Consider the following 57,671-nt stretch of genomic DNA (forward strand, 5'->3'; position numbering starts at 1 on the left):
GTTGCGACGCGCTTTAGCGCTCTGTCGCGAGGTGGCGTATATTACGCTTTCCTCTTTCAGAGTCAACCCGTTTTTCAGGATTTTTCTCTTCAACCGAACCGGCTGTTTGTGTGAAGTGATTCACATCCGCCGTGTCGATGGAGGCGCATTATAGGGAGCCCGCCGGGAATGACAAGCGGAAAAATACAATTTTATTTCAACCGCTCATCTTTTATACGCAACGCTTATTTTTGCTGCTTTTTAATCGCCGCCGGCAGCTCGGTCAGGCTATTTAGCACCCAATCCGCGGCTTTTTCCGCTTCTTCAGTAACAGGCTTACCGGTACGCACCAGCACTTTAGTACCGACATCAGCGGCCGCTGCAGCCTGCATATCTTCCAGTTTGTCCCCTACCATATAGGAAGCGGCCATATCGATATGCAGATAATCGCGGGCGGAGATCAGCATCCCCGGATGCGGTTTACGGCAATCACAGGTCTGACGGTACTCCTCAACCGCACCCTGCGGGTGATGCGGGCAATAATAGATACCGTCCAGATCGACGCCACGGTCTGCCAGAGACCAGTCCATCCATTCGGTCAGCGTTTCGAACTGGGCTTCGGTAAATTTACCGCGAGCAATACCGGACTGGTTAGTGACCAGCACCAGCGCGTAGCCCATCTCTTTGAGCTCGCGCATTGCGTCAATGACGCCATCGATAAATTCAAAATTGTCGATTTCGTGGACGTAGCCATGATCGACATTAATGGTGCCGTCACGGTCGAGAAAAATTGCGGGTACTGACTTTGCCACCGGTTTGCTCCTGAAAAAGGCTAGTGCCGTTAGTATCGCATGTTTCCGCATGCAAGAAAGTGCTCATTATAAAGAGTCAGATTGATTTAGACGTCTGGATGCCTTAACATCCATTTCATTGCCAGGCATCGCCTGGATACGGCAGAAGAAAATGCCACGGCAAACGGCTAAACGATAATAAATAACTGATGATTAAACTTTCCAATATCACCAAAGTGTTCCAGCAGGGGAATCGCAGCATTCAGGCGCTGAACAATGTCAGCCTGCATGTCCCTGCCGGACAAATTTACGGCGTCATCGGTGCCTCAGGCGCCGGTAAAAGTACGCTGATTCGCTGCGTTAACCTGCTGGAGCGCCCGACCGAGGGCAGCGTACAGGTTGACGGTCAGGAACTGACTGCGCTGTCGGAAAAAGAGCTAACCCGCGCTCGCCGTCAGATTGGCATGATTTTCCAGCATTTTAACCTGCTGGCATCCCGCACCGTTTTCGGCAACGTAGCGTTACCCCTGGAGCTGGATAACACGCCGCAGGCAGAAATCAAACGCCGTGTGACGGAGCTGCTGGATCTTGTCGGCCTGGGCGATAAGCACGACAGCTATCCGGCTAATCTCTCCGGCGGCCAGAAACAGCGTGTCGCCATTGCCCGCGCGCTGGCCAGTAACCCCAAGGTGCTGCTGTGCGATGAAGCCACCAGCGCCCTGGATCCGGCCACCACCCGTTCCATTCTCGAACTGCTGAAAGACATTAACCGTCGTTTGGGGCTGACCATCCTGCTGATCACCCACGAAATGGATGTAGTGAAACGCATCTGCGACTGCGTGGCGGTGATTAGCAACGGCCAGTTGATTGAACAGGACACGGTGAGCGAAGTCTTCTCCCATCCGAAGACGCCGCTGGCCCAGCAGTTTATTCAGTCGACGCTGCACCTGGATATTCCTGATGACTACCAGGCGCGCCTGAAACCTACCGCCACAGCGGATAGCGTACCGATGCTGCGCATGGAATTTACCGGCCACTCCGTCGATGCGCCGCTGCTTTCTGAAACCGCGCGTCGCTTCAACGTGAATAACAACATTATTAGCGCGCAGATGGATTATGCCGGCGGGGTGAAGTTCGGCATCATGCTGACCGAAATGCACGGTACACAGGAAGACACTCAGGCGGCTATCGCCTGGCTGCAGGAACATCATGTAAAAGTAGAGGTATTGGGTTATGTCTGAGGCAATGATGTGGCTGCTGTTGCGCGGCGTATGGGAAACGCTGGCAATGACCTTTGTCTCCGGCTTCTTCGGTTTTGTCCTTGGTCTGCCGGTGGGCGTGCTGCTGTACGTGACCCGTCCGGGGCAAATCGTCGCCAATGCTAAACTGTACCGGACGCTGTCGGCGCTGGTGAACATTTTCCGCTCCATCCCGTTCATTATCCTGCTGGTCTGGATGATCCCGTTTACCCGCGTGATCGTCGGCACCTCAATCGGCCTGCAGGCGGCGATCGTGCCGTTGACGGTGGGCGCCGCGCCGTTTATCGCTCGCATGGTGGAGAACGCCCTGCTGGAGATCCCGACCGGCCTTATCGAAGCCTCCCGGGCGATGGGCGCCACGCCGCTGCAGATCGTGCGTAAGGTTCTGCTGCCTGAAGCGCTGCCGGGTCTGGTCAACGCCGCCACCATCACCCTGATCACCCTGGTGGGCTATTCCGCCATGGGCGGCGCGGTGGGCGCCGGCGGTCTGGGGCAGATTGGTTATCAGTATGGCTATATCGGCTACAACGCCACCGTAATGAATACCGTACTGGTATTGCTGGTTATTCTGGTTTATTTAATTCAATTCTCTGGCGATCGCATCGTCCGGGCTGTGACTCATAAATAACGTTATTGGCAGACAACACTCATTCTTACAGGAAGGAAATAACATGGCCTTTAATTTCAAAACCTTTGCGGCAGTTGGTGCGTTAATCGGTTCTCTGGCGCTGGTGGGTTGCGGTCAGGATGAAAAAGATCCGAATCATATTAAAGTCGGCGTTATCGTCGGGGCGGAGCAGCAGGTCGCTGAAGTCGCGCAGAAAGTGGCAAAAGAGAAGTATGGCCTTGACGTTGAGCTGGTGACCTTCAACGATTACGTTCTGCCGAACGAAGCGCTGAGCAAAGGCGATATCGACGTCAACGCCTTCCAGCATAAACCGTATCTCGACCAGCAGATTAAAGACCGCGGCTACAAGCTGGTGGCTGTCGGCAACACCTTCGTCTACCCGATCGCGGGTTACTCGAAGAAAATCAAATCGCTGGACGAACTGCAGCCGGGCTCGCAGATCGCCGTCCCTAACGATCCGACCAACCTCGGTCGTTCTCTGCTGCTGCTGCAGCAGGTGGGCCTGATCAAACTGAAGGACGGCGTAGGCCTGCTGCCGACCTCGCTGGATATCGTCGAGAACCCGAAAAACCTGAAGATTGTTGAACTGGAAGCGCCGCAGCTGCCGCGTTCTCTTGACGACGCGCAGATTGCGCTGGCCGTTATCAACACCACTTACGCCAGCCAGATTGGCCTGACCCCGGCGAAAGACGGCATCTTTGTTGAAGGGAAAGAGTCGCCGTACGTGAACCTGATCGTGGCGCGTGAAGACAATAAAGATGCTGAGAATGTGAAAAAATTCGTTCAGGCTTACCAGAGCGATGAAGTTTACGAAGCAGCAAACAAGATCTTTAACGGCGGCGCAGTGAAAGGCTGGTAATCTTTTCTCACCGTAATATCATTCAGGACGGGCTTCACGCCCGTCTTGTCATTTATGCAAGCACCTGATTCAATAACGCCCTGTTTTTATTCATTGAGGAAATACTATGCGTGCTTTACCGGTCTGTTTGTTAGCACTCATGTTAAGCGGTTGTTCCATGCTAAGCAGATCTCCCGTTGAACCTGTTCAAAGCACTGCAACTCCCCCGGTTAAATCGGAGCCGAGCAAACCACGCGCAACCCGTCCGGCGCCGGTACGTATTTATACCGATGCGTCAGAGCTGGTAGGTAAACCATTCCGCGATCTGGGGGAAGTGTCTGGCGAGTCCTGCCAGGCCTCGAATCAGGATTCTCCGCCGAATATCCCTACCGCCCGCAAGCGCCTGCAGATTAATGCCGCACGTATGAAAGCCAATGCTGTCCTGCTGCACCGCTGCGAAGTGACCAGCGGCACCCCAGGCTGCTACCGTCAGGCGGTTTGTCTGGGCTCGGCGCTTAACGTCTCGGCGCAATGAGTGCATTTCAGTTCGCGCAGATAGGCGTGATCCGCTCGCCGTATAAAGAGAAGTTTGCCGTACCTCGCCAGCCGGGTCTGGTCAAGCACGGCGGCGGAGAACTCCATCTGATCGCGCCCTACAACCAGGCCGACGCCGTGCGTGGTCTGGAAAGCTTCAGCCATCTGTGGATCCTGTTTGTGTTTCATCAGACCATGGAAGGCGGCTGGCGTCCGACGGTGCGCCCTCCCCGTCTCGGGGGCAACGCGCGTATGGGCGTCTTCGCCACCCGCTCCACCTTTCGCCCCAATCCCATTGGCATGTCTCTGGTTGAGCTGAAGGGCGTCCGCTGTCAGAAAGAGCAGGTGATACTGGAACTCGGCAGCCTCGATCTCGTCGACGGTACGCCGGTGGTCGACATCAAACCCTATCTGCCGTTTGCCGAAGCGCTACCCAACGCGCACGCCAGCTACGCGCAACAGGCGCCGCAGGCGGATCAGGTCGTCAGTTTTACCGCCGACGTCGAAACGCAGCTTTTGCATCTGGAGAAGCGTTATCCGCACCTGAAGGCGTTTATCCGAGAGGTGCTGGCGCAGGATCCGCGTCCGGCCTACCGTAAGGAGGAAGAGGCAGGCAAAAATTACGCCGTCTGGCTGCTGGATTTCAACGTCCGCTGGCGGGTGACTGCCTCCGGTTTTGAAGTCTTTGCCCTCGAAGCGCGCTAATTTTATTTTCCTCTCTTTTGGCATCTTTGCCACACTGGTAAACTAAACCACTTTTTTTGTTTCAGGCTGGGCAACCAGCCTGTTCCGCTCGTTTAACTGGAACCGTTACAACATGCGTACTAGCCAATATCTGCTCTCCACTCTGAAGGAGACACCTGCCGACGCCGAGGTAATCAGCCACCAGCTGATGCTGCGCGCCGGGATGATCCGCAAGCTGGCCTCCGGGTTATACACCTGGCTGCCGACCGGCGTGCGCGTCCTGAAAAAAGTCGAAAACATCGTGCGTGAAGAGATGAACAACGCCGGTGCGATCGAGGTGTTAATGCCGGTCGTTCAGCCATCTGAACTGTGGCAGGAGAGCGGTCGCTGGGAGCAGTACGGCCCGGAACTGCTGCGCATTGCCGATCGTGGCGATCGTCCGTTCGTCCTCGGTCCAACCCACGAAGAGGTCATCACCGATCTGATCCGCAACGAGCTGAACTCCTATAAGCAGCTGCCGCTGAACTTCTATCAGATCCAGACCAAATTCCGCGACGAAGTGCGCCCGCGTTTCGGCGTGATGCGCTCCCGCGAATTCCTGATGAAAGATGCGTACTCTTTCCATACTTCGCAGGAATCGCTGCAGGAAACCTACGATGCGATGTACGCCGCTTACAGCAAAATCTTCAGCCGTATGGGGCTGGATTTCCGCGCGGTACAGGCTGATACCGGCTCCATCGGCGGCAGCGCCTCTCATGAATTCCAGGTGCTGGCGCAGAGCGGCGAAGACGATGTGATCTTCTCCGACAGCTCCGACTACGCGGCAAACATTGAGTTTGCGGAAGCCGTTGCGCCGAAAACGCCGCGCGCAGACGCCACCCAGGAGTTGACCCTGGTCGACACGCCGAACGCCAAAACCATCGCCGAGCTGGTTGAGCAGTTCAACCTGCCGATCGAAAAAACCGTGAAAACCCTGCTGGTGAAAGCGGTTGAAGATAGCGCTTCCCCACTGGTTGCCCTGCTGGTGCGCGGCGATCACGAGCTGAACGAAGTGAAAGCGGAAAAACTGCCGCAGGTCGCCAGCCCCCTGACCTTCGCCACCGAAGAAGAGATCCGCGCCCTGGTGAAAGCCGGTCCGGGCTCCCTGGGTCCGGTGAACCTGCCGGTGCCGGTTATTATTGACCGTACTGTGGCGGTGATGAGCGATTTCGCCGCCGGCGCCAACATCGACGGCAAACACTACTTCGGCATCAACTGGGACCGCGATGTCGCCACGCCGGAAGTCGCTGACATCCGTAACGTCGTTGCCGGCGATCCGAGCCCGGACGGCAAAGGTACCCTGCTTATCAAGCGCGGTATCGAAGTGGGTCATATCTTCCAGCTGGGGACGAAGTACTCCGAGGCGATGAAAGCCGCGGTTCAGGGCGAAGATGGCCGCAACCAGATCCTGACCATGGGTTGCTATGGTATCGGGGTCACTCGCGTGGTGGCGGCGGCGATTGAGCAGAACTTTGACGATCGCGGTATTGTCTGGCCAGATGCGATTGCGCCGTTCCAGGTGGCGATCCTGCCGATGAACATGCATAAATCTTACCGTGTGCAGGAGCTGGCGGAGAAACTGTACGCCGAGCTGAGCGCCCAGGGTATTGAAGTGCTGATGGACGATCGTAAAGAGCGTCCGGGCGTGATGTTCGCCGATATGGAGCTGATCGGTATCCCGCACACCATCGTGCTGGGCGATCGTAACCTCGACAACGACGATATCGAATACAAGTATCGTCGCAACGGTGAGAAGCAGCTGATCAAGACCGGGGATATTGTGGAATATCTGGTTAAAGCGATAAAAGGCTAATTACACAGCTCAGGGCCCTGAACGGATGTCAGGGCCTTTTTTTTACAAGGACTGTACCCATGACTGCACCTCTCCTCAGCAGCGGGCTGCTTACCTCCGCCCTGCTCCTGCTTACCGCCTGCACTGTAGACGTCGGCCGCAGCGCCCCTTCCGCATCCGCTACCGATGGCCGCTCACCGCCATGGGCTGTCACCCTCCAGCGTCAAAGCTCGATTGCCGGCAGCGGACTGCGCGAAATCGCCGAAAACGACCTTCGTTCCGGCGACCTGCTCTTCTCCTCCAGCCTTGGCGTCACTTCGCTTGGGATCCGCGCCTTCAGCGCCTCTTCCGTGAGCCACGTCGCGCTGTATCTCGGCGAGGGTCAAATTGCGGAAGCTACCGGCGCCGGCGTGCAGGTGATATCGCTACAGCAAGCGATGGCGCACAGCGATAAACTCTTTGCCCTCAGGGTGCCCGATCTGACGCCGGACCAGGCGATGGCGATGAGAAGCTTTGCCTGGCAGGTCAAAGACAGCGGGTATAACTATCGCGGCATTATTCAGTTTATCCCTTATATGGTCACCAAACCGCTCTGCTCGCTCAACCCTTTCTCGCGTCATTTTCGCCAGCAGTGCGTAAGCGGCCTGGCCAAAGCGCAACTGGGCGATGGGGCCAGCCCCGACAAGAAAGCGTGGTTTTGCTCGGAGTTTGTCAGCGAGGCCTTTATCAGAGCCGGGCATCCGCTGACCCTGGCGCAGGCGGCGTGGATCAGCCCTTCCGATCTGCTGCACATGCGGGAAGGAGATGTCGCCACCTTTAAACCCGAGACGCAGCTGCAGCATGTCGGGCATCTGAAACCAGGGGTTTATCTTCAGGCCGGTAAACTGGTGGGGTTGAGCAAACCGAAGGCCGGTGCGGAGTAAAAGAACGATTTGCCCTTTACCCCCCGTCATGAGGCTCATGCTTCGTGCGCTATGGTTGGTGGAAAAGGGGGGACGGTAAAACCGCAATGACCCAATTCCGCTGGCCGGCTACCGCTGAGACGTATCCCCTGCCCGTTTCCCGGGCAGGAGCCGGACAATCAGTGTCCGCAGTCCTTCCCAGGAATAAATTTGCCAGCCTGCTCCGTCATCAGCGTTTTCATCATTTCGCCGGTATCCGGGTTCGCCTCGAGGGTAAAGTGCCCCTCCACCACCAGCAGCACCGGACGTGAATCATTGCCGCGGGCCGCGGCATAATCCCGCTCAAGCTGGGCATTATTCGCCACCGCGACGCGTTTACCGGTCGCGCAATCAGTAAAGGTTGCCGCATCGGCCATATAGAAGTACATGCCACGCATCGCCATCGGGGTGGTCGGCAGGCTGGCCTTCACCGGCTCCAGGGTATAGTTGAGGGGAGACTGAATGGGACTCCCGTTGCGGTCGAGCATCTCCAGCTTGTCGCCCTTCGCGCGAAAGTACGATTTTTCGCCCTTGCTGTTGGTCAGTACCAGCTTATCCGCCGTACGCGCCCAGGTGCCGTAAGAGGCAAAGGAGGATGGTTCACGACGCGCGCCCTGGTAGTGCTCATTCATCACCCAGGTGCCGTCTTTTTCCAGGAACAGCGAGGTGTCGATGCCTTCGCAATCCGCGCAAGGCAGTACCCCGCGCCAGCTTTGCTGCATCGGCTTGAGCTCTTCCATCGCCGCCGGCTGGACCGTGTCAGTTTCGGCGCGATGGTTACAACCAAACAGCGCGAACAGCGAACAGGCCGCTATCACGGAGAATATGATTTTCTTCACTCTACTTTCCTTATGATCCATTCCACCCGTTCGCCGACGCCTTCACTGGCGAACTTTCCCACGCAGCGCCTTGACTGAGGACTTTTGCGCCTTGGAAGCAAGGCGTCGCTCTTTGGATGCCCGAGTCGGTCGCGTCTCCCGGCGACTTTTTTGCACTGCGGTCAATTCTTTGATAAGGGCCACCAGCCGGGCGATCGCCGCTTCGCGGTTCATCTCCTGACTGCGATATTCCTGAGCCTTAATGATAACCACACCGTCAGCAGAAATTAAGTGGTGGCTGGCGGCGAGCAGGCGCTCTTTGTAAAACGCCGGCAGGCTCGAGGCTTTAATATCGAAGCGCAGATGGATCGCGGTCGACGCTTTGTTCACGTGCTGGCCCCCGGCCCCCTGGGCGCGAATACCTTCCAGCGTGATCTCGTTATCGGCAATGGCCACGCTGCGGCTGATAGTAATCATGCCGGCCCTTGCCAGGCGGTAAGCTGAATTTCCAGATTATTCTGAGCGTCGGACAACCAGATGCTCCCCTCCTGCAAAGTGGCCTGCAGCGTCATCGTGCGGTCGGCAAAAGCGCTAAGCTGCGCCAGCTGGGCATCATCAAGATACCAGATAGTCAGCTTCGGGTATGCCGCAAGCTTGTTCTGATTCTGCTGCCACCAGATTTCAGCCGCCCGGCTGTTATAGGCAAACAACGCCACCGCCTGCGCCCGCGAGCAGGCTTTCTTGAGACGTTTCTCGTCCGGCAGCCCCAGCTCGATCCACAGATCAACCCCGAGATGATCGTTAAGCAGCCACAGCTCCGGCTCGTCGTCTGACGAGAGGCCGCGCGTAAACTGCAGCCGCTCATCGGCATATTTGATCCACGCCAGCAGGCGCAGCATCATGCGCTCCTGGGTTTCCGACGGGTGCTGCGCCAGCGTCAGGTTAGCATCCAGAAACTGGTTGCGATCCAGATCGGCTACATTCACCGCGGCTTTATATATCGTCGCTTTCAGCGCCATGAACAAACTCCTGAAAAAAATGGCGTACATTGTAGCGAAACTGGCGACAAAAGGCTGTCAGCAATCGCAGCAACCTGTTTCATCCTGCTGAAATTGCTTAAATGACTATGATATAGTTCCCTTGCTAAACAGAGTTTATCTTCGTAGGCTTAAACTTGCATCCCACGGTTGAGTCAGAACGCTGACAGGAGGGCATGTGGACCACTATTGTGAGTTAATACGCAAGCGGTATGCGGAAATAGCCAGCGGAGACTTAGGGTATATCCCGGATGCGCTGGGTTGCGTGTTGAAAGTATTGAATGAGATTGCGGCGGATGAGGCCCTTTCGGAGTCAGTCAGGGAAAAGGCCGCTTATGCGGCAGCAAACTTACTGGTGAGCGATTATGTCAATGAATGATACTTATCAACCCATTAACTGCGATGATTACGACAACCTGGAGCTGGCCTGCCAGCATCACCTGGTGCTGACGCTGGCGCTGAAGGATGGCGAACAGCTGCAGGCGAAGGCCAGCGATCTAATCTCGCGTAAAAATATCGAGTATCTTGTGGTCGAACTCGCCGGCAACGTCCGCGAGCTGCGCCTGGATAAAATCGCCAGCTTCAGTCACCCGGAAATCGGCACCGTGGTGGTGAGCGAATCCTGAATCAAAACGGGCTTAACCGCCCGTTTTCCTCCACGCCAGACTGACCCCTTCCCCGTCTTTGACTTCACCTTCGTTGGTCACAAACAGATCGTCCGCTGCGGCAATCGGCGTTTCGCCGTAAAACAGCAGCGGCGTGGTGTCTCGTCGCCACGGAGCAACGCCCAGCTCCTGCCAGATCTTCTTCAGCTTACGGCCGCCATGACGCCCGACGATATGCAGATGGCCGCTGGCGCGAAAGCGGACGGTGACTGGCTCATCCGCCGGGGGCGGGCGCAGCCTGCCGCCCGGCTGCAGCACCAGCTCACCAAGACCGTCCGCCAGCCGCAGCGGTTGGCGCCAGTCTGTCCAGCGCTGGACGCTGTCCGTCTGCCCGGGTACATATCTCACCCAGTACAAGCGCTGCTGAAAACGGCGGACGGTAAATTCCCCCAACCGCAGGCAGGGGCTGGCATCTTCCCGCGCCAGCGCCACCTCGTGCCAGAGGCGCTCAGGCACCTCGCGGGCCGGCATCGGCGCCTGCTGCCCGGCGAGCCAGCGACGCAGCAACGCCGCTCGGCGGGGAGAACTCATCGACGTCAGCGGCGCGATAGCCAGCGACCCGTCTTCGGCCACCAGCGACGCCAGCTCCGCCGCCAGCATCTCGTCCAGCAGCTGCTCCTGCTCGGCGCACAGGCTGGCGCTGCGGGCGACGGCCTCGCTAAAGTGCGGCCAGCGCTCACGCAGCACCGGGATCACCCGCAGGCGCAGGAAGTTGCGGTCATAGGTATCGTCCTGATTACTCTCATCTTCAATCCACGACAGCTGGTGGGCGAGCGCCCACTGGCGCAGCGATTCCCGGGTTTCATTGAGGAGAGGACGCAGCAGTCGACTGCCGGCAAAGGGAGACGATGGCGCCATCGCCGACAGGCCGGTCGGACCGCTGCCGCGTTTTAACGCCAGCAGCAGCGTTTCACACTGATCGTCCTGGTGCTGAGCGGTCACTAACACTTCGCCGGCGCGGAGCGTCTCCTGAAAGGCCTGATAGCGCGCCGCGCGGGCATGGGCCTCGACGCCCAGGCCGCCCCGGGCTAACGTCACGCGATGCACCGCCAACGGCACCTGCCACTGCTGGCAAATTTGCCGACAATGCGCCACCCAGTCGTCTGCGTGGGCGCTAAGGCCGTGATGAATATGCACCGCCCGCAGCGTCAGAGAGGGATCCTGTTCCCGCAGCAGCACCAGCTGATGCAGAAGAACCGTCGAGTCCAGACCGCCGCTGAAGGCCACCAGCAGCTGGCGATGGGGATGAAGCGTATGCGCAATGTTAGCCGTCATAACCACAAACATACCGAGAAGTGATGGCCCGGCACGTTACCGGGCCAGGGTCGCGCTGGCAAGGTTTACTGCTGATATATTTCCAGCGGCAGGTCGTCCGGATCGCTAAAGAAGGTAAAGCGTTTACCGGTAAAGGGATCGACGCGAATCGCTTCGCACTCCACGCCATGCGCCGTCAGGTGCGCCACCGCAGCGTCGATATCATCCACGCTAAAGGCCAGATGACGCAGCCCGCAGGCTTCCGGACGACTGGGTCGGGCCGGCGGAAACGGGAACGAGAACAGCTCAATCACATACTCGCCGTTGAGCGCCAGATCGCCCTTCCAGGAGTCACGTTCGGCGCGATAAAACTCGCTTTGCAGCGTAAACCCCAGAATATCGCAATAGAACGCTTTACTGCGGGCGTAGTCAGTCGCAATGATGGCAATATGGTGAACCCGTTTCAAACCCAGCATGGTCAAACTCCTTCTGTTAAGCCAGCCACGTTACTCGTGCGCGCCGTTAACGCGCAAGCCTTTCGTCATTTTTTAAGACTCGTACCCGATACACGCCGTCCTCATCGCGCTTCGCGCCGTGAATATCGGTCTCAAACCCCGGGTAATGACGTCCTATTGAGCAGAGCATCAGCAGGAAGTCGAGCACCGCCCGGCTCTCCTCCGTGATCATCTCTCCCGGCATCAGCAGCGGTACGCCCGGCGGATAAGGGAGGATCATGTTGGCCGAAATCCGGCCCACCAGGTTCTCCAGTTCAATGGTTTCCACCTCACCCTTGATCTGGCGCTGCCAGGCATGATGCGGCGTCATTTTCATTTCCGGCAGGACGTCAAAGGCGCTGAGCATCAGCTGCGGCAGCTGGTGCTGGCGGATCAAGCGGTGGATCCCCTGTGCCAGATCCTGGATCCGCATGTTGCGGTAGAAGTCGGGATCTTCCGCGTACAGATCCGGCAGCATATTCTTCACCCGCAGATTGAGATCGTAGGCGCGCTTAAATTCGGTCAGGCCGCGCAGCAGACCCATCGCCCGGGTTTTATCGATACCGATGCTAAAGAGGAACAGCAGGTTGTAGGGGCCCGTTTTCTCCACCACCACGCCCCGCTCGTCGAGGAACTTCGCCACCAGCGCCGCCGGGATCCCCTCTTCATCCATATTCCCCTGTTCGTCCATACCCGGCGTCAGAATGGTGACTTTCACCGGATCGAGGTACATATGATCCGCATCGGCATCTTTGAAACCGTGCCAGTCATCGCCCGGCGCCACCGGCCAGCACTCGGCTTTATCCACCGCTTCCGGCTGCCAGATATCAAAGAACCAGCCGTCCGACTCCTCGCGCAGTCGCTGCACCTCTTTGCGGAAATCCAGCGCCCGCTCAATGGAGCGCTGGATCAGGCGCTTACCGGAGTTACCGCGCAGCATCGCCGCCGCGGTCTCAATCGACGCGACGATGGGATAGCTCGGCGACGTAGAGGTATGCATCATAAAGGCTTCATTAAAGGTCTCTTCATCATAGTTGCCCTTAATGTGGATCAGCGAGGCCTGCGACAGCGCGGCCAGCATCTTATGCGTCGACTGCGTCTCGAAGATGACTTTTCCGGGGATCCGCTCACCGCTCATGCCGCTTTTCCCCTGATATATCGGATGGAAATGGGTATACGGCACCCAGGCGGAATCGAAATGGATCGACGGGACGTCGAGCGTCTCTTTAAGCCAGGTGGTGTTGTAGAGCAGCCCATCGTAGGTGGAGTTGGTGATCACCGCATGCACGGGCCACTGCGCCCCGCCCGTGTCGCGCACTTTCTGCTGAATACTGTCGCGGGTAAACTCGCGCCGGGGGATACCGCCGAGGATCCCTAACGCATTGCGGGTCGGCTTCAGCCACAGGGGAACCACATCGCTCATCATCAGCAGGTGGGCCAGCGATTTGTGACAGTTACGGTCAATCAGCAGGGTACTGCCGGCGGGCGCCGAGTACATACCGACAATTTTATTGGACGTCGAGGTACCGTTGGTCACCATATAGCTTTGCTCGGCGCCAAAGGCGCGAGCGATATACTCCTCCGCCTCCAGATGCGGGCCGGTATGATCCAGCAGGGAGCCCAACTCGGTGACCGAAATCGAGACATCCGCCTTCAGCGTATTCCCGCCAAAGAAATCATAGAACAGGCAGCCCACCGGGCTTTTCTGATAGGCGCTACCGCCCATATGACCCGGCGTACAGAAGGTATATTTCCCCTCCTGCACATAGTTAAACAGCGCGCGGGTAAATGGCGGGGTGATATTGTCCAGGTACTCGCGGGTATACTGCCCGATGCGGGTGGCGATCTCTTCGGAGAGTCCCAGCGCATATTCGAAGAACCACAGCGTCATGCGCAGATCCTGACTGCTGACGTCCATCGTCGAGTGGGCGTTAATAAAGGCGTACAGAGGCAGATATTCATTGAGCTGGTTAATATCGCTGCACAGATCGACGCTGTACTCATCCCAGTCGAAGATCACGCCGCAGATGCGCGGGTTGTGCTCGATAAACTGCAGCAGGTCGGCGCTATTTTGCGGCCAGATGGTCTGAAAGCCCTGGCGCTGCAGCGCCGCTTCCAGTTCTTTGATCGGCTCGTCTTTGTGGTAGACGCCGTGAGGCCCCATGATGGCGATGATATTCACGCTTTCCTCCTGGTATTCACCTAAGTCCAGCATCATAGCAATCCCCTGGGCGCATCGCACATAAAAAAAGGGCCGGAAAATCCGGCCCTTAGTGTTTTGCGCTAGCGGAAAACTTAGGCGTAACCGTAGCTCATCAGACGTTGATAGCGGCGGTTCAGCAGCTCTTCTTCGCTGAGAAGATCGAGATCGGCCAGGTCCGCCAGCAGCTGCGCTTTCAGGCTTGCCGCCATCGCTTCCGGGTTGCGGTGGGCGCCGCCCAGCGGTTCCGGAACGATAGAATCGATCAGCTTCAGCTCTTTCAGACGCGGGGCGATAATGCCCATCGCTTCCGCAGCCAGCGGCGCTTTATCCGCGCTCTTCCACAGAATGGAGGCGCAGCCTTCCGGCGAAATCACCGAATAGGTGCTGTACTGCAGCATATTGACCTTGTCGCCCACGCCAATCGCCAGCGCGCCGCCGGAGCCGCCTTCGCCGATCACGGTGCAGATAACCGGCACGCTCAGACGCGACATCTCACGCAGGTTGCGGGCAATCGCTTCCGACTGGCCGCGCTCTTCCGCGCCGACGCCCGGGTAGGCGCCCGGGGTGTCGATAAAGGTGATGATCGGCATTTTAAACCGCTCAGCCATCTCCATCAGGCGCAGCGCTTTGCGGTAGCCTTCCGGGGCCGGCATACCAAAGTTGCGACGAATTTTTTCTTTGGTTTCGCGACCTTTCTGGTGGCCGATGATCATCACCGGACGACCGTCAAGACGCGCGATACCGCCGACAATCGCTTTATCGTCAGCGAAGGCGCGGTCACCGGCCAGTTCGTCAAATTCGTCGAACGCCAGGCGGACATAATCCAGGGTGTAAGGACGGCGCGGGTGGCGCGCCAGTTGCGCAACCTGCCATGCACCGAGATCGGCGAAGATTTTGCGCGTCAGCTCTACGCTTTTCTCGCGCAGACGATGCACCTCTTCGTCGATGTTAATATCCAGTTTCTCATCCTGACGGCTTACCGCAGTCAGGGAATCGATTTTCGCTTCCAGCTCTGCAATCGGCTGTTCAAAATCTAGGAAATTCAGACTCATAGTATTCCTGTATTAGTCAAACTCCAGTTCCACCTGCTCCGAGCCGATAAGGCCACGCAGATCGTTGAGTAAACGATCGCTCGGAGAGACGCGCCATGTTGCGCCGAAACGCAACCGCGCGCGTGCATCCGCCCTCTGATAGTAGAGGTGCACTGGAATGGTTCCCGAACGGTGGGGTTCCAGAGACTGACGGAGTCGGTTTAAAAGCTGGTCATCAATTTGCCTGTCCGTCAGCGAGATAGCAAGCCCGCGAGCATATTTTTCCCGGGCTTCGTCAATGTCCATGACTTCACGGGCGGTCATTTTAAGCCCCCCGCTAAAGTCATCAAAGCTGACCTGTCCGCTGACGATAAGTATGCGGTCTTTTTCCAGCAACTGCTGATATTTATCCAGCGCGTCGGTGAATAACATCACTTCCAGCCGCCCGGAACGGTCATCCAGGGTACAGATGCCGATACGATTGCCGCGCTTGGTGACCATTACCCGCGCCGCAATCACCAGCCCCGCCGCCGTGGTCACTTTTCCACGATCGGTCGGATGCATGTCTTTGAGCCTCACGCCGCCGACGTAGCGCTCAATCTCTTTCAGATACTGGTTAATCGGGTGCCCGGTCAGGTACAGCCCCAGGGTCTCCCTTTCACCATCCAGCACCACCTGCTCAGGCCACGGCTGGCAGCTGGCGTAGGACTGTTCAATCTGCTCAGGCTCTTCCGCCAGCACACCGAACATATCGGCCTGGCCGATGGCCTCGGCTTTGGCGTGCTGATCGGCGGCTTTCAGCGCATCGCCCAGTGAATTCATCAGCGCCGCGCGATGCGGACCGAGACGATCGAACGCCCCGGACATAATCAGTTTTTCCAGCACCCGACGGTTGAGCTTTTTAATATCGGTTCGCGCGCAGAGGTCGAACAGCTCGCGGAAATAACCGCCGTTGTTGCGCGCCTCAATGATCGCTTCGATCGGCCCTTCGCCGACGCCCTTGATGGCGCCGATACCGTAGACGATCTCGCCGTCGTCGTTGACGTGGAAATGGTACAGGCCGGAGTTAATATCCGGGGGCAAAATTTTCAGCCCCATACGCCAGCATTCGTCCACCAGGCCAACGACCTTTTCGGTGTTGTCCATATCGGCGGTCATTACCGCCGCCATAAACTCAGCCGGATAGTGCGCCTTAAGCCACAGCGTCTGGTAAGAAACCAGCGCGTATGCGGCGGAGTGCGATTTGTTAAACCCGTAACCGGCGAATTTCTCCACCAGGTCGAAGATTTTCATCGCCAGCTCGCCATCAACGCCGTTTTTCTTCGCCCCATCCTCAAAGATAGAACGCTGCTTGGCCATCTCCTCCGGCTTTTTCTTACCCATCGCACGACGCAGCATATCCGCGCCGCCGAGGGTATATCCGGACAGCACCTGGGCAATCTGCATGACCTGTTCCTGGTACAGGATGATGCCGTAGGTCGGCTCCAGCACCGGTTTCAGGCTTTCATGCTGCCACTGTACGTCCGGATACGAGATCTCTTCGCGGCCGTGCTTACGGTCGATAAAGTTATCTACCATCCCCGACTGCAGCGGGCCCGGGCGGAACAGGGCCACCAGCGCGATCATATCTTCGAAGCAGTCCGGCTGCAGGCGTTTAATCAGATCTTTCATGCCGCGCGATTCAAGCTGGAAGACCGCGGTGGTTTCCGAGCGCTGCAGCATGTCGAAACTTTTCTTGTCATCCAGCGGGATGGCGGCGATATCCAGCGGCCCTTCGCCGTTCTTCTCACGGCGCTTGTTAATCATCTCCAGCGCCCAGTTAATGATAGTGAGCGTACGCAGACCGAGGAAGTCGAATTTCACCAGCCCGGCGTATTCCACGTCGTTCTTGTCAAACTGGGTAACCGGATGCAGCCCCTGCTCATCGCAATACAGCGGGGCGAAGTCGGTGATTTTGGTCGGCGCGATAACCACGCCGCCCGCATGCTTACCGGCGTTTCGCGTCACCCCTTCCAGCTTACGCGCCATGTCGATCAGCGCTTTCACTTCTTCGTCCGCCTCGTAGATCTCCGGCAGCTGCGGCTCGGCCTCGAAGGCTTTCGCCAGCGTCATGCCCGGATCGGGCGGCACCAGCTTGGAGATGCGGTCGACAAAGCCGTACGGGTGACCCAGCACGCGACCCACGTCGCGGATGACCGCCTTCGCCGCCATGGTACCGAAGGTGATGATCTGCGATACCGCGTCGCGGCCATACATATCCGCCACGTGCTCGATAACCTGGTCGCGTTTCTCCATGCAGAAGTCGACGTCGAAGTCGGGCATCGAAACACGTTCCGGGTTGAGGAAACGTTCGAACAGCAGGTCGAATTCCAGCGGGTCAAGATCGGTGATCTTCAGCGCGTAGGCCACCAGCGAGCCGGCGCCGGAACCGCGGCCCGGGCCGACCGGCACGCCGTTATCCTTCGACCACTGGATAAACTCCATCACGATCAGGAAGTAGCCGGGGAAACCCATCTGGTTGATCACCTGCAGCTCGATATCCAGACGCTCGTCGTATTCCGGCCGGCGCTTCGCGCGCACTTCCGGATCCGGGAAGAGGAATTCCAGCCGCTCTTCCAGACCCTCTTTCGATTTCATCACCAGGAAATCTTCCGTGGTCATATCGCCGGTCGGGAACTGCGGCAGGAAATATTCGCCAAGCCGCACGGTGACGTTGCAGCGTTTGGCGATCTCGACGCTGTTTGCCAGCGCTTCCGGAATATCGGCGAACAGCTCGCACATCTCCTCCTCGCTGCGCATATATTGCTGTGGCGAGTAGTTGCGCGGCCGTTTCGGGTCGTCGAGGGTGAAGCCGTCGTGAATAGCGACGCGGATTTCATGGGCGTCAAAGTCGCCAGTGTCGAGGAAGCGGACATCGTTGGTCGCCACCACCGGCAGACCACGCGCTTCCGCCAGCGCTACGGCGGCATGGAGATAACTCTCTTCATCCTGACGACCGGTGCGGATCAGCTCCAGAAAATAGCGATCCGGGAAATGCTCTTCATAGAAGGAGACGCACTGCTCAACCAGCGGCATGTTGCCGCGGATCAGGCTGACGCCGACGTCGCCTTTACGGCCGCCGGAGAGCAGAATCAGCCCTTCCTGATGTTCCACCAGCCAGTCGCGATCGATCCACGGCCCCAGGGCGCCGTAGCCGCGCTGATAGGCGCGGGAAATGAGCAGAGTCAGGTTCTGGTAGCCGGTGTTGTTCGCCGCCAGCACGGTCAGCTCGGTAAATTCGTCGCCGAGCAGGTCGCACTGCACGTGGAAATCGGCGCCGACAATCGGCTTAATCCCCGCGCCGTGTCCCGTCCCGTAGAACTTCACCAGCCCGCAGAGGTTGGTGAAATCGGTGATCGCCAGCGCTGGCATGCCAAGCGAGGCCGCCTTCTTGACCAGCGGCCCGGTCTTTGCCAGCCCATCGATCATGGAATAGTCGCTGTGCACCCGCAGGTGTACGAAACGTGGTTCAGCCATCTTTAGATCCCGGTGACTTAGTTGGACGCCAGGCCCAGGGCACGCTTCACCGGGCCGAAACTGCGCCGGTGATGCTCTGTTGCGCCGTGTTCCTGCAGCTTCTGCAGGTGAACAGCGGTGGGATAGCCTTTATGCTGGGCAAATCCGTAGTGGGGAAATGCGAGGTCCAGCGTGGCCATTTCGGCGTCACGAGTGACTTTTGCCAGAATAGACGCTGCGCTGATTTCTGCCACCCGGCTGTCGCCTTTCACCACCGCCAGGGAGGGCATCGGTAGCGACGGACAGCGGTTGCCATCGATCAGAACAAACTCGGGCACAATGCTCAGGCCGGCGACGGCGCGCTGCATCGCCAGCATAGTGGCATGCAGGATATTCAGCTCATCGATTTCTTGGGGCTCGGCGCGCCCAAGGCTCCAGCACAGCGCTTTCTCTTTAATCTCATCGAAGAGCGCCAGTCGACGCTTCTCGCTGAGTTTTTTGGAATCATTCAGACCCACAATCGGCTTCGCCGGATCGAGGATCACCGCCGCGGTCACCACCGCGCCAACCAGGGGGCCACGCCCGACCTCATCGACGCCGGCAACCAGATGGGTATGCGGATAGACGAACTCCATCATTGTTTTGCTAACTCCAGTACGGCGTCCGCCGCCTGCTCATCGGCGTTGCAGCGGATCTGCTGATGCAGCGCGCGGAATGTCTCATGCATCTCATGGCTGGTTTTGCCATCGGCCAGCAGCGGCTGCAGGGCGGCAGCCAGCGCCTGCGGCTCGCACTCATCTTGCAGCAGCTCTTTAACCAGCTCGCGCCCGGCCAGCAGGTTCGGCAACGAGACGTAGTCGGTTTTAACCAACCGCTTCGCCAGCCAGAAGGTGAACGGCTTCATGCGATAGCCAACCACCATCGGGCATTTCGCCAGCATACACTCCAGCGCCGCCGTCCCGGAGGCCAGCAGCGCGGCGTCGCTGGCGATCATCGCATCGCGCGCCTGGCCGTCCAGCATATGCACGATCATATCCGGCGCCGTCTCAGCTTTAATTCGCTCAAACTGCTCCCGCCGTTTAGCATTAACCAGCGGCACCACCACCTGCAGATCGGGATAGGTAGCCCGCAGAAGCTGCGCGGTTTTCAGAAAGTCCGCACTGAGCATTTCGACTTCCGCGCCGCGGCTACCGGGCAACAGCGCCAGGCAACGCACGTCGTGCGGGATCCCTAACCGGTCGCGCGCGGCGCCTTTGTCAGGATCCAGCGGCATCGCATCCGCCATGGTATGGCCGATAAAGCGGCAGGGAACGTTAAATTTGTCATAAAACGCTTTTTCGAAAGGCAGAAAGGCCAGCACCAGATCGGTTGATCTGCCGATTTTGAAAACGCGTTTTTGTCGCCAGGCCCAAACCGATGGGCTGACGTAGTGAATGGTTTTGATGCCCTGCTTTTTCAGATTCCCTTCGAGGGTAATATTGAAGTCAGGGGCGTCGATACCGACGAAAACATCGGGACGCAGCTCGCCGAAGCGGCGGGTCAAATCGGCGCGAATATGGAGTAAGCGACGCAGGCGACCGAGCACTTCAACAATACCCATCACCGCCAGCTCTTCCATTTCGTACCAGGCTTCACACCCTTCCGCCTGCATCAGCGGTCCCGCCACGCCAACAAAGCGCGCATTCGGGATGCGTGCTTTGAGGGCGCGGATGAGGCCGGCGCCAAGAATATCGCCGGAGGTTTCTCCGGCGACCAGGGCAATCGTCAGGGGACGCTGTTCAGCCATTAACGAATCAAGCCGCGGGTAGAGCGGGCGAAGAAATCGACAAACGGCTGAACTTCAGGATGCTGAGTCGCCAGTTCGGCGATCTCCGGCTTGGCTTCTTCCAGCGTCTTGCCGCTGCGGTACAGCAGTTTATACGCGTTGCGGATCGCGGTAATCGCTTCCCGGCTGAAGCCGCGGCGTTTCAGACCTTCGATGTTGACGCCGAACGGCGTCGCATGGTTGCCCTGGGCAATCACGAACGGCGGAACGTCCTGCGCTACGCCGGAGCAGCCGCCAACCATAACGTGTGAGCCAATGACGCAGAACTGGTGCACCGCAGTCATGCCGCCGATAATGACATAATCATCCAGCGAAACATGGCCCGCGAGCGTCGCGTTATTGGCCAGGATGCAGCGATCGCCAAGCGTACAATCGTGCGCCACGTGGGCGTTGATCATCAGCAGGTTATCGTTGCCCACCTTTGTTAATCCACCGCCCTGTACTGTGCCGCGATGAATGGTGACGCTTTCGCGAATGCGGTTGCGATCGCCAATTTCCACCCGGGTCGGTTCGCCAGCATATTTCAGATCCTGGTTAACTTCGCCGATGGAAGCGAACTGATAGATCTCGTTGTCACGGCCGATTTTGGTGTGGCCGTTAACGACAACGTGAGACTTCAGTACGGTGCCTTCGCCGATTTCGACGTTGGCGCCAACAATACAAAACGGACCAATGTGGACGTTAGCGCCAATCACGGCGCCTTCTTCAACAATGGCGGTAGGATGAACAAAAGCGGTTTTATCAATCACGTATCAGGCCTCCCGGCTACGCGCACACATCATCGTCGCTTCGCAAACCACTTTACCGTCAACCAGCGCAACGCCTTTGAAACGGGTCAGGCCGCGGCGGGTTTTCTCGAAAGTGACTTCCATAATCATCTGATCGCCTGGTACTACCGGGCGTTTGAAACGTGCTTCATCGATACCCGCGAAGTAATACAGCTCGCCTGGTTCCAGTTTTCCAACGCTTTTGAATGCCAGAATCCCGGTGGCCTGCGCCATTGCTTCCAGAATCAGGACGCCCGGCAAAATCGGCTTACCAGGGAAATGCCCCTGGAAAAACGGCTCGTTTACAGAAACATTTTTTACTGCGCGCAGAAAACGACCTTCTTCAAAATCCAGCACGCGGTCTACCAGCAGGAACGGGTAACGGTGAGGCAGAAGTTCCAGAATCTCTTCAATGTGCAGAGTATGAGTGTCAGTAGTCAAAATACTCTTCCTGTCTAAATGTACTAAAAGGCAATAATAACACGGCCTGCGGCAATCTTTTAGCGAATGCAACAGGCCGGAAATGTCATGTGACCAAATGATGAATTAGTCTTGTTGATTAACCTTGCGCTCAATCGCTTTCAGGCGCTTGCTCATCTCGTCAATATTCATCACCAGCGCAGCGGTTTTACGCCACGCCTTGTTCGGCTGCAGCGGAATACCGGAGGAGTATACGCCTGGTTCGCTGATAGGACGCATCACCATCCCCATCCCCGTGACGGTGACCTTATCGCAGATTTCCATATGGCCGTTAATCACGCTGGCGCCGCCAATCATGCAGTAGCGGCCGATTTTCAGGCTGCCTGCCATGATGACACCGCCGGCAACCGCGGTATTGTCGCCAATCACCACGTTATGCGCAATCTGGCACTGGTTATCAATGATAACCCCGTTGCCAATCACGGTATCGTCCAGCGCGCCGCGGTCAATTGTGGTGCAGGCGCCGATCTCCACGCGATCGCCAATAATGACGCGACCCAGCTGCGGGATCTTCACCCAGTTGCCGCGATCGTTGGCGTAGCCGAAGCCATCCGCGCCGATCACCGTGCTGGACTGGATCAGGCAATTCTCGCCGATCTCAATCTCATGGTAAACGGTCACATTGGCCCACAAACGCGAGCCGGCGCCTATTTTCGTATTTTTCCCAACGAAGCAGCCTGCGCCGATGACCACGTTATCGCCCAGCTCTACCCCGGATTCGATAACGGCGTTGGCGCCGATGGCAACGTTGCTACCCAGCTTCGCCGTCGGATCGATAACCGCGCTCGGCGCGATATCCTGTGCCGGCTGCGGCGTGGTATCCAGAATTTGAGCCATGCGCGCGTAGGTCAGGTAGGGATTACGCACTACCAGCGCGGCGCTATGGGCAAAAGGCAAATCATCCTGCGTCATCACAACGGCAGAAGCCTGGCAAGCGGCCAGGTGTTCACGGTACTTAGGGTTGACCATGAAAGTGATTTGGCCCGTTTTCGCGCTCTGCATGGACGCAACGCCGGTGATGACGATATCGCCATCACCGTGTAATTCTGCATCCAACTGCTGCGCAAGATCAGCCAGTCGAATTGAAGGCATTACTTATTTAACCTGTTTCAGCACATCAGCGGTGATGTCTTTTACATCGCTGCTGTTGTATGCAACGGCATTCGCGTCAACCACCAGATCGATGCTCTGATCTTTCGCTACGCTCTGTACGGCAGTCTGGATACGGGTCACCAGTTTACCACGCTCTTCGTTGGAACGACGAGCGCGATCCTGTTCAAACGCCTGCGCTTTCTGGGAGAAGGTCTGGCGCTGAGCCATCACGTCTTTTTCCAGTTTGGTACGATCGGCGCCCGGCTTCATGGACTGCAGACGCTGCATTTTAGACTGCAGGTCGCCTTCCATACGCTGCAGTTCGCTAGCGCGGCCTTTGAACTCGTTTTCCAGCGTGTTGGAAACGCCAGTTTTCTGGGCAACCTGTTGGAACAGGCTGTTCATGTTCACCAGGGCAATTTTATCTGCCGCCTGAGCGGAAGTTACCATTGCCAAACCCAGACCTGCAGCTAATAACCACTTTTTCACAATAAACTCCTTACCATCCCATGAGTACCCAGGGGTACCGTTATTTGCGTGGCGAGGCGATAAACGCGTTATCGCCTACGGTCAGCGCTATACTGCACTTGCATTCCATTGCCGCCAACAATTACCAGGTTTTACCAATGTTAAACTGGAACTGTTCGGCTTTGTCTCCATCGTACTTTTTGAACGGTTGGGCGTAGGAGAAGACCAACGGCCCCAACGGCGACATCCACTGCACGGCAATACCCGCAGACATACGGATGTTGCTCGGATCGCTGTAATCCGGATAACCGCCATACGCGCTCGAATCCCAGTGAGTATCCCATACGGTACCCATATCCCAGAAGAAGGAAGTCCGGACCGAGTTCGCATATTTGTCACTAATGAACGGCGTCGGGGTAATCAGCTCCAGGCTGGCCACCGCCATCGCGTTACCGCCCACCGCATCATCGGATTTACACGGTGCGGATTCGGTGCTCTTACATTCATTATCGTAGCTGTCATCATCGTCATGACGGCTGCTTGCCGGGAAATACACTGCCTTCGGACCAATGGTGTTCGACTGGAAGCCACGCACGGTGCTGGATCCACCGGCATAGAAGTTCTCATAGAACGGCATCTCTTTGCCGCCGATACCATCGCCATAGCCAAAGCGGGTACGACCCAGCACCACCCATTCATGATCGTTGTCGATCGGCACATAGGTGGCGGTATCCAACGTCGCTTTGTAGTATTCGTTGTCCGAACCCGGAATGGTCACTTTACCGTTCAGGTTGACGCGCGAACCTTCCGTTGGGAAGAAGCCGCGGTCAAGCTTGTTATAGGTCCAACCGTAGTTGAAGGTGAAGTCATTCGCACTGAACGAGTTCCGGTCGTTGGTGTTGTCCGGATACTGGCCCATCGAGTTCAGGTAACGCCACATCGCCACCTGCGGCTGCATATTGGACAGGGAGTTATGCACATACCCGACGCCGGCGCGCAGCGTGTTGTATTCGTTGACCGGGAAGCCCAGCGTGATGTCTGTACCATAGCTTTTGTTGGTATAGTCAGACAGATCCGCATCGTTCGCATCAAAGTCATTATAGAAGACACGACCGCCGAGGCTTACACCGTCTACGGTGAAGTACGGGTTGGTCACCGACAGCTCGGTATAGGTTTGGTAGTCGTTTTTGGTGCCGTTGATCCCGACAGCATAGCCAGTACCTAACCAGTTATCCTGCTGAACGCCCGCCTGGAAGCTGACGCCGCTCTCGGTACCGTAACCGATACCGAAGTTGAAGCTACCGGTGTTACGCTCTTTCACCTTGTAGACTACGTCGACCTGGTCCGGGCTGCCCGGGACGCGCTGGGTATCGGTATCGACCGTTTCGAAGAAGCCTAAACGGTTGAGACGGTCTTTACCCTGATCGACGAGGTCGCTGCCCAGCCACGCGCCTTCCATCTGGCGCATTTCGCGGCGCAGAACGGCATCTTTGGAGGTGTCGTTGCCTTCGAAGCGAATTTTACGCACGTAATAGCGGTTGCCCGCATCGACGTTGACGTGCAGCTTAACGGTTTTATCGCTGTCGTTGATCTCCGGCTGCGACTGCACGCGCGGGTAGGCGTAACCATAACGACCCAACAGTTTCTTGATGTCGTTTTCCATCTTGGTCACTTTCGCGCCGTTATACAGTTCACCCGGCTCGACTTTGGTCAGCGCTTCGATTTCCGCGGAATGGCCGGCGAGGTTGCCCGTCACCTGCACCCCGGAAAACTTGTACTGATCGCCTTCGGTGATGTTGACGGTGATGTAGATCCCTTTCTTATCCGGCGTCAGGCTGACCTGGGTAGAATCGATGTTGAAACGGGCATAGCCGCGATCCAGGTAGTAGCTGCGCAGGGTTTCAAGGTCGCCCGCCAGCTTCTGCTTCTGGTATTTACGGTCGCCGACCACGTTCCACCACGGCACTTCATCGCGCAGCTGGAAGTGGGAGATCAGCTCATCAGTCGAAAACGCATGGTTGCCGACGATGTTGATCTGCTGAATTTTAGCGGAGACGCCTTCCTGGAAGACCAGTTTCAGGTCGACACGGTTTCGCGGCAGCGGGGTAACCACCGCTTTGACGCTGGCGCTGTATTTACCGACGCTGTAGTAGAAATCCTCGAGACCCTTCTCGATGTCCGCGATGGTCGTGCGGTCAAGCGACTCGCCCACCCGAACGCCAGAGGCCTCAAGGTTCTGCTTGAGCATGTCATCTTTCACCGACTTGTTGCCGGAGAAAGTGATGCTGGCGATCGTCGGACGCTCTTTCACCTGCACCAGCAGGGTATCACCATCGCGCAGGACGCGGACGTCCTCGAAGTTGCCAGTGGCAAACAGCGCGCGAATAGTGTTACTGATATCATCGTCGGTCACCGTATCGCCAGGACGCACTGGCATACTGAGGAGGGCCGCACCAACAGCGACACGCTGCAAGCCTTCGAAATGAATGTCCTTCACCACGAACCCTTCAGCACCGTATACAGTCGCGCTGCTAAACAGCAGCGACGCTATGAGCAACTTTTTCATCGCCATCGTTATTATGCGTTCTTCCTAACAAACTCTCTTATAACCGAGAGAAATCATTGAAAAGTGCAAGCCCCATTAACAGCACCAGCAGTATTGAGCCAATGCGATAACTAAAGTCTTGAACTCGCTCGGATACCGGCCCGCCCTTCAGCTTTTCAATCGCCAAAAACAGCAGATGTCCCCCATCCAGTACGGGTAGTGGGAACAGGTTGATGATTCCGAGGTTCACGCTAATCAGCGCAAGGAACATCAGATAATAAATCAACCCAAACTCCGCTGACATTCCAGCCCCCTGAGCGATAGAGATCGGCCCACTGAGGTTGTTCAGTTTGACATCACCGGTTATCAATTTACCCAGCATCCTGACCGTCAGCGACATCAGCTGCCAGGTTTTATCCGTGGCTTCAGCGATGGCGGCAAACGGTCCGTACTGACGTACTGTCTTGTATTCTTCAGGCAGCGGGATGACCTTTGGCACCACCCCTGCGAACCCTTCTGCCTTACCTTTCACCGTTTTTGTATCCGGCGTCAGGGTTAACGGCAGCGCACTCCCCTGCCGTTCAATCTCCAGCGCCAGCGCTTTGCCCGGATTATCGCGCACCAGATTAACAAACGTCATCCACTGCGTTAACGGTTGTCCATCGACTTTAACGATCCGGTCGCCCGCTTGCAAACCTGCTTTCTGAGCTGCCGAGCCCGCCTGGACTTCCGCCAGCACCGTATCAATCTGCGCGCTGCGCGGCTGGATCCCTAGCGACGTCACGGGATCTTGCTTGTCTGGCTCAAACGCCCAGTGCCGCAGATCGACGATTTTATCCTGGCGCTGATTGGTCCCGAAAGGGGCGACGGTAAGTATTGTTTGCGGGTTGCCGATTTTGGCCACCAGCTGCAGACGCACCGCATCCCAATCAGGCGTTTCGATACCATCTATCGCTTTAAGTTCCGTGCCTTTTGCAATTTGTGCTTGCGCGGCAACCGAATTGGGGGTTATTTCACCCACTACCGGGCGAACTCCAGGAACGCCGATGATGAAGACCAACCAGTAGGCAAAGATAGCGAAAAGGAAGTTAGCGATGGGACCGGCGGCAATCACCGCCGCACGCTGGCCGACGGTTTTATTATTGAAAGCGTAGTGGCGCATCTCCGGCGCCACCGCTTCAACACGCTCATCCAGCATCTTGACATAGCCGCCCAGCGGGATCAGGGCAATGACGAACTCCGTACCCTGCTTATCCATCCGCCGCCACAGCGCTTTGCCGAAGCCGATAGAAAAACGCTCAACCCGGATACCGCAGCGGCGCGCTACCCAAAAATGGCCAAACTCATGCACCGTAATCAGTACGCCAAGCGCAATGATAAAAGCTGCCAGATTCCAGAGCACGCTCAGCATATAACCTTCCGTCAAATCGTCCTGAAGACCAACAGTAGCAGACAGGCGAAGACCGGCACCGCCGCCGTCAGGCTGTCGATACGATCGAGAATACCGCCATGTCCGGGAATCAAGTGCCCGCTATCCTTAATGCCGGCCTCGCGCTTAAACATACTTTCCGTCAGATCGCCCAGCACCGAAGCCAGGGCTGCCACCACCGAACAGACCAGCAGCACCGTTGGCGTAACGTCAAGATGGGCCCACACCCCGTAGGCCCAGGAGATCACCGCCGCGGTCAGCAAACCGCCAAAAAAGCCCTGCCAGGTTTTCCCCGGCGAGACCTTCGGCGCCAGCTTGTGCTTGCCAAACATTTTGCCAAACATATAGGCGCCGGAGTCCGCGCCCCAGACCAGAATCATCACATACAGGAGCCACAGCGCGCCGCTGTAATGGTTATCGGTATAGTGCCAGGCGCGCAGCGCCAGCATGCCCCAGAAAAACGGGACGATGGTCAGGATACCGAAGATAAGGCGCAGCACTTTCGAGTGCCGCCAGAATGCCGCCGACGCCGGATAAGAGAGCACCAGCAGCAGCGCGACGATCCACCAGGCGAAAGAGGCCCACAGCGAGCCTTCAACCATCGGTTGATGAACGTCATAATGGTATTCCGGCAGCAAAAACAGCATCGCCGCCAGCAGAAGGCCGCACAACACCGCCAGCCAGACCCGCTGCGACGTCGAGGTGAAACCGCTCAGTTGCCCCCACTCCCACGCGGCGAGCATACAGACCACCAGGGTCACGATAGCAAACCCCATCGGCGGCAATAAAAACAGCGCCGCAATGACGACGGGGATTAAGACGAAAGCAGATATCAGGCGATACTTCAGCAAAAGTGACCCCCATCAGGCATGACTGCCACCCGGCTCAGTGCCGCCGAAACGACGCTCTCGATTAACAAAGGCATGGAGTGCACCTTCAAAGTCCTGTTCAGCAAAATCGGGCCAAAGAACATCCGTAAAGTAAAGTTCGGCATAGGCAATTTGCCAAATCAGAAAATTACTTATTCGGTGCTCTCCCCCGGTCCTAATAACTAAATCTACGGGAGCCAGTTCATGCATGCAGACCTGCTGACTCAGCATGTCTTCCGTGATCTGCTCAGGCAGCAGCGTCCCGTCCTGTACCTGTTTCGCCAGAAAACGAACGCCCTGGGTAATATCCCAGCGACCGCCGTAATTGGCCGCAATATTCAGCGTTAAGCCGGTATTGTTCGCGGTCAGCGCTTCCGCTTTGCGGATACGCTCCTGCAGGCGCGCATTGAAGCGCGTGGTGTCGCCAATAATCCGCAAACGCACATTGTGTCGGTGCAGGCTTTTGACTTCGCTATCCAGCGCCCAGACGAACAGTTCCATCAGCGCACTGACTTCCTGAGCCGGACGGTTCCAGTTTTCGCTGCTGAACGCGTATAACGTTAACGCCTCAATTCCATTATTCGCCGCGAAAGAGACCGCGCGACGCACGGATTTCGCACCGGCCTTGTGCCCGAAAGCGCGAATTTTACCTTGCCGTTTCGCCCAACGGCCGTTGCCATCCATAATAATGGCGACATGACGGCAGCCATGTGTAGGCGATATTTCGCTGACAGTTTGATTAGCAGACAACATCACGCGTTTTAAGTCCATAATAAGGATTAACTAGCCACCAAACAGAGGCCACCGGGCCGCGCTGGATACGCATTTTTATCCGGTGCCGGGGCTGCAGCCAATCGCAGAGAACAACCAAAAGCTTTACGCAAAAAAGCCGTGTTTTGCCACGGCCACCGTAATCTTCAACAACAAAATGCAACGATCGGGTGGCGCAGACTATATCACTGAAGCTTTGCGCCCACAAATATCACCGCGTTACGCCTGGGTGACCAACCGCTTCAGCTGTTGATGAGCAACCGCGCGGGCCTCAGCGTCGATAACCAGAACGTCATCAATGCTTTGCGGCTCCAGCAGGTTCATCTTATCCAGCACCGCCAGGTTAACCGCCGCAATATCGGTAAAGCGGATATCGCCCTGCAGAAACGCGGCAACCGACTCTTCATTGGCCGCATTCAGCGTGGTGGTCGCCGCCTGGCCGACGTCAAACGCCTCCATCGCCAGCTTCAGGCACGGATACCGCGTATAGTCTGGCGCGGAGAAGCTCAGATTGCTCAGCTGACAGAAGTCCAGCGGCTTAGCGCCGGAGTTCAGCCGCTGCGGCCAGCCCATGGTATGGGCGATCGGCGTGCGCATATCCGGTTCCCCAAGCTGCGCCAGCACGCTGCCGTCCTGATAGCGAACCATCGAGTGGATCACCGACTGCGGATGGATAAGGACCTCCATCTGCCGGGCCGAGGCGTTAAACAGCCAGCGCGCTTCAATATATTCCAGACCTTTGTTCATCATCGTGGCGGAGTCGACGGAGATCTTGCGTCCCATCGACCAGTTGGGATGACGGCAGGCCTGATCCGGCGTCATCGCCGCCAGTTCAGCTACCGCTGTCTCGCGGAAAGGCCCGCCCGAGCCGGTCAGCAGAATGGACGAAACGCCGTTCTGCGCCAGGTCAGCGTATCCCAGATGCTGCTGAATTGTCTCCGGCATACTCTGAAAAATCGCGTTATGTTCGCTGTCGACCGGCAGCAATCGCGCCCCCGACCGTTGAACCGCCTCCATGAACAAGCGACCGCAGGTCACCAGCGACTCTTTATTCGCTAACAACACCGTTTTTCCGGCGCGGATCGCCGCCAGCGTCGGCACCAGACCCGCCGCGCCGACGATAGCCGCCATTACCTGATCGACCTCCTCCAGCGCCGCGACCTCTGCCGCCGCCTGCTGGCCGCTCAGCACCTCGGTACGGCAGCCATGTTCCTGCAGACGGGTGCGCAACCGCTCAGCGCTTTGCGCATCGTCCATCACGGCGTAACGGGGGGTAAATTCAAGGCATTGTTCAACCATACGGTCAACGTTTTTCCCCGCGACCAGCGCGGCGACGGAAAAGCGACCGGGATTATGGCGTACCACGTCCAGCGTGCTACAGCCAATGGAGCCGGTCGAACCGAGAACGGTTAATTGCTTCATGAGACGTCCAGAAGAGTGGAAACAGAATAAAAAGCAAAACGCCGCCAGCAAGCCCCTACGCAGCAATTATCAGGGATAAGACGGCGGCATCAGGCCTTCAACTTAGCGCTAAAGGCTACAAGGCCAGCGGTCGCAACGCAATCCCGAGAATTGAGCGTACAGTCTTCTGTACGGCGTTTCGGATTTTACTCAGGCCAGACGCTGTCAGGCCCGAGTAAGGGCAGAGCATCAGAACTGCATCAGTTCCGCTTCTTTGTCTGCCAGCGCCGCGTCAACTTTCTTGATGGCGGCGTCAGTCATTTTCTGCACGTCGTCCTGAGAACGGCGATCGTCATCCTCGCTGATCTCTTTCTCTTTCAGCAGCGCTTTGACTTTGTCGTTGGCGTCGCGGCGAACGTTACGTACGGCAACGCGCGCCTGTTCAGCTTCACCACGCACGATCTTGGTCAGATCTTTACGACGCTCTTCGGTCAGCGGCGGCAGCGGAACACGAATATCGCTACCGGCAGAGCTTGGGTTCAGACCGAGGTCGGACGCCATGATCGCTTTTTCAACAGCCGCGGACATAGAACGGTCAAAGACGTTGATTTTCAGGGTACGGGAGTCTTCGACGGTGACGCTGGCCAGCTGGCGCAGCGGGGTCGGCGTACCGTAGTATTCAACAACAATCCCGTCCAGCAGGCTCGGAGAAGCACGACCCGTGCGAATTTTGCTGATTTGGTTTTTGAATGCTTCGACGCATTTTTCCATGCGGATTTCAGCATCTTTTCTGATATCGCTAATCACGTTACGAATCCTTGAAAGCTTGTCTCAGTCAGACCAGACGGGGCACCCGTCGGAAAATGAGCTAAGTATAGTCAGATTTAATGAAAATCACCGGGTAATATCCCCGCGAAAGTAAAGCGGAATCTTACCCGGATTTGGCGCTGACGGGAATTATTCCGTGATCAATGTGCCTTCTTTTTCGCCCATCACCACGCGACGCAGCGCGCCAGGTTTGTTCATGTTGAAGACGCGAATCGGCAATTTATGGTCACGCGCCAGGGTGAAGGCCGCCAGATCCATCACTTTCAGCTCTTTTTCCAGCACTTCGCTGTAGGTCAGCTGATCGTACATCGTGGCGGAAGGATCTTTGGCCGGATCGGCGGTGAATACGCCGTCAACCTTGGTGGCTTTCAGCACCACATCGGCTTCAATTTCAATCCCGCGCAGGCAGGCTGCGGAATCGGTGGTAAAGAACGGGTTGCCGGTACCCGCGGAAAGGATCACCACGCGGTTGTTGCGCAGCAGGCTGATCGCCTCTGCCCAGCTGTAGTTGTCGCACACGCCGTTCAGCGGAATGGCGGACATCAAACGAGCGTTCACATAGGCGCGGTGGAGCGCATCGCGCATCGCGAGGCCATTCATAACCGTAGCCAGCATGCCCATGTGGTCGCCCACAACGCGGTTCATACCCGCTTTCGCCAGACCAGCACCACGGAACAGGTTACCGCCACCAATTACTACGCCAACCTGAATACCCAGCTCAACCAGCTCTTTGATCTCTTGAGCCATGCGGTCAAGTATGCTTGCATCAATACCGAAGCCTTCTGAGCCCTGCAGCGCTTCGCCACTTAATTTCAGCAGAATACGTTTGTAGACGGGTTTTGCATTGGTAGCCATGTTTCTTTCCTGAGACTGTCAACGAATGAGATGTGAGAATTCCGGCGACATTGTATGTCGCATTTCAGCGCGGTCACTATAAGCAGTTGGCTGAATTTACAAAATGGGCGCAAAAAGAAGCCGCCCTCAGGCGGCTCCTTGTAAAAATTAAGACTGCTTGGACATCGCAGCAACTTCTGCTGCAAAGTCAGTCTCAACTTTCTCGATGCCTTCGCCCACTTCAAAGCGGATGAAGCCAGTCACGTCAGCGTTGTGCTCTTTCAGCAGCTGACCAACAGATTTGCTCGGCTCCATGACGAAAGGCTGACCAGTCAGAGAAACTTCGCCGGTGAATTTCTTCATGCGGCCTTCAACCATTTTCTCTGCGATTTCTTTCGGCTTACCGGACTGCATCGCGATGTCCAGCTGAACCTGGTACTCTTTCTCTACCACTTCAGCAGACACGTCTTCCGGCTTAACGAATTCCGGCTTGCTTGCGGCAACGTGCATTGCCAGCTGCTTAACCAGCTCTTCGTCAGCGCCTTTAGCGGCAACCAGAACGCCGATGCGCGCACCGTGCTGGTAGCTGCCCAGAACGTCGCCTTCCAGAACAGCGATACGACGGATGTTGATGTTCTCACCGATTTTAGCAACCAGGGCAACACGTTCTTCTTCGAACTGCGCTTTCAGAACTTCAACGTCGGAGATTTTACCCGCAACAGCGGCGTCCAGTACTTTGTCAGCAAATGCCTGGAAACCACCATCTTTAGCAACGAAGTCAGTCTGGCAGTTAACTTCCAGAATGTAACCGTAGTTGCCTTCGATTTTGGTTTTGATCACGCCGTCAGCAGCCACGTTGCCTGCTTTCTTCGCCGCTTTGATCGCGCCGGATTTACGCATGTTTTCGATTGCCAGCTCGATGTCGCCATTCGCTTCAGTCAGCGCTTTTTTGCAATCCATCATGCCTGCGCCAGTACGTTCGCGCAGCTCTTTTACCAGGGAAGCGGTAATTTCAGCCATTCTAAAATCCTCGGGAGATGTGGATACTGCCCGGCCAACGGCCAAACAGCGTAAATTGAAAAAAGGGGCCGATAATGGGCCCCTATTCATACACGGTACTAATAAGGGCTTAAACCTTATTATTCAGCTTCTACGAAGCTTTCTTCCGCCTGAGAAGCCAGGTCCTGAGAGCGACCTTCACGAACGGTAGCAGCAACAGCGCCCAGGTACAGGCTTACTGCGCGGATTGCATCGTCGTTACCCGGGATAACGAAGTCTACGCCGTCCGGATCAGAGTTGGTATCAACGATAGCAAATACCGGGATGCCCAGGTTGTTTGCTTCTTTGATAGCGATGTGCTCGTGGTCAGCGTCGATAACGAACAGTGCGTCCGGCAGGCCGCCCATGTCTTTGATACCGCCCAGGCTGTTTTCCAGCTTGTCCAGCTCACGAGTACGCATCAGCGCTTCTTTTTTGGTCAGCTTGTCGAAAGTACCGTCCTGGGACTGAGTTTCCAGGTCTTTCAGACGTTTGATGGACTGACGAACGGTTTTCCAGTTAGTCAGCATACCGCCCAGCCAGCGATGGTTCACGAAGAACTGGTCGCAGCTCAGAGCAGCGTCTTTTACCGCTTCGCTTGCAGCGCGCTTAGTACCAACGAAAAGGATTTTACCTTTACGAGCAGCGATCTTGTTCAGTTCAGCCAGAGCGTCGTTGAACATCGGTACGGTTTTCTCAAGGTTGATGATGTGAACTTTGTTACGCGCACCGAAGATGAACGGCTTCATTTTCGGGTTCCAGTAACGGGTCTGGTGACCGAAGTGAACACCAGCCTTGAGCATGTCGCGCATGGAAACAGTTGCCATGTTTAAAACCTCTATAGATTAAATTGGGGTTATGCCTCCACGTATCCCATATTACCGACCCCGAAGGGCACCCCGGAATATGTGCCGATACGTGTGTGTTATTACACAAAGTGAGCGATGTCGCTTACGTCCCATCCTTGTGTATCTGAGATGGAACGGAAGTCCGGCGCGCTTTATATCACAAAATCCATCCAGACACCAACTCTTGTTGACGTCACGTGCTGTTAATGATTCTCAGTTTGGCACCAGCCTACCCGGACTGTTACCATTGACAGGACTTACTCTATTATTGTCGAAAATATCGACACTGCTGGACATACTCCATGGCTATCTCTATTAAGACATCTGAAGATATTGAAAAAATGCGCGTTGCCGGTCGCCTGGCCGCTGAAGTGCTGGAAATGATCGAACCCTGGGTTAAGCCGGGCGTCAGCACTGGCGAACTGGACCGTATCTGTAACGACTATATCGTTAACGAGCAGAAGGCCATTTCCGCCTGTCTCGGCTATCACGGCTATCCGAAATCCGTCTGCATTTCGGTCAACGAAGTGGTCTGTCACGGTATCCCTGACGACGGCAAGCTGCTGAAAGATGGCGATATCGTGAATATCGACGTGACCGTCATTAAAGATGATTTCCATGGCGATACCTCCAAAATGTTTATCGTCGGCAAACCGACGATTCTTGGCGAGCGCCTGTGCCGTATCACTCAGGAAAGCCTGTACCTGGCGCTGAAGATGGTGAAGCCGGGCATCAACCTGCGCACCATCGGCGCGGCGATTCAGAAATATGTGGAAGCGGAAGGGTTCTCCGTGGTTCGCGAATACTGTGGTCACGGCATCGGCCGCGGCTTCCATGAAGAGCCGCAGGTGCTGCACTACGACTCGCCGGAAACCAACGTCGTGCTCAAACCAGGCATGACCTTCACCATCGAGCCGATGGTCAACGCCGGTAAAAAAGAGATCCGCAGCATGAAAGACGGCTGGACGGTGAAAACCAAAGACCGGAGCTTGTCTGCGCAGTACGAGCATACTATTGTGGTGACAGACAACGGCTGCGAAATTCTGACGCTACGTAAGGATGACACCATCCCGGCGATAATCTCGCACGATGAATGATGAAAAGCCGGCGCCCGCCGGCTTTTTTATTAGATAGTTTTTTCTTATGGTGACGCGATGAGCAACTCATTACCTGACACAGCCTCCCCCCTTCTGCCCATCCCGCCGGAACATCCGGTGAGCTGGCCGCAGGGCGATCTGAACTGTGCTGCAATTAAGGCGCACATCGATACCTTTCAGCACTGGCTGGGCGAGGCGTTTGACGCCGGTATCGCCGCGGAGCAGCTCATTGCGGCGCGCACCGAATTTATCGACCAGTTGCTGCAGCGGTTGTGGATCGCCTGCGGCTTTGAATCCGTCTGCGACCTGGCGCTGGTGGCCGTCGGCGGCTATGGCCGCGGCGAGCTGCATCCGCTCTCTGACGTCGATCTGCTGATCCTCAGCCGCAAAAAGCTGCCGGACGACCAGGCGCAAAAGGTCGGCGAACTGCTGACGCTGCTGTGGGACGTCAAACTGGAGGTAGGCCACAGCGTGCGCACTCTCGAAGAGTGTCTGCTGGAAGGGCTTTCGGATCTCACCGTCGCCACCAACTTAATCGAATCGCGCCTGCTGATCGGCGACGTCGCGCTGTTCCTTGAACTGCAAAAACATATTTTTAGCGACGGCTTCTGGCCATCAGAAAAGTTCTTCGCCGCGAAAGTCGAAGAGCAGAACGTCCGTCATCAACGCTATCACGGCACCAGCTATAACCTCGAGCCGGACGTGAAAAGCAGCCCCGGCGGCCTGCGCGATATCCATACGCTACAGTGGGTGGCTCGCCGCCATTTCGGCGCCACCTCGATGGATGAGATGGTCGGCTTCGGTTTTCTGACCGAGGCCGAGCGCAATGAGCTCAACGAGTGTCTGCACCAGCTGTGGCGTATCCGCTTCGCGCTGCATCTCGAACTCACTCGCTATGACAACCGCCTGCTTTTCGACCGCCAGCTCAGCGTCGCCCGCCGACTCGGCTATGAAGGCGACGGCAACCAGCCGATTGAGCATATGATGAAGGACTTCTTCCGCGTCACCCGCCGGGTGAGCGAGCTGAACCAGATGCTGCTGCAGCTGTTTGAAGAGGCCATCCTCGCCCTGACCGAGGATGAAAAACCGCGCCCGATCGATGATGATTTCCAGCTGCGCGGCACGCTGATCGATCTGCGTGACGATACGCTGTTTATTCGCGAGCCGCAGGCCATTCTGCGCATGTTTTATATCATGGTGCGCAACAGCACCATCACCGGCATCTACTCCACGACGTTGCGCCATCTGCGCCACGCCCGCCGCCATCTGACCCAGCCGCTGTGCTATATCCCGGAGGCGCGCACGCTCTTTCTCAGCATGCTGCGCCATCAGGGGGCAGTGAGTCGCGGACTGCTGCCGATGCATCGTCACAGCGTGCTGTGGGCCTATATGCCGCAGTGGTCCCATATCGTCGGCCAGATGCAGTTCGACCTGTTTCACGCCTACACCGTCGATGAACACACCATCCGCGTGATGCTCAAGCTGGAGAGCTTTGCTAAAGAAGAAACCCGTAGCCGCCACCCGCTGTGCGTGGAACTGTGGCCGCGCTTAACGCACCCGGAGCTGATTTTAATCGCCGCCCTGTTCCACGACATCGCCAAAGGGCGCGGCGGCGACCACTCGATCCTCGGCGCGCAGGATGTGCTGAAATTTGCCGAACTGCACGGGCTGAACTCCCGTGAAACGCAGCTGGTCGCCTGGCTGGTGCGTCACCACCTGCTGATGTCGGTCACCGCCCAGCGGCGCGATATTCAGGATCCGGAGGTGATTAAGCAGTTCGCCGAGGAGGTGCAAACGGAAAATCGCCTGCGCTATCTGGTGTGCCTGACCGTGGCCGATATCTGCGCCACCAACGAAACTCTGTGGAACAGCTGGAAGCAGAGCCTGCTGCGCGAACTCTATTTCGCCACTGAAAAACAGCTGCGTCGCGGCATGCAAAGCACCCCGGACATGCGCGAACGGGTGCGTCACCATCAGCTGCAGGCGCTGGCCCTGCTGCGGATGGACAATATTAATGAAGAGGCGCTGCATCAAATCTGGAACCGCTGTCGCGCCAACTATTTCGTGCGACATACGCCGACGCAGCTCGCCTGGCACGCCCGCAACCTGCTGCGCCACGATCTGAATAAGCCGATGATCCTCCTGAGCTCGCAGGCCACTCGCGGCGGAACGGAGATTTTTATCTGGAGCCCGGATCGCCCTTACCTGTTCGCCGCGGTGTGTGGCGAACTGGACCGTCGCAACCTCAGCGTCCACGACGCGCAGATCTTCACCACCCGCGACGGCATGGCGATGGATACCTTTATCGTCCTTGAGCCTGACGGCAGTCCGCTGTCCGCCGACCGCCACGAGGCGATCCGCCAGGGTCTGGAACAGACCATCACCCAGCGCAGTTGGGAGCCCCCGGCGCCCCGTCGTCAGGCGGCAAAGCTGCGTCATTTTTCGGTGGACACCGAGGTGAATTTCCTGCCGACCCATACCGATCGCAAATCGTTTCTCGAGCTGATTGCCCTTGACCAGCCCGGGCTGCTCGCCCGCGTCGGTCAGGTGTTCGCCGACCTCGGAATTTCGCTTCACGGGGCGCGAATTACGACAATTGGTGAGCGAGTAGAAGATTTATTTATAATCGCTACCGCCGACCGGCGTGCCCTTAATAATGAGCTGCAACAAGAAGTGCAACAACGGTTGACAGCGGCCCTCAATCCAAACGATAAAGGGTGACGTATTTTTTTTAGTGAATGGAAAGAAACAATGCAGCAGTTACAGAACGTTATTGAGTCCGCCTTCGAGCGTCGCGCCGACATCACGCCGGCCAATGTGGATACCGTGACCCGCGAAGCGGTTAACCAGGTTATTGCCCTTCTGGATTCCGGCGCGCTGCGCGTCGCTGAGAAGATCGACGGTCAGTGGGTGACGCATCAGTGGCTGAAGAAGGCGGTACTGCTCTCTTTCCGTATTAACGATAACCAGGTTATCGATGGTGCGGAAAGCCGCTACTTCGATAAAGTACCGATGAAATTCGCTGACTATGACGAAGCGCGTTTCCAGAAAGAAGGTTTCCGCGTGGTGCCGCCGGCAGCGGTGCGCCAGGGCGCGTTCATCGCCCGCAACACTGTGCTGATGCCGTCCTACGTTAACATCGGCGCCTACGTTGACGAAGGCACCATGGTTGACACCTGGGCCACCGTCGGCTCCTGCGCGCAGATCGGTAAAAACGTTCACCTGTCCGGCGGCGTCGGCATCGGTGGCGTACTGGAGCCGCTGCAGGCGAACCCGACCATCATCGAAGATAACTGCTTCATCGGCGCGCGCTCTGAAGTAGTTGAAGGGGTGATTGTCGAAGAAGGCTCCGTGATCTCCATGGGCGTTTACCTGGGTCAGAGCACCAAAATCTACGATCGCGAAACCGGCGAAGTCTTCTACGGCCGCGTGCCGGCTGGCTCGGTAGTGGTGTCAGGCAACCTGCCGTCGAAAGATGGTAAATACAGTCTGTACTGCGCAGTGATCGTGAAGAAAGTCGATGCTAAAACTCGCGGCAAGGTCGGCATTAACGAACTGCTGCGTACCATCGACTAAAGCAAATAAAAAGCGGGAGATATCCCGCTTTTTTGATATTTGATGCTGGCGAGAATGGATTTTTTCGTTAATTATTCAATGGTTATGATGCTATCAAAGGTACCGTTATGTACGATAATCTGAAAAGTCTTGGCATTACCAACCCTGATGAGATCGATCGCTATAGCCTGCGGCAGGAAGCTAACAACGACATTCTGAAAATCTATTTTCAGAAAGACAAAGGCGAATTCTTCGCCAAGAGCGTGAAGTTCAAATATCCGCGTCAGCGCAAAACCGTCGTCGCCGACGGCGTCGGCCAGGGCTACAAAGAGGTCCAGGAGATCAGCCCCAATCTGCGCTACGTCATCGATGAGCTGGATCAGATCTGCCAGCGCGATCGCACTGAAATCGATCTCAAGCGTAAAATCCTCGACGATTTACGCCATCTGGAAAGCGTGGTCACCAATAAGATCAGCGAAATCGAAGCCGATCTGGAAAAGCTCACCCGTAAGTAAGCGCATCCCCGGCGGCGCGTCGCCTGACCGGGCTGGCGGTATCAAACCGCTACCGACAGCATGCATCGTCCAGGCCGGGTATGGCGAGTCGCTACCCGGCATTTTTTACCTCCACGCCTTAGCGTTGTTCATCCAGCTGCAGCGCGATATACAGCAGCAGCCGGTCGTCAAAGCTGCCAAGATCCAGCCCCGTCAGCTCCGAGATACGATTCAACCGGTACTCCAGCGTATTGCGATGAATAAACAGGGCCTTCGACGTCGCCAGCGGCTGCACGTTATGGCGAAACCACGCCTGCAGCGTTCGCCGCAGCAGCCCGTTGTTATCCATTGTCTTGAGACGCGCCAGCGGACGGGCCAGCTCATTGGCCTGCCAGCCGCCGCGCAGGCTGTCAAGCAGCACCGGCAGCATCAGATCCTGATAGAAATAGCAGCGGCTCTCCGGCATCCGCTGCTTGCCCACCATCATCGTCGTGCGAGCGGTACGGTAAGAGCGGGCGATACTCCCGGGACCGGTGAAGAAGTTGCCCAACGCCACGCGGAAACGGAGCTGGCCATTCTCTTTCATCCTGGCGATAAGCTGCTCGACGCGCCGGACATGATCGTCGGCGTCCCAGCGGCCAAAGCTGTTCAGCGCCGGTTTCAGCACCACCATTTCCGTGAGCGAGACAATGGCCACGAGATTATGGCGATCGGGCGTGGTCAGCGCGTTCTGCAGCTGCTGTAGTTCCGCCATCGCGCTGTCTACGCCGAGCTGGCCGCTGTCCACCTCAATCATCGCCACCACGCGCGGCTGATTCAGGTCGATGCCTAATCGCTGAGCCCATTCGTTCAGCGCCGGGGTATGCTCTTCCGCCTGAATCAGGTTCATCACCAACTCTTCGCGCAGACGGCTGTCCTGCGCCAGGAGATGCATCAGTCGCGACTGCTCCAGCATCATCTCTGCCGTCATGCACACCAGCTCGCCATATTTTCGCAGCGACTCCGGCTCGCCGGTCAGGCCGATCACCCCGACGATCTCCCCCTCCAGGCGCAGCGGCAGGTTAATGCCCTGGCGCACCCCGTGCAGATGGCGAGCCACCGCGTCGTCGATATCCACCACCCGCCCCTGGGAAAGCACCAGCAGCGCGCCTTCGTGCAATTCACCAATCCTTTCCCGATCGCCGCTGCCAATAATCCGCCCGCGGGCATCCATCACGTTGATGTTGGTATCGATGATGCGCATCGTCCGCGCCACAATATCCTGCGCCATTTTGGTATCGAGATGCCAGCCAGCCATGTAATCCTCCCCTTTGCAGGGCACCAGCATAAAAGAGTCGTCGCCCTGCTGCATTGTGCATATGCCCGAAGCCCGGATGAGATATGTGGAGTTGTGGAAGCGGTCACAGAACGAAAAAAAGCCCCTGCCCTCGGCGAGGGAAGGGGCTGGGATCAAGCGCTGACGATTACTGCAGCAGCAGGTAGATAGAGGCGTCGCCGCGCTGAATGTTCAGCGCCAGCACGGACGGTTTGGCGTCGAAGATTTTCCGCAGATCGGCGATGTTTTTCACCGGCTGCTGGTTGGCCCCGACAATGATGTCGCCTTTCTTGAGGCCAATCTGCGCCGCCGGGGTGCCGGCTTTCACATTATTGACCACCACGCCTTTGTCCTGACCCTTGTTGCTCATTTCCGCCCCTTCAATCCCGTTGAAGATGGTGCTGGAGTCAACCTGGGTCTGGTTACTCTGCTGCAGTTCGACGGTGACGGTCACCGGTTTGCCATCGCGCAGCAGGCCAAGCTCAACCTTGCTGCCGATAGGCATGGTGCCGACCTGAGCACGCAGCGCGGCGAAGCTGCTGATCGCCTTCCCGTTGAGGGAGGTGATCACGTCGCCGGCTTTAATGCCCGCTTTCGCGGCCGCCGATCCCGGCATCACCTGGCTGACGAAGGCGCCGCGCTGGGCGTCGACTTTCATCGCTTTCGCCAGCTCAGAGTTCAGTTCGGTGCCCATGATGCCGAGCTCGCCGCGTTTCACCTGGCCATATTTCACCATCTGCTCGGTCAGGTTTTTCACCATGTTGCTCGGTATAGCAAAACCGATACCGATGTTGCCGCCGTCCGGCGCCAGAATGGCGGTGTTGATGCCGATCAGCTCGCCGTTGAGATTCACCAGCGCGCCGCCGGAGTTCCCGCGGTTAATCGCCGCATCGGTCTGGATAAAGTTTTCGTAGTTTTCCACGTTCAGGCCGCTACGACCCAGCGCGGAAACAATCCCGGAGGTCACGGTTTCGCCCAGACCGAACGGGTTACCGATAGCCACGGTGTAGTCGCCGACGCGCAGCGCGTCAGAGTCGGCAAGCTTAATTGCCGTCAGGTTTTTCGGATCCTGAATCTGAATCAGCGCGATATCAGAGCGCGGGTCTTTACCCACGACTTTGGCATCAAACTTACGACCATCGCTCAGCTGGACCTTAATCGTGGTGGCGTTGTCCACGACGTGGTTGTTGGTCACCACATACCCTTTGGCCGCATCAATAATCACGCCGGAGCCCAGCGCCATGAATTTCTGCTGCTGGCCGCCGTCAGGCTGACCGCCCTGTCCGCCGCCCTGGCAAAACGGCGAACTCTGGAATGGAGAACCATCCTGGCAGAACGGCGAGTTATCGCCAAAGAACTGCTGGAAGTTACGCGGCATCCGTGGGGTATTAACGGTGGTGCTACCTTCAACGTTAATGCTCACCACCGACGGCATCACTTTCTCCAGCATCGGGGCCAGGCTTGGCATCTGCTGCGCGTTAGTGGCCGAAGATGCCGTTTCCGCCGCGCTCGCAGAGAGCGGGGACAATGCCAGACCTAAACTCAGAGCCAGTGCACTCATTGCTAACGTGGTTTTTTTCATCAGTTTCAATCTCAATATCAGAAAACGAAAGTTGCTGTGTACGTGACTATCAGAGTCATTTTATAGCGCTAAGTTCCGGAATTAAGTTTCTGGAAAAAGTAAAAATTTATTGTCCATCTTTACAAAACTCCAGCCTATTCCACCGCCATCAGTCGTCGATATTCATCCCACGCATATAAATCCGTCATCCCGCTGATATAATCCTGAATCAGACGGCAGCGATAATAGTATTCCATCAGCGCAAATTCAGGCGCTGTGCGCGCGAGCTTATTTACCGCTTCCACATAGGCCAGCCGGTGGCGGGTTGAAAGTTTCTGATACAGTCGGGAGGCAATGGGTAAACGCCGTACCCGCTCCTGTGCCACTAATTCGCTGAAATCCTCCAGTGATAATTTCAGCAGCGGCTGATAGATATCCAGCAGGCCGCTGATCACCCGGTAGCCCTGCAATTCCAGCTGCTCGACATCCGGATGGCTAAACACCTGTTTCATCGCCACATTTTTATAAAGCTCCAGCAGCTGACTGCAATCGCTGTCGTCCTCGAGCAGCGCATGATTAAAGTCGCCCGTAAAGATGGCCGGCAGGTTGTCAATAAATCGGCGCGCCGCGTAGGGCACCAGCTTATTCAGCGTGTTCACCCGCAAATACATAAAAAACTGATCTTCCGCGCTCTGCTTCAGGGAATTGGCTCGTGATTTCTCCCAGGCATTTTCCACCACCTGCGAGAATAACGATCCTTTTTCATGGCTGCCCCAGGCGTCGTAAAGATGCTGATAAAGCTGCTCAGCGCTGAAAATACGTTTTTCCACCGCGTCCTCGAGATCCGCGACGCAATATGAGATGTCATCCGCGGCTTCCATAATCCAGGTTAATGGGAACCGATTGTAAGGTGCCAGATCCAGTTCTTTACGCAGGCGCGCTACATACTCCTCTTCGGCTAAATAGTAGCCAGGCTTCTTCATTAAATAACTGTGGCTGGCTGGCGTCGCCTCGGACCACCACGCCGGACGAGTATATTTCAGAATACAGCCGACCTGCGCCCAGGTCAGATTCATGCGCATCAGCGTATGGACCAGACGAATGCCCTGGGCGTTGCCCTCAAAGCAGCAGAGATCCTGGCGCACTTTGCGGCGCAGCGCGTTAAGCGACGTTTCCCCCTCCTGCAGGCGTAATGCCTGCACTTCACAGCGATCGTCGGTCAGCGGCTGCCCGAGCGCATCGCCGGGCGCCAGACGCTGGCGGAACCAGTCGTTAATCGCCGCCTCGCCAAAATGGCCAAACGGCGGGTTGCCGATATCGTGCATCAGGCAGGCCATCTCCACGACGCTCTCGAATGGCCCGGTCAGCTCTTCCAGGCCATACTCTTCCAGCAGCCTCTGCTCTTTCAGCCGGCTCAGTACCTCTTTGGCGATATAACGCCCCACCTGCTGCACCTCCAGCGAGTGGGTCAGACGGGTACGCACCGCTGCGTTGCGCTCCAGCGGGAAGACCTGAGTTTTTTGCTGTAAGCGACGGATGGCCGGCGAGTTGACGATCCGTCCCCGATCGCTTTCGAAGATCCGCAGGATGTCGTGCTCCGTCTCGACACGCGGCGGCGAACGGAAGCGTCGACGCCAGTTTATCTTGTTGCGAAAATCAATCTTTGCCATAGCCTCTCCCGCGCGAGCAATACGCTTCCCCTTAAGCGCATGATAGACTATGCAACTAAACCTGACACATCGCGAGTAAATCTATGAAAATTGGCATTATTGGCGCTATGGAAGAGGAAGTTACCCTTCTGCGCGACAAAATCGAAAACCGCCAGACTATCACTATTGGCGGGAGCGAAATCTATACCGGCCAACTTCACGGCGTTGACGTCGCGCTGCTGAAGTCTGGTATCGGCAAAGTGGCGGCGGCGATGGGCGCGACCCTGCTGCTGGAGCGTTGCCAGCCTGACGTGATCATTAATACCGGCTCAGCCGGCGGCCTGGCGTCGACGCTGAAGGTCGGCGATATCGTCGTCTCCGATGAAGCGCGCTACCACGACGCCGACGTCACCGCCTTCGGTTATGAGTACGGCCAGCTGCCTGGCTGCCCGGCGGGCTTTAAAGCGGACGAAAAACTGGTGGCCGCCGCGGAGAGCTGCATTAACGCGTTAGATCTCAATGCCATTCGCGGCCTGATCGTCAGCGGCGATGCCTTCATTAACGGCTCTGTCGGTCTGGCGAAGATCCGCCATAATTTCCCGCAGGCGATCGCTGTGGAAATGGAAGCGACCGCTATCGCTCACGTTTGCCATAACTTTAAGGTTCCCTTCGTGGTGGTTCGCGCCATCTCCGATGTGGCCGACCAGCAGTCTCACCTCAGCTTTGAGGAGTTCCTTGCGGTCGCCGCCCGACAGTCCACCCTGATGGTGGAGAATCTGGTCCAGAACCTGGCACGTGGCTAAGTCGCTCTCCTTCGCGCTTGCCGCGCTGCTGTTACTCGCCCCGGCGTGGCTGCTGGCCGCGCCGCGGGTGATCGCCCTCTCCCCCGCCAATACCGAACTGGCCTTTGCCGCCGGGATCACGCCGGTCGGCGTCAGTAGCTATTCCGATTATCCGCCGCAGGCCAAAACGATTGAGCAGGTTGCCAGCTGGCAGGGGATGAACCTGGAGCGCATCGTAGCGTTAAAGCCAGACCTGGTGCTGGCCTGGCGCGGCGGTAATGCCGAACGTCAGGTTAACCAGCTGCAGTCGCTGGGGATCCACGTCCTCTGGGTGCAGACTTCGACCATCGAAGAGATCATCGCCACCCTGCGTCAACTGGCGAAGTGGAGCCCGCAGCCGGAAAAAGCGCAGCAGGCGGCGCAGGCGATGCAGCAGGAATACGATGCGCTGAAAGCGCGCTATGCCAGCGCGCCGAAGAAACGCGTCTTCCTGCAGTTCGGTTCCGCCCCGCTGTTCACCAGCGGCCCCGGCTCGATTCAGGATCAAGTGCTGAGGCTGTGCGGCGGCGAGAATATCTTTGCCGCCAGCCGCGTTCCCTGGCCGCAGGTGAGCCGCGAACAGGTGCTGGCCCGTCAGCCGCAGGCGATTGTGGTGACCGGCGACGCCAGCCGCATCGCCGAGGCGCAGCGCTTTTGGCAACATCAGCTCACCATTTCGTTGATTGCGTTACACAGCGACTGGTTTGAACGCGCAAGCCCACGTATTATCCTCGCCGCCAAACAACTTTGTGCGGCGCTCGACCAGGTAAAATAACCATCCGGTAAAGCGGATGTTCAGTGGGAATCAACGATGCTTGTCTATTGGCTGGATATTATTGGCACGGCCGTTTTCGCGATCTCCGGCGTTCTGCTGGCCGGAAAATTACGCATGGACCCGTTTGGCGTGCTGGTGTTAGGCGTGGTGACGGCGGTGGGCGGCGGAACCATCCGCGACATGGCGCTGGCGAATGGCCCGGTATTCTGGGTCAAAGATCCCACCGATCTGGTGGTGGCGATGGTCACCAGCATGTTGACCATCCTGCTGGTCCGCCAGCCGCGCCGGCTGCCGAAATGGATCCTGCCGGTGCTCGACGCCGTCGGTTTAGCGGTGTTTGTCGGCATCGGCGTCAATAAAGCCTTTCTCGCCGGCAGCGGCCCGCTGGTAGCGGTATGCATGGGGGTGGTGACCGGCGTTGGCGGCGGGATAATCCGCGACGTGCTGGCGCGCGAAATTCCTATGATTCTGCGCACCGAGATCTACGCCACCGCCTGTATTGTCGGCGGCATTGTCCACGCCACCGCGCACGACACCTTCCATCTCCCGCTGGAGAATTCGGCGATGATGGGGATGGTGGTGACCCTGGCGATCCGGCTGGCGGCGATCCGCTGGCATCTGAAGCTGCCGACATTTGCCCTGGACGATAACGGACGGTCATAAAAGCAAAACGGTAACCCTGAGGTTACCGTTTTTAGCGTTGGCGCCCTCTCGCTGCGAGAAAAAGCCCCCTGCCGCGCTCGCTTTAAACGCTGAACGAGGACCCGCAGCCGCAGGTGCTTTTCGCGTTCGGGTTGGTCACGATAAAGCGCGAACCTTCCAGCCCTTCGGTATAGTCGACAGAGCCGCCGACCAGGTACTGCAGGCTCATCGGGTCAACCACCAGGCCGACACCCTGTTTCTCAATGGTCATATCCCCTTCGTTCACCTGATCGTCGAAGGTGAAGCCATACTGGAAACCGCTGCAACCGCCGCCGGTGATATACACGCGCAGTTTCAGGTTCGGATTATCTTCATCCGCAATCAGGTGTTTTACTTTATTGGCTGCGGCTTCGGTAAACTCCAGCGGCAACGCTACGTCATCACTCATTTTTTGCTCCCATTGATACTTCCGGCCGGTTAAAGAATAACCGGACCTTTTGAGCCATTATCTAATACCCTGGTAAATCGTTCAAGTATTCTCCCGGGGTGCCTGCTGCGCTTTTGCCGCCTGCTCGGCCTCCTGCTTCGCCAGAGTACGTTGCAGAATGGTCGAATACAAAGGCTTACCGCCGAGGAATTGCGCCAGTAGTGTTGCGCCAAGGCAGGTAATAATCATTGGCAAAATGAGCTGATAGTTATCGGTCATCTCCAGCACCAGCACAATCCCGGTCAGCGGCGCGCGCACCGAGGCGGCGAGCAGCGCCCCCATGCCGGCGATGGCGAAGGTGCCGGCATCGAGATGGTAGGACGGAAACAGCGGAATAGCCGCCATGCCGAACGCCGTGCCCAGCAGCGTGCCAAGCGCCAGCATCGGAGCGAAAATGCCGCCCGGCGCGCCGGAAGAGAAGCAGATCAGCGTGGTCACCACGCGGGCAATAAAGATGAACAGCAGCAAACCGACGGAGAAGTTACCGGCGGCGGCGATGGGGATCAGGTTAAAGCCGCCCCCCACCGCGGAGGGCTGCATCAGCCCCAGCAGGCCGCAAAGCCCGCCGATGACCCCGCCAATTAACACCCATTTTTTGATGTTGCCGCCGTGAATGCGCTGGAACAGATCCTGGGTGCGTAGCACCAGAAAATTAAACAACGGGCCAAAGCAGCCAAACAGCATCCCCAGCACCAGGTACAGCCACAGGGTATTCACCGGGGCATTGCTCAGCTTGCCCACCTCTATAATTGCCGCCTCGCCGTTGAAAATGCGAAACACAATGCTCGACATGATCACGCCGGTAAATACCGCTTTAATGGAGATCAGGTTGTAGCGGAACTGCGGGCGCATCTCTTCGATGATAAACAGGATACCGGCCAGCGGCGCGTTAAAGGCCGCTGAGAGCCCCGACGCCGCACCGGTCGCCAGCAGCGTGTGCCGCGCTTCCGGACTGCGCATGCGGAAAATATCCAGCACCATGCGTCCAATGTTGCCGCCAAGCTGCACCATCGGCCCCTCGCGTCCCAGCACCATTCCGGCGCCCAGGGTCCCCATGCCGCCGATGAATTTCACCGGCAGCACGCGCCACCAGCGCACCGGCCGCAGCTCCTCCAGCGCCCCTTCGATTTCCGGGATCCCCGATCCGCCAGCCTCAGGCGCAAAGCGGCGCACGAGGAAATAGCCAACCATCGCCAGCAGCGCCGACAAGATAAACGCCAGCGGCCAGACCAGATACCAGTGGTCCGCCACCTGCGCCAGCGCGCCGATCCGCTGGTTCTGCACCCAGTTCACGCTCTTTTCAAACGCCACGCCCACCAGCCCGGCCAGCGTGCCGACCACCGCCGCCATAAACAGCACCGCCAGCGGCGTTTTATCGCGCTGAATCAAACGGCGCACTGCATCGCCGCGACGCACCCGCACGAACTGATGTGCTTCAAAAGAGGGAGTTTCTGCTTTCATGCCATTATCAATTATTGGTAATACAAATGAAGAGAGAGGCATTTTAGCCGCCCCGGCGCGCTGCGTCGTCAAAAAAATGCCCTTGCGGCACATTGTTTCAATTGGGCAAAACTTTCATAACCATCCTGGAATAACTTAGAATAGCCGATAAAACATTTTTCACGAACCAGGACCCTGGCCATGAGCAAATCTGAAAATCTGTACCACGCCGCGCGTGAACTGATCCCCGGCGGCGTTAACTCGCCGGTCCGCGCTTTCACCGGCGTCGGCGGCACCCCGCTGTTTATCGAACGCGCGGATGGCGCTTACCTCTATGACGTGGATGGGAAAGCCTATATCGATTATGTCGGCTCCTGGGGTCCGATGGTGCTGGGCCACAACCATCCGGCGATCCGCAACGCGGTGATCGAGGCGGCGTCCCGCGGCCTGAGCTTTGGCGCGCCGACCGAAATGGAAGTAAAAATGGCGGCGCTGGTGACCGAGCTGGTGCCGACCATGGATATGGTGCGCATGGTGAACTCCGGTACCGAAGCCACCATGAGCGCGATTCGCCTGGCGCGCGGCTTCACCGGCCGCGACAAGATCATCAAGTTCGAAGGCTGCTACCACGGCCATGCCGACTGCCTGCTGGTGAAAGCCGGTTCCGGCGCGCTGACCCTCGGCCAGCCGAACTCGCCGGGCGTGCCGGCTGATTTCGCCAAACATACCCTGACCTGCACCTATAACGACCTCGCCTCCGTGCGCGCGGCGTTCGAGCAGTATCCGCAGGATATCGCCTGCATCATCGTCGAGCCGGTCGCCGGGAACATGAACTGCATTCCGCCGCAGCCGGAGTTCCTGCCGGGCCTGCGCGCGTTGTGCGACGAATTTGGCGCCCTGCTGATCATCGACGAAGTGATGACCGGCTTCCGCGTGGCGCTGGCGGGCGCGCAGGCTTATTACGGCGTGGAGCCGGATCTGACCTGTCTCGGGAAAATCATCGGCGGCGGGATGCCGGTAGGCGCCTTCGGCGGCCGTCGCGAGGTGATGGACGCGCTGGCGCCCACCGGTCCGGTCTACCAGGCCGGAACCCTCTCCGGTAACCCGATCGCCATGGCCGCCGGCTTCGCCTGCTTAAGCGAAGTGGCGCAGCCGGGCGTGCATGAAACCCTCACCGAGCTGACCAACCAGCTGGCGCAAGGCCTGCTGGATGCGGCGCGTGACGCCGGGATCCCGCTGGTGGTCAATAACGTCGGCGGCATGTTCGGCATCTTCTTTACCGATGCCGAAACCGTCACCTGCTATCAGGACGTGGTGAAGTGCGATGTCGAACGCTTCAAGCGCTTCTTCCATCTGATGCTGGAGGAAGGCGTGTACCTGGCGCCGTCAGCGTTTGAGGCTGGCTTTATGTCCGTCGCCCACAGCGAAGAAGATATCGACAATACCATCGACGCCGCGCGTCGGGTATTTGCCAAACTGTAAGGTGCTTGAATGCCTGGTGACGCAGGGATTTTCCCGGATGCGGCGCATTGCGCCTTATCCGGGCTACCAAATCGCACCGCGCTGTAGCCCCGGTAAGCGATAGCGCCACCGGGGAGTTTCCCGGATGCGGCGCATTGCGCCTTATCCGGGCTACCAAATCGCACAGCACTGTAGCCCCGGTAAGCACTAGCGCCACCGGGGATGTTGAGGCCATCCGGGATCGTTAGCGGCTCTGCTTCCTCAGCAAATAGATAAAGTACGGCGCGCCGATAAAGGTCGACAGCAGCCCCGCCGGGATCTGGTACGGGAACATGATCATCCGTCCGCACCAGTCGGCGAAGACCAGCAGCAGCCCGCCAGTCAGTCCGGAGATCACCATATGCGGCAGCGTTCGCCGGAAGCCCATCATGCGCGCAATATGCGGCGCCATCAGCCCGACGAAGCTCAGCGGGCCGATGGTCAGCGTCGCCGCCGCCGTCAGGCAGGCCGCCAGCAGCAGCAGAACAATCCGCGATGACGTCAGCGCCATGCCCACCGCCCGCGCCGCCTCCCCGCCCAGCGGCAGGATGGTTAACCAGCGGCGACAGAGCGGCGCCAGCGCCAGCAGGACCAGCATCACCGCGCCGCTGCGTACCTCCCTCTCCGGCGTCGCGCTGTAGGTCGACCCCGAGATCCACGTCAGGATCTGCGCCATACGCGGATCGCCGCTGGCCTGCAGCATCATCAGCAGCATAGTGAAGGCGGTACTGAGCGCCATCCCCGCCAGCAGCATCCGATGCGGCGAGAAACCGCCCCGCCCGGCGGCCAGCATAATGATCAGCAAAGTGGCCGCCGCGCCAAGGCTCCCGGCCGGCAGCAGCCAGCCAAAGGCGTCGCCAGGCACGAAGAACAGCATCAGCACCACGCCAAAGGCGGCGCCGGAGCTGATGCCCAGCACTTCCGGGCTGGCCATCGGGTTGCCGGTCAGGCGCTGGATAATACAGCCGGCGACCGCCAGCATCACCCCGGCGAACAGCGCCGACAGCACCCGCGGCCAGCGCCAGGGCAGCAGTTGCTCCAGCAGATCGCCGTGAGCCCACAGCCAACCGTGGGCATCGCGACCAAAGGCCAGCGCCACGCTCATCGCCAGCAGCAGCAACGCGACGCCCCCGAGAACAAACCATTGCACGTGATAGCGCTCAGGCTGCACATTATCGCCGCCGTTCATCACCGGGGCGCTGATGCTGCGCAGCCGCGGCAGCAGCCACAGCAGCAGCGGCGCGCCGATCAGGGCGGTGACCGAGCCGGTGGAGACTTCCCGCCATACCCGGCTCAGCCAGAGGATCACCTGATCGGAAAGCCACAGGAGCAGCGCGCCGATCAGCGCCGCCAGCAGCAGCCGGGCCAGCAGTCGACGGGCGCCGAGCATTTTCGCCAGCAGCGGCGCGAACAGGCCGATAAAGCCGATAATCCCGACCGCGTTGACCAGCAGCGCGCTCATCACGATCGCCAGCGTCAGGGCGCCGAGGCGCGCCAGAGACAGCGCCAGCCCCAGGTTGCGCGCCACCCCGTCATCGAGCCCCATCAGAGTCAGCGGACGCAGCAGCAGCAGGGTGAGTATCGCCCCGCCCAGCAGTTGCGGCCACAGGCGCTGCGCCACGCTCCAGTCGGTTTGCGTCAGCGTCCCGGTGCTCCACAGGAACATGCTCTGCAGCTGGTCGTGATGGAAAATCACCATCAGCTGGTTAAGCGCCCCGCAGTAGAGGCTGACCACCAGGCCCGCCAGGATCAGCGTTACCGGCGACAGACGCTTGCCCCAGGAGACGCCAAACACCAGCGCACCCACCAGACAGGCCCCGGCCAGCGCGGCAAACTGCGACGCCAGCACGCCGGGGATGGCCCACAGCGTGGTGACCGTTATCCCCAGCTGCGCGCCGGTAGCGACGCCAAGGGTGGTCGGCTCCGCCAGCGGATTGCGCAGCACCTGCTGGAACAGTACGCCGACCAGTCCCAGCCCGGCCCCCACCAGCAGTGAAACGGCCACCCGCGGCAGCAGGCTGTAATGAAACAGCATCTGGGCAATCTGATCGCTATCCGGCTGCCGCAGCGCCTGCCGCCATTGCGCATAGGGCAAGGCGACATTGAGATTGACGATACTCAACGCGAAGGCGGCGACCAGCAGCGCGACCAGCAGGATACTGGCTAACGGTGAAATACGCGTATTCATGCCGGACTCCCCTGGGCCTCGGCCAGCACGCGGGCAAAATGCATCGCCGACAGCGTCGCGCCATAGAACCACACCGCCGGAACGCGCTGGAAGCGTCCCGCGCGCACGAACGGCATCGCCTGCCACAGCGGGGTCGCCAGCAGCTGGGTCATCTCCCGCTCGTTACCATGATCAAAACAGATCACATCGGCCTCGTTAAACGCCGCCAGCCGGTCGATGCCAACGCTGACGCTGCCCCAGAACGCCGCTTCGCCGCGCCAGGCGTTTTTAATACCAAAGCGGTCAAGCACCTCCTGGAACAGGCAGTTTTCGCCAAACACCAGAACGTGGCGCGGATCGAGCAGGGAGATCATCAGCAGCGGACGGTCGCCACGTCCGGCAAAGCGCGGCTTCAGGCTCGCCATCAGCGCCTCAAACTCCGCCAGGTGGCGCTGAGCCTGCTGCGGTTTGCCCAGCAGGTCAGCCATCTCCAGCAGCGAGCGCTGAGCCATCGCCAGCGGGCGTTTGCCGTCGCTAAAGGTGAATCCGCGACCGGGGGCGATACGCGCCAGCTTCTCCGGCGACGGGCCGTAGCCTGCTGACCAGACGATAAACGACGGTTTCATCTGCGTCAGCAGCTCAAGATTGGGTTCAGTGCGCAGACCGACATCGATCACCGAGTCGGGCAGCGCGGGCTCGTTCACCCACAGGCGATAGTTAGGGATATCGGCCACGCCGTAAGGCGTGACGCCCAGCGCCAGCAGCAGCTCCGCCGGCAGCCACTCCAGGGCGACCACACGCTGCGGGTCAACGTTCGCCGCCTGCACGCCGCGCATCTGCCACAGCAGCGGCGAGAGCGCCATCGCGGTCAGCAGGCGACGTCGGGTTATCTGAGTCGGGGTCATCATCAATAGACAAAGCTTACCGGCGCCGCGCCGGCCGGGTGCGGCAGGATCCCCATAGGGATGCCGTAGATTTGTTCCAGGGTGTCGCTGCGCATCAGTTCCGCCGGCGTCCCCTGGGCGATCATTTCCCCGCCGCGCAGGGCCACCAGATAGTCGCAGTAGCGGGCCGCCATATTAACGTCGTGCAGGACGGCGATCACCGTCAGGCCGCGCTGCTGGCTGAGACGATGCACCAGCGCGAGGACATCAACCTGATGGGCGATATCCAGCGCCGAGGTGGGTTCATCGAGCAGCAGACAGCGGCTATCCTGCGCCACCAGCATGGCGATCCACGCCCGCTGACGTTCGCCGCCGGAGAGGCTGTCCACCAGACGATGGGCGAGCGGCTTCAGCCCTACCAGCGCAATCGCCTCTTCCACTTTCTCGCGGTCCGCCGCGCCAAAGCGACCCAGCGCGCCGTGCCACGGATAGCGGCCGATCGCCACCAGCTCGCGCACCGTCATACCTTCGGCCGGCGGCAGCTGCTGCGGCAGATAGGCCACTTTGCGGGCAAAGGCTTTGCTGCCCCAGCTCTCCAGCGGCTGGCCGTCCAGCAGCACATCGCCTGCGGAAGGCGGCTGATGGCGGCCAAGCATTTTCAGTAACGTCGACTTGCCGGAGCCATTATGGCCGATCAGGCCTGTGACTTTTCCGGCCGGGAAGGTGAGCGAGAGCGGATGGAGCAACGTGCGGCCAGGCACACGGAAAGTGACGCGATCCAGCGCGAAGGTGGTTTCTGCGTGCGGAGTCTGTTCCTGCATAGCGATAACCTGATAAAGGGCGCGGCGAACCGCGCCCGTAGGTGGTTAGAAACGGAAGGTGGCGGTGGCGACGACCTGACGTCCGGCCCCCCAGTAGCAGGCGTATTCGCTGTAGCAACTGGAGACATATTCGCGGTCGAACAGGTTGTTGACGTTGACGCCGACCGACGAGCCCGGCAGGCCAAAGCGCGCCAGATCGTATTTCACCGTCGCATCCATCAGCGCATAACCGGCCACACTAAAGGCATCATTTTTCTTACCGGTGCTGGTGTCATTTTTGTAGTAGCTGACCGTTGAACCGATATAGCGCGCCCCGGCCCCAATCGTCAGACCGCTCAGCGCGGTTTCGTGGAAGGTATAATCCGCCCACAGGGAGGCCATGTTACGCGGCACTTCCGCCGGACGTTTGCCGTTGAACACCGTATCGTGAGTGTACTCCGCATCGGTGTAGCTGTAGGCTGCGGTGACGTTAATATTGGCGTTCACCGCCGCCTTCGCCTCCAGCTCAAGGCCACGGGAGCGGATTTCGCCGGTCTGGATGCTGAACGCCTGGTTAGCCGGATCCGCCGTCAGGTTCTTGTCTTTGGTCAGCTGATAGACCGCCGCGGTGACCACCACCGGCATATCTTTCGGCACATATTTCACGCCGGCTTCATACTGCTTACCGCGCGACGGATCGAACGGCTTACCGCTGCTGCTGGATCCCGATACCGGTTCAAACGATTCGCTGTAGCTGAAGTACGGAGAGATACCGTTATCGAACAGGTAGTTGATGCCGCCGCGCCAGCTGAACTGCTGGTCGTGGTTCTCCGCCAGGCTGTTGGTGGCGCGGGTTAACGTTGAGGTCGTGGCGTAATCGTAACGCCCGCCCAGGGTCATCACCCATTTATCCCACTCCATCTGATCCTGCGCGTAAAGGCCAGTCTGCTCCATCCGGTTGAGCACCGCGTACGGGAAGGTGACCTGAATATTCGGGTTGCCGTACTGCGGATTGTTCATGCTGATGGGATCCGCCGTCCCGTAGTCGGCATCCACATCGTTACGCATCCGCGAGTAGTCCACGCCGGTCAGCAGGGTATGGTTAACCGCGCCGGTGGCGAAATCAGACTGCAGCTGAGTATCAACGGTGAAGGTGTTCAGGTGCTCGTCGGAGCGCACATAGGCGCGATTCATGTAGCCCGGCGCGACATAGCCGTTGCCGTACACCGAACGATAGAGCGTATGCACATCGGCATAGCGCAGGTTCTGCCGCACGGTAAAGGTGTCATCGAACTGATGGGAGAAGCTGTAGCCCACCATCTTCTGGCGGCGGGAGATTTTATTATCCGCCTCGCCTTCGTTGAAATCCGTCGGCAGCTTGTGCGCCTTACCGTTGGCGTCGTAATACGGCACCACGGTGCCTTCGCGCGGCAGCCAGCCGTAGTAGCCCGCATCCGGATCATTCTGGAAGTTGCTCAGGAAGGTGAAGTCGGTTTTATCGTCCGGACGCCAGCTAAAGGAGGGCGCCACCGCGTAGCGGGTCGATTTCGCCATCTGCTGCTGGGCATCCTGGCTGCGGCCCAGGCCGGTCAGGCGGTAGGACCAGACGCCGGCATCATCAATGGCGTCGCTGAAGTCAAACCCGGTCTGCCACAGATTGTCGGTGCCCATCTTAAACTGCACTTCTTTCAGCGGCTCGGTGGTCGGGCGTTTGCTGACCATGCTGACGATACCGCCCGGGTTGCTGTTGCCGTACAGCACCGAGGTTGGCCCGCGCATCACTTCCACGCGCTCCAGGAAGTAAGGATCCATGGAGACTTCAGAGTAGTTATTCCCCTGCAGCTTCATGCCGTCCAGATACTGGTTGGTGTTGACGGTCGTCGAGGTGGTGAAGCCGCGAATGGTGACCACGTCATAGGTGGTCGAACTGCCGCGGGTGGAGAAGACGCTTGGCGTATAGGAGAGCGCCTCTTTTACCGTCGTCGGCTGACGCATCTCCATCTCCTGGCGCGTCACCACCGACACAGACTGCGGCGTTTTTTCAATCGGGGTATCGGTTTTCGTCGCCGTGGCGGAGCGTTTCGCCGCGATGGTCGGCGCCGGTCCCCAGGCGCTTTCCTGGGCGGCCGGGGCGGCAACGACGGTAATGGTTTCTTCTTGCTTCGGTTGTTCTGCTGCCTGTGCGTAGACAGACATGCCGCTAACCGCCGTGGCTACTACAGCTGCGACTTTACGCAGCGAGTGGTTTGGCTGAGCAGTTTTTGGACGCGCCATGGGTATATCTCTGATGAAAGTGAATGATAACGTAAACGAGAATTATTATTATGACGGGCGATATAATAGGCGAAACGTTGAAGGCAAGGCAAGCGATATGCCTGTCGCTGCGGGTTGAAGGCTGAATTAATAACCAGATAGTTATTATGGAGTTAAAGAGCCGTTAACTTTTTTACAGGCATAAAAAAACCCCTTAATACTTTCGTCTTAAGGGGTCTGGTCTTAGGGCTTAAATCAGTTACTGCCGAACATATCCTTGATCCAGCCCGCGACGCCGTCGCTCTTCTCCTGCTGCTTCGGCGGCTGCTGCTGCTGTTGCTGCTGTTGCTGCTGCTGCCCGGACTGATTGAACGGGTTGTTCGCTTCCTGCTGCTGCAACTGCTGCTGCTGCATCATCTCGCCCTGGCGGCACAGCGCATCCGGCTGCGTCGTCCATACCGGCAGCGAACGCATACCGCCGCTGCAGACGAAGTTGCCGTTGCTGTCCACGCCCATGTCGACCACGTCTTCAGGCGCCGTCAGCACCAGCGGCGTTGGCGTCTGGTTCGCCAGATAACGCTGATAAATCGACATCGCACCGCTGGCGCCGTACAGTTTGGTTGGCTGGTTATTATCGCGACCCACCCAGGTGATGGTCACCTGGCTACCGTCGATCCCGGCAAACCAGGTATCGACGTTATTGTTGGTGGTCCCGGTTTTCCCCGCCAGATGGAGGCCCGGATACTTCGCGCCCAGCTGACGACCCGTCCCGCGCTGCACCACCTGCTGCATGGTCCACAGCGTCATGTAGGCCGCCTGGGCAGGCACCGCGCGCTCCGCCTGCGGGTAGCTCTGATACAGCACCGTGCCATCTTCCGCAATCACTGACCGCAGGGCGGAGAGTGGCGCACGGTTGCCGCCGCTGGCGATGGTCTGGAAGGCCTGGGCCACTTCAATTGGCGTCAGGTTCAGCGCGCCAAGCAGCATCGCCGGCACGGCGTTGAGCTGATTCTTCGGCGCCCCCAGTTTGGTCCAGGTATCGACCACCGCCGGCAAGCCCAGCGCCATCCCGAGGTTAACCGTCGGCACGTTCATCGAACGGGTCAGGGCATCCACCAGCATCACCTGGCCGCTGAAGCGACGATCGTCGTTCTGCGGCGACCAGGTCTGGCCGTTGGACAGGCGAATAGTCACTGGCGCATCGGCGATCCACGTATTCAGGCGATACTGGTTCGGCTGGCTCAGCGCGGTCAGATAGGTCGCCGGCTTGGCCAGAGAACCAATCGACCGGCGGGCCTGCATCGCACGGTTGTAGCCGGCGAACTGCGGCTCCGCGCCGCCGACCATCGCCCGCACTTCACCGGTAAAGCGGTCCACCACCACCATGGCGGTTTCCAGATCTGCCAGCTTGCGCTGTTTCTTCAGTACCGGGATCCCTTCGGTGGCCGCTTTTTCCGCGGCATCCTGCGCCACCGAGTCGAAGGTCGTGAAGATCTTCACGCCGGAGAGATCTTTCACTTTATCGCCCAGCTTCGCCTGCAGCTCCTGACGCACCATCTGCATAAACGCCGGCTGTGGTGAAATCACTCCGCCGCGCGGCTGCACGCCCAGCGGACGCGCGCTCAGCATGTCGTACAGCTCCTGGTCGATGACCTGCTGCTGCTGCAGCAGACGCAGCACCAGATTGCGTCGCTCAAGGGCCAGTTTCGGGTTGCGCCACGGGTTATAGACCGACGCCCCTTTCACCATCCCCACCAGCAGCGCCTGCTGGTCGAGGCTCAGCTCTTCCACCGGACGGCCAAAGTAGTACAGGCTGGCCAGCGGGAAGCCGCGAATTTCGTTATCGCCGCTCTGACCGAGGTACACCTCGTTCATATACAGCTCAAGGATGCGATCCTTGCTGTAGCGGGCGTCGACGATCAGCGCCATGTACGCTTCGTTGGCTTTACGCCAGTAGGAGCGTTCGCTGGAGAGGAACAGGTTTTTCACCAGCTGCTGGGTCAGGGTACTTGCCCCCTGCACCGTCCGGCCTGCCGTCAGGTTCGCCAGCACCGCACGGCCGATGGAATAGAGGCTGATACCATCGTGCTCGTAGAAGTGGCGGTCTTCGGTCGCCAGCAGCGTATCCACCAGCAGGTCGGGGAAGCCGCTGCGCTTCACGAACAGACGCTGCTCGCCGTTCGGCGACTGCAGCATGGTGATAAGTCGCGGATCGAGGCGGAAGAAACCGAACTGGCGGTTGTTATCCATATTCTCGATGGTTTCCAGATGGTCGCCGTCGAAGGTCAGACGCGCGCGCACCTGCCCTTCTTTACTGTCCGGGAAATCGAACGGACGGCGGATCATCTCGATGCTGTTGGCCTGCACCGTATATTCGCCGGGACGCGTCATCGCGCTGACCTGACGATACTGGGTGGCGTTCAGCAGACGCACCATCTCGTTTTTGCTGATCTGCATGTCCGGCTCAAGGTTCACCATTCGGCCATAGACCGCGGCCGGCAGCTCCCAGACTTTACCGTCAATGCGGCTGCGGATTTTCTGGTCGAGGTAGACG

General features: G+C 58.2%; 51 protein-coding genes (1 of these 51 running past the window's edge). 17 read left to right on the top strand and 34 right to left on the bottom strand.

Annotation, left to right across the window (positions count from 1 at the left end):
* Nucleotides 1-224 precede the first annotated feature (224 nt).
* The gene (gene gmhB / locus MKR05_RS21930) at nucleotides 225-791 is read right to left on the bottom strand and encodes a D-glycero-beta-D-manno-heptose 1,7-bisphosphate 7-phosphatase (RefSeq protein WP_004204479.1); all 567 of its coding nucleotides are present in this window, start codon (nucleotides 789-791) and stop codon (nucleotides 225-227) included.
* A 188-nt stretch (nucleotides 792-979) separates the two neighbouring features.
* Here gmhB and metN point away from each other — a divergent pair, with 188 nt between their 5' ends.
* The 7 genes from metN (at nucleotide 980) to MKR05_RS21965 (ending at nucleotide 7,467) form a co-directional block, all read left to right on the top strand.
* Complete coding sequence (metN, locus tag MKR05_RS21935) at nucleotides 980-2,011, top strand: methionine ABC transporter ATP-binding protein MetN (protein ID WP_002889450.1); 1,032 nt, start codon at nucleotides 980-982, stop codon at nucleotides 2,009-2,011.
* On the top strand, nucleotides 2,004-2,657 hold the full coding sequence (locus MKR05_RS21940) for a methionine ABC transporter permease MetI (RefSeq protein WP_004204478.1): 654 nt from the start codon (nucleotides 2,004-2,006) through the stop codon (nucleotides 2,655-2,657). The genes metN and MKR05_RS21940 overlap by 8 nt, the downstream gene beginning before the upstream one ends.
* A gap of 43 nt (nucleotides 2,658-2,700) precedes the next feature.
* On the top strand, nucleotides 2,701-3,516 hold the full coding sequence (gene metQ, locus MKR05_RS21945) for a methionine ABC transporter substrate-binding lipoprotein MetQ (protein ID WP_002889445.1): 816 nt from the start codon (nucleotides 2,701-2,703) through the stop codon (nucleotides 3,514-3,516).
* Between the two features lie 106 nt (nucleotides 3,517-3,622).
* Nucleotides 3,623-4,030, top strand: coding sequence for an Rcs stress response system protein RcsF (gene rcsF / locus MKR05_RS21950; RefSeq protein WP_023292059.1), 408 nt, complete (start codon nucleotides 3,623-3,625; stop codon nucleotides 4,028-4,030).
* A complete protein-coding gene (tsaA, locus tag MKR05_RS21955) occupies nucleotides 4,027-4,734 on the top strand; it encodes a tRNA (N6-threonylcarbamoyladenosine(37)-N6)-methyltransferase TrmO (RefSeq protein WP_032452991.1) in 708 nt (235 codons plus the stop codon). The genes rcsF and tsaA overlap by 4 nt, the downstream gene beginning before the upstream one ends.
* 112 nt (nucleotides 4,735-4,846) lie before the next feature.
* Nucleotides 4,847-6,565, top strand: coding sequence for a proline--tRNA ligase (gene proS, locus MKR05_RS21960; protein ID WP_032452990.1), 1,719 nt, complete (start codon nucleotides 4,847-4,849; stop codon nucleotides 6,563-6,565).
* A gap of 59 nt (nucleotides 6,566-6,624) precedes the next feature.
* Nucleotides 6,625-7,467, top strand: coding sequence for a YaeF family permuted papain-like enzyme (locus MKR05_RS21965; RefSeq protein WP_087825068.1), 843 nt, complete (start codon nucleotides 6,625-6,627; stop codon nucleotides 7,465-7,467).
* Nucleotides 7,468-7,625: 158 nt separating this feature from the next.
* Here MKR05_RS21965 and nlpE read toward each other — a convergent pair whose 3' ends face one another.
* Genes nlpE through MKR05_RS21980 form a run of 3 tightly spaced genes read right to left on the bottom strand, consistent with a single transcriptional unit; the run spans nucleotide 7,626 to nucleotide 9,322 of the window.
* The gene (gene nlpE, locus MKR05_RS21970; RefSeq protein WP_087825067.1) at nucleotides 7,626-8,324 is read right to left on the bottom strand and encodes an envelope stress response activation lipoprotein NlpE; all 699 of its coding nucleotides are present in this window, start codon (nucleotides 8,322-8,324) and stop codon (nucleotides 7,626-7,628) included.
* Nucleotides 8,325-8,366: 42 nt separating this feature from the next.
* Nucleotides 8,367-8,780, bottom strand: coding sequence for an alternative ribosome rescue aminoacyl-tRNA hydrolase ArfB (gene arfB, locus MKR05_RS21975; protein ID WP_004204468.1), 414 nt, complete (start codon nucleotides 8,778-8,780; stop codon nucleotides 8,367-8,369).
* Nucleotides 8,777-9,322 carry a YaeQ family protein gene (locus MKR05_RS21980; RefSeq protein WP_023292054.1) on the bottom strand — a complete coding sequence of 182 codons (546 nt, stop codon included), beginning with the start codon at nucleotides 9,320-9,322 and terminating at the stop codon, nucleotides 8,777-8,779. The genes arfB and MKR05_RS21980 overlap by 4 nt, the downstream gene beginning before the upstream one ends.
* Nucleotides 9,323-9,518: 196 nt before the next feature.
* On the opposite strand from MKR05_RS21980, the gene MKR05_RS21985 reads away from it, so the two are divergent.
* A complete protein-coding gene (locus tag MKR05_RS21985; protein WP_002889429.1) occupies nucleotides 9,519-9,719 on the top strand; it encodes a YaeP family protein in 201 nt (66 codons plus the stop codon).
* On the top strand, nucleotides 9,706-9,966 hold the full coding sequence (gene rof / locus MKR05_RS21990) for a Rho-binding antiterminator (protein WP_002889424.1): 261 nt from the start codon (nucleotides 9,706-9,708) through the stop codon (nucleotides 9,964-9,966). Before MKR05_RS21985 ends, rof begins: the two co-directional genes overlap by 14 nt.
* A gap of 12 nt (nucleotides 9,967-9,978) precedes the next feature.
* Here rof and tilS read toward each other — a convergent pair whose 3' ends face one another.
* From tilS to rpsB, 20 genes are all read right to left on the bottom strand, one after another.
* The gene (gene tilS, locus MKR05_RS21995; RefSeq protein ID WP_064158234.1) at nucleotides 9,979-11,292 is read right to left on the bottom strand and encodes a tRNA lysidine(34) synthetase TilS; all 1,314 of its coding nucleotides are present in this window, start codon (nucleotides 11,290-11,292) and stop codon (nucleotides 9,979-9,981) included.
* A gap of 53 nt (nucleotides 11,293-11,345) precedes the next feature.
* Entirely contained in the window at nucleotides 11,346-11,735 is a 390-nt protein-coding gene (locus MKR05_RS22000) for a VOC family protein (protein WP_002889387.1), read from the bottom strand.
* Nucleotides 11,736-11,781: 46 nt separating this feature from the next.
* The gene (locus MKR05_RS22005) at nucleotides 11,782-13,935 is read right to left on the bottom strand and encodes a lysine decarboxylase LdcC (protein ID WP_032429283.1); all 2,154 of its coding nucleotides are present in this window, start codon (nucleotides 13,933-13,935) and stop codon (nucleotides 11,782-11,784) included.
* A gap of 113 nt (nucleotides 13,936-14,048) precedes the next feature.
* Nucleotides 14,049-15,008 carry an acetyl-CoA carboxylase carboxyl transferase subunit alpha gene (gene accA, locus MKR05_RS22010; RefSeq protein WP_004145855.1) on the bottom strand — a complete coding sequence of 320 codons (960 nt, stop codon included), beginning with the start codon at nucleotides 15,006-15,008 and terminating at the stop codon, nucleotides 14,049-14,051.
* Nucleotides 15,009-15,020: 12 nt separating this feature from the next.
* Entirely contained in the window at nucleotides 15,021-18,503 is a 3,483-nt protein-coding gene (dnaE, locus tag MKR05_RS22015; protein ID WP_023292051.1) for a DNA polymerase III subunit alpha, read from the bottom strand.
* A gap of 17 nt (nucleotides 18,504-18,520) precedes the next feature.
* Entirely contained in the window at nucleotides 18,521-19,120 is a 600-nt protein-coding gene (gene rnhB / locus MKR05_RS22020) for a ribonuclease HII (RefSeq protein ID WP_050533864.1), read from the bottom strand.
* Nucleotides 19,117-20,268, bottom strand: coding sequence for a lipid-A-disaccharide synthase (gene lpxB, locus MKR05_RS22025; protein WP_023292050.1), 1,152 nt, complete (start codon nucleotides 20,266-20,268; stop codon nucleotides 19,117-19,119). Before lpxB ends, rnhB begins: the two co-directional genes overlap by 4 nt.
* Nucleotides 20,268-21,056 (bottom strand): acyl-ACP--UDP-N-acetylglucosamine O-acyltransferase, encoded by a 789-nt coding sequence (gene lpxA, locus MKR05_RS22030; RefSeq protein ID WP_004204455.1) that lies wholly within the window; start codon nucleotides 21,054-21,056, stop codon nucleotides 20,268-20,270. Before lpxA ends, lpxB begins: the two co-directional genes overlap by 1 nt.
* 3 nt (nucleotides 21,057-21,059) lie before the next feature.
* The gene (gene fabZ, locus MKR05_RS22035) at nucleotides 21,060-21,515 is read right to left on the bottom strand and encodes a 3-hydroxyacyl-ACP dehydratase FabZ (RefSeq protein WP_004145858.1); all 456 of its coding nucleotides are present in this window, start codon (nucleotides 21,513-21,515) and stop codon (nucleotides 21,060-21,062) included.
* Between the two features lie 105 nt (nucleotides 21,516-21,620).
* Nucleotides 21,621-22,646: a UDP-3-O-(3-hydroxymyristoyl)glucosamine N-acyltransferase gene (gene lpxD / locus MKR05_RS22040; RefSeq protein ID WP_032452898.1), complete on the bottom strand. Its 1,026-nt coding sequence runs from the start codon at nucleotides 22,644-22,646 to the stop codon at nucleotides 21,621-21,623.
* Between the two features lie 3 nt (nucleotides 22,647-22,649).
* Nucleotides 22,650-23,135: a molecular chaperone Skp gene (gene skp, locus MKR05_RS22045; RefSeq protein ID WP_002889325.1), complete on the bottom strand. Its 486-nt coding sequence runs from the start codon at nucleotides 23,133-23,135 to the stop codon at nucleotides 22,650-22,652.
* A 121-nt stretch (nucleotides 23,136-23,256) separates the two neighbouring features.
* Nucleotides 23,257-25,686, bottom strand: a complete 2,430-nt coding sequence (gene bamA / locus MKR05_RS22050; RefSeq protein ID WP_023292048.1) for an outer membrane protein assembly factor BamA — start codon at nucleotides 25,684-25,686, stop codon at nucleotides 23,257-23,259.
* Between the two features lie 31 nt (nucleotides 25,687-25,717).
* On the bottom strand, nucleotides 25,718-27,070 hold the full coding sequence (gene rseP, locus MKR05_RS22055; RefSeq protein WP_101989703.1) for a sigma E protease regulator RseP: 1,353 nt from the start codon (nucleotides 27,068-27,070) through the stop codon (nucleotides 25,718-25,720).
* An 11-nt stretch (nucleotides 27,071-27,081) separates the two neighbouring features.
* Nucleotides 27,082-27,939, bottom strand: coding sequence for a phosphatidate cytidylyltransferase (cdsA, locus tag MKR05_RS22060; protein WP_023292047.1), 858 nt, complete (start codon nucleotides 27,937-27,939; stop codon nucleotides 27,082-27,084).
* A gap of 12 nt (nucleotides 27,940-27,951) precedes the next feature.
* Nucleotides 27,952-28,710, bottom strand: a complete 759-nt coding sequence (gene ispU / locus MKR05_RS22065; protein ID WP_032429282.1) for a (2E,6E)-farnesyl-diphosphate-specific ditrans,polycis-undecaprenyl-diphosphate synthase — start codon at nucleotides 28,708-28,710, stop codon at nucleotides 27,952-27,954.
* A 237-nt stretch (nucleotides 28,711-28,947) separates the two neighbouring features.
* On the bottom strand, nucleotides 28,948-30,150 hold the full coding sequence (gene ispC, locus MKR05_RS22070; protein ID WP_044521082.1) for a 1-deoxy-D-xylulose-5-phosphate reductoisomerase: 1,203 nt from the start codon (nucleotides 30,148-30,150) through the stop codon (nucleotides 28,948-28,950).
* 228 nt (nucleotides 30,151-30,378) lie between these two features.
* On the bottom strand, nucleotides 30,379-30,936 hold the full coding sequence (gene frr, locus MKR05_RS22075; RefSeq protein ID WP_002889308.1) for a ribosome recycling factor: 558 nt from the start codon (nucleotides 30,934-30,936) through the stop codon (nucleotides 30,379-30,381).
* A 150-nt stretch (nucleotides 30,937-31,086) separates the two neighbouring features.
* Nucleotides 31,087-31,812 carry a UMP kinase gene (gene pyrH, locus MKR05_RS22080; RefSeq protein WP_002889306.1) on the bottom strand — a complete coding sequence of 242 codons (726 nt, stop codon included), beginning with the start codon at nucleotides 31,810-31,812 and terminating at the stop codon, nucleotides 31,087-31,089.
* Between the two features lie 147 nt (nucleotides 31,813-31,959).
* The gene (gene tsf, locus MKR05_RS22085; protein WP_004151930.1) at nucleotides 31,960-32,811 is read right to left on the bottom strand and encodes a translation elongation factor Ts; all 852 of its coding nucleotides are present in this window, start codon (nucleotides 32,809-32,811) and stop codon (nucleotides 31,960-31,962) included.
* Between the two features lie 119 nt (nucleotides 32,812-32,930).
* Nucleotides 32,931-33,656 (bottom strand): 30S ribosomal protein S2, encoded by a 726-nt coding sequence (gene rpsB / locus MKR05_RS22090; RefSeq protein WP_004204447.1) that lies wholly within the window; start codon nucleotides 33,654-33,656, stop codon nucleotides 32,931-32,933.
* A 323-nt stretch (nucleotides 33,657-33,979) separates the two neighbouring features.
* Between rpsB and map the strand changes: the two genes are divergently transcribed.
* The 4 genes from map to MKR05_RS22110 all read left to right on the top strand — a co-directional run bounded on the left by map (nucleotide 33,980) and on the right by MKR05_RS22110 (nucleotide 38,844).
* A complete protein-coding gene (map, locus tag MKR05_RS22095) occupies nucleotides 33,980-34,774 on the top strand; it encodes a type I methionyl aminopeptidase (RefSeq protein WP_004204446.1) in 795 nt (264 codons plus the stop codon).
* A gap of 57 nt (nucleotides 34,775-34,831) precedes the next feature.
* Complete coding sequence (gene glnD / locus MKR05_RS22100) at nucleotides 34,832-37,495, top strand: bifunctional uridylyltransferase/uridylyl-removing protein GlnD (RefSeq protein ID WP_023292044.1); 2,664 nt, start codon at nucleotides 34,832-34,834, stop codon at nucleotides 37,493-37,495.
* Between the two features lie 30 nt (nucleotides 37,496-37,525).
* Nucleotides 37,526-38,350 (top strand): 2,3,4,5-tetrahydropyridine-2,6-dicarboxylate N-succinyltransferase, encoded by an 825-nt coding sequence (gene dapD / locus MKR05_RS22105; protein WP_002889295.1) that lies wholly within the window; start codon nucleotides 37,526-37,528, stop codon nucleotides 38,348-38,350.
* A gap of 107 nt (nucleotides 38,351-38,457) precedes the next feature.
* Nucleotides 38,458-38,844, top strand: coding sequence for a DUF3461 family protein (locus MKR05_RS22110; RefSeq protein WP_002889292.1), 387 nt, complete (start codon nucleotides 38,458-38,460; stop codon nucleotides 38,842-38,844).
* Nucleotides 38,845-38,962: 118 nt separating this feature from the next.
* On the opposite strand, the gene cdaR is transcribed toward MKR05_RS22110, so the two are convergent.
* The 3 genes from cdaR to dgt form a co-directional block, all read right to left on the bottom strand.
* A complete protein-coding gene (gene cdaR, locus MKR05_RS22115) occupies nucleotides 38,963-40,120 on the bottom strand; it encodes a DNA-binding transcriptional regulator CdaR (protein ID WP_050533898.1) in 1,158 nt (385 codons plus the stop codon).
* A 166-nt stretch (nucleotides 40,121-40,286) separates the two neighbouring features.
* Entirely contained in the window at nucleotides 40,287-41,720 is a 1,434-nt protein-coding gene (degP, locus tag MKR05_RS22120) for a serine endoprotease DegP (RefSeq protein WP_023292042.1), read from the bottom strand.
* 134 nt (nucleotides 41,721-41,854) lie between these two features.
* Nucleotides 41,855-43,369, bottom strand: a complete 1,515-nt coding sequence (gene dgt / locus MKR05_RS22125) for a dGTPase (protein WP_101989704.1) — start codon at nucleotides 43,367-43,369, stop codon at nucleotides 41,855-41,857.
* 83 nt (nucleotides 43,370-43,452) lie between these two features.
* On the opposite strand from dgt, the gene mtnN reads away from it, so the two are divergent.
* Genes mtnN through MKR05_RS22140 form a run of 3 tightly spaced genes read left to right on the top strand, consistent with a single transcriptional unit; the run spans nucleotide 43,453 to nucleotide 45,607 of the window.
* On the top strand, nucleotides 43,453-44,151 hold the full coding sequence (gene mtnN / locus MKR05_RS22130; RefSeq protein ID WP_101989705.1) for a 5'-methylthioadenosine/S-adenosylhomocysteine nucleosidase: 699 nt from the start codon (nucleotides 43,453-43,455) through the stop codon (nucleotides 44,149-44,151).
* Nucleotides 44,144-44,944: a vitamin B12 ABC transporter substrate-binding protein BtuF gene (gene btuF, locus MKR05_RS22135; RefSeq protein ID WP_044521079.1), complete on the top strand. Its 801-nt coding sequence runs from the start codon at nucleotides 44,144-44,146 to the stop codon at nucleotides 44,942-44,944. The genes mtnN and btuF overlap by 8 nt, the downstream gene beginning before the upstream one ends.
* Nucleotides 44,945-44,980: 36 nt before the next feature.
* Entirely contained in the window at nucleotides 44,981-45,607 is a 627-nt protein-coding gene (locus MKR05_RS22140) for a TRIC cation channel family protein (protein WP_023292038.1), read from the top strand.
* A gap of 82 nt (nucleotides 45,608-45,689) precedes the next feature.
* Here MKR05_RS22140 and erpA read toward each other — a convergent pair whose 3' ends face one another.
* Entirely contained in the window at nucleotides 45,690-46,034 is a 345-nt protein-coding gene (erpA, locus tag MKR05_RS22145; RefSeq protein WP_002889275.1) for an iron-sulfur cluster insertion protein ErpA, read from the bottom strand.
* A gap of 81 nt (nucleotides 46,035-46,115) precedes the next feature.
* Nucleotides 46,116-47,534 (bottom strand): H(+)/Cl(-) exchange transporter ClcA, encoded by a 1,419-nt coding sequence (gene clcA / locus MKR05_RS22150; RefSeq protein WP_032429103.1) that lies wholly within the window; start codon nucleotides 47,532-47,534, stop codon nucleotides 46,116-46,118.
* A gap of 180 nt (nucleotides 47,535-47,714) precedes the next feature.
* Between clcA and hemL the strand changes: the two genes are divergently transcribed.
* Nucleotides 47,715-48,995 (top strand): glutamate-1-semialdehyde 2,1-aminomutase, encoded by a 1,281-nt coding sequence (gene hemL / locus MKR05_RS22155; protein WP_017900647.1) that lies wholly within the window; start codon nucleotides 47,715-47,717, stop codon nucleotides 48,993-48,995.
* A gap of 223 nt (nucleotides 48,996-49,218) precedes the next feature.
* Here hemL and fhuB read toward each other — a convergent pair whose 3' ends face one another.
* The 5 genes from fhuB to mrcB form a co-directional block, all read right to left on the bottom strand.
* Nucleotides 49,219-51,201, bottom strand: a complete 1,983-nt coding sequence (fhuB, locus tag MKR05_RS22160) for a Fe(3+)-hydroxamate ABC transporter permease FhuB (protein ID WP_101989308.1) — start codon at nucleotides 51,199-51,201, stop codon at nucleotides 49,219-49,221.
* Nucleotides 51,198-52,088 (bottom strand): Fe(3+)-hydroxamate ABC transporter substrate-binding protein FhuD, encoded by an 891-nt coding sequence (gene fhuD / locus MKR05_RS22165; protein WP_048296729.1) that lies wholly within the window; start codon nucleotides 52,086-52,088, stop codon nucleotides 51,198-51,200. Before fhuD ends, fhuB begins: the two co-directional genes overlap by 4 nt.
* Nucleotides 52,088-52,885: a Fe3+-hydroxamate ABC transporter ATP-binding protein FhuC gene (gene fhuC / locus MKR05_RS22170; RefSeq protein ID WP_032452785.1), complete on the bottom strand. Its 798-nt coding sequence runs from the start codon at nucleotides 52,883-52,885 to the stop codon at nucleotides 52,088-52,090. The genes fhuD and fhuC overlap by 1 nt, the downstream gene beginning before the upstream one ends.
* A gap of 45 nt (nucleotides 52,886-52,930) precedes the next feature.
* The gene (fhuA, locus tag MKR05_RS22175) at nucleotides 52,931-55,138 is read right to left on the bottom strand and encodes a ferrichrome porin FhuA (protein WP_048296727.1); all 2,208 of its coding nucleotides are present in this window, start codon (nucleotides 55,136-55,138) and stop codon (nucleotides 52,931-52,933) included.
* Nucleotides 55,139-55,372: 234 nt separating this feature from the next.
* A protein-coding gene (mrcB, locus tag MKR05_RS22180) for a bifunctional glycosyl transferase/transpeptidase (protein ID WP_048296725.1) crosses the window boundary here: on the bottom strand, nucleotides 55,373-57,671 show its 3' portion. It continues 251 nt past the right edge of the window; 2,299 of the gene's 2,550 nt are visible here — the last part of the coding sequence; its start codon lies off the right edge, out of view — the gene reads right to left on this strand; it ends in the stop codon at nucleotides 55,373-55,375.

It is taken from the genome of Klebsiella sp. K5-204 (genome assembly GCF_030128585.1).
In the GTDB taxonomy this organism is placed as follows: domain Bacteria; phylum Pseudomonadota; class Gammaproteobacteria; order Enterobacterales; family Enterobacteriaceae; genus Klebsiella; species Klebsiella quasipneumoniae.

Excerpts from the sequence above, each read along its gene's own strand:
- MKR05_RS21940 (WP_004204478.1), top strand. The coding sequence starts at position 2,004 with ATGTCTGAGGCAATGATGTGGCTGCTGTTGCGCGGCGTATGGGAAACG.
- proS (WP_032452990.1), top strand. The coding sequence starts at position 4,847 with ATGCGTACTAGCCAATATCTGCTCTCCACTCTGAAGGAGACACCTGCC.
- MKR05_RS22000 (WP_002889387.1), bottom strand. The coding sequence starts at position 11,735 with ATGCTGGGTTTGAAACGGGTTCACCATATTGCCATCATTGCGACTGAC.
- tsaA (WP_032452991.1), top strand. The coding sequence starts at position 4,027 with ATGAGTGCATTTCAGTTCGCGCAGATAGGCGTGATCCGCTCGCCGTAT.
- tilS (WP_064158234.1), bottom strand. The coding sequence starts at position 11,292 with ATGTTTGTGGTTATGACGGCTAACATTGCGCATACGCTTCATCCCCAT.
- erpA (WP_002889275.1), bottom strand. The coding sequence starts at position 46,034 with ATGAGTGATGACGTAGCGTTGCCGCTGGAGTTTACCGAAGCCGCAGCC.
- rof (WP_002889424.1), top strand. The coding sequence starts at position 9,706 with ATGTCAATGAATGATACTTATCAACCCATTAACTGCGATGATTACGAC.
- fhuB (WP_101989308.1), bottom strand. The coding sequence starts at position 51,201 with ATGAATACGCGTATTTCACCGTTAGCCAGTATCCTGCTGGTCGCGCTG.
- lpxB (WP_023292050.1), bottom strand. The coding sequence starts at position 20,268 with ATGGCTGAACAGCGTCCCCTGACGATTGCCCTGGTCGCCGGAGAAACC.
- MKR05_RS21980 (WP_023292054.1), bottom strand. The coding sequence starts at position 9,322 with ATGGCGCTGAAAGCGACGATATATAAAGCCGCGGTGAATGTAGCCGAT.
- dnaE (WP_023292051.1), bottom strand. The coding sequence starts at position 18,503 with ATGGCTGAACCACGTTTCGTACACCTGCGGGTGCACAGCGACTATTCC.
- rseP (WP_101989703.1), bottom strand. The coding sequence starts at position 27,070 with ATGCTGAGCGTGCTCTGGAATCTGGCAGCTTTTATCATTGCGCTTGGC.
- glnD (WP_023292044.1), top strand. The coding sequence starts at position 34,832 with ATGAGCAACTCATTACCTGACACAGCCTCCCCCCTTCTGCCCATCCCG.
- map (WP_004204446.1), top strand. The coding sequence starts at position 33,980 with ATGGCTATCTCTATTAAGACATCTGAAGATATTGAAAAAATGCGCGTT.
- dapD (WP_002889295.1), top strand. The coding sequence starts at position 37,526 with ATGCAGCAGTTACAGAACGTTATTGAGTCCGCCTTCGAGCGTCGCGCC.
- MKR05_RS21965 (WP_087825068.1), top strand. The coding sequence starts at position 6,625 with ATGACTGCACCTCTCCTCAGCAGCGGGCTGCTTACCTCCGCCCTGCTC.
- degP (WP_023292042.1), bottom strand. The coding sequence starts at position 41,720 with ATGAAAAAAACCACGTTAGCAATGAGTGCACTGGCTCTGAGTTTAGGT.
- MKR05_RS22110 (WP_002889292.1), top strand. The coding sequence starts at position 38,458 with ATGTACGATAATCTGAAAAGTCTTGGCATTACCAACCCTGATGAGATC.
- accA (WP_004145855.1), bottom strand. The coding sequence starts at position 15,008 with ATGAGTCTGAATTTCCTAGATTTTGAACAGCCGATTGCAGAGCTGGAA.
- metQ (WP_002889445.1), top strand. The coding sequence starts at position 2,701 with ATGGCCTTTAATTTCAAAACCTTTGCGGCAGTTGGTGCGTTAATCGGT.
- MKR05_RS22140 (WP_023292038.1), top strand. The coding sequence starts at position 44,981 with ATGCTTGTCTATTGGCTGGATATTATTGGCACGGCCGTTTTCGCGATC.
- arfB (WP_004204468.1), bottom strand. The coding sequence starts at position 8,780 with ATGATTACTATCAGCCGCAGCGTGGCCATTGCCGATAACGAGATCACG.
- rnhB (WP_050533864.1), bottom strand. The coding sequence starts at position 19,120 with ATGATGGAGTTCGTCTATCCGCATACCCATCTGGTTGCCGGCGTCGAT.
- rpsB (WP_004204447.1), bottom strand. The coding sequence starts at position 33,656 with ATGGCAACTGTTTCCATGCGCGACATGCTCAAGGCTGGTGTTCACTTC.
- rcsF (WP_023292059.1), top strand. The coding sequence starts at position 3,623 with ATGCGTGCTTTACCGGTCTGTTTGTTAGCACTCATGTTAAGCGGTTGT.
- bamA (WP_023292048.1), bottom strand. The coding sequence starts at position 25,686 with ATGGCGATGAAAAAGTTGCTCATAGCGTCGCTGCTGTTTAGCAGCGCG.
- hemL (WP_017900647.1), top strand. The coding sequence starts at position 47,715 with ATGAGCAAATCTGAAAATCTGTACCACGCCGCGCGTGAACTGATCCCC.
- pyrH (WP_002889306.1), bottom strand. The coding sequence starts at position 31,812 with ATGGCTACCAATGCAAAACCCGTCTACAAACGTATTCTGCTGAAATTA.
- clcA (WP_032429103.1), bottom strand. The coding sequence starts at position 47,534 with ATGAAAGCAGAAACTCCCTCTTTTGAAGCACATCAGTTCGTGCGGGTG.
- dgt (WP_101989704.1), bottom strand. The coding sequence starts at position 43,369 with ATGGCAAAGATTGATTTTCGCAACAAGATAAACTGGCGTCGACGCTTC.
- fhuA (WP_048296727.1), bottom strand. The coding sequence starts at position 55,138 with ATGGCGCGTCCAAAAACTGCTCAGCCAAACCACTCGCTGCGTAAAGTC.
- lpxD (WP_032452898.1), bottom strand. The coding sequence starts at position 22,646 with ATGCCTTCAATTCGACTGGCTGATCTTGCGCAGCAGTTGGATGCAGAA.
- ispC (WP_044521082.1), bottom strand. The coding sequence starts at position 30,150 with ATGAAGCAATTAACCGTTCTCGGTTCGACCGGCTCCATTGGCTGTAGC.
- fhuD (WP_048296729.1), bottom strand. The coding sequence starts at position 52,088 with ATGATGACCCCGACTCAGATAACCCGACGTCGCCTGCTGACCGCGATG.
- metN (WP_002889450.1), top strand. The coding sequence starts at position 980 with ATGATTAAACTTTCCAATATCACCAAAGTGTTCCAGCAGGGGAATCGC.
- tsf (WP_004151930.1), bottom strand. The coding sequence starts at position 32,811 with ATGGCTGAAATTACCGCTTCCCTGGTAAAAGAGCTGCGCGAACGTACT.
- cdaR (WP_050533898.1), bottom strand. The coding sequence starts at position 40,120 with ATGGCTGGCTGGCATCTCGATACCAAAATGGCGCAGGATATTGTGGCG.
- mtnN (WP_101989705.1), top strand. The coding sequence starts at position 43,453 with ATGAAAATTGGCATTATTGGCGCTATGGAAGAGGAAGTTACCCTTCTG.
- fhuC (WP_032452785.1), bottom strand. The coding sequence starts at position 52,885 with ATGCAGGAACAGACTCCGCACGCAGAAACCACCTTCGCGCTGGATCGC.
- ispU (WP_032429282.1), bottom strand. The coding sequence starts at position 28,710 with ATGTTGTCTGCTAATCAAACTGTCAGCGAAATATCGCCTACACATGGC.